Source organism: Kitasatospora sp. NPDC058046 (genome assembly GCF_042885595.1).
GTDB lineage: Bacteria > Actinomycetota > Actinomycetes > Streptomycetales > Streptomycetaceae > Kitasatospora.
This window is the reverse complement of the sequence record NZ_JBHVRS010000001.1, coordinates 544,296-598,758: the sequence shown is the minus strand read 5'-3', so window position 1 is coordinate 598,758 and position 54,463 is coordinate 544,296. Positions and strand designations below refer to the sequence as shown.

The window sequence follows — 54,463 nt, the reverse complement described above, 5'->3', positions numbered from 1 at the left end:
GCGCGGGCCGAGCGGCTGATCGCCGAGGCGGCGCCGGCCGCCGCGCCCCCGGCCGGGGAGCCGCCGGCGGCCGGCCCCGCGCCGCTGGACCGGGTCGAACTGGACTGGCCCGCCGGGCTCCCGGACGGCGGCCGGCACGGCTTCACCGCCCGCGACCGCGCCCGGCTGGACGCCGCACTGCCCCGGCTGGCCGGGCAGCTCGCCGAGGCCCTGCCCGCCGGCGCGCGGCGGGTGCTGGTGCTCGGCTTCGAGGAGCTGATGTACGCGCCGCTGCGCCTGGCCGACGCCCTCGCCGAGCGGCTCGGCGGCGACCGCGTCCGGTTCTCCACCACCACCCGCTCGCCCGTCCTGGCGGTGGACGACCCCGGCTACGCCATCCGCACCCGGCTCGCCTTCCCCGCCCACGACGACCCGCGGGACGGCGGCTCGTCCGAGCGCTACGCGTACAACGTCGCCCCCGGCAGCGACCCGGCGCGGCGCTTCGACGCCGTGGTGCTGGTGGTGGACGACGTGGCCGACACCCCGGCGCTGCACGAGGGCGAGCACGCGTTGCTCGGCCAGCTGCGGCGGGTGACCGACCGGGTGGTGCTCGCCGTGCTGCCCTCGCACCGGCCGGTGCCCGTCGTGCCCGCTCCGCTCGCCGCGCCCTCGTCGCTGTCGGCGCCCGGGTCTTCGGAGTTGCCCGCGCCCCTGTACGGGCCGGCGTTCTCCTCGTACCCGGCCGAGGAGGTGGCCTGGCTGCTCAAGGACCTCTCCGGGGTCGCGCTCGAAGCCCCCACCGAGGAGCGCGAGGAGGCCGTCCAGAACGGCGGCGCCCACTACGCCGAATCGCTGCCGGTCGAGTACCAGCCCAGCCCCGAGTACCAGGAGCTGTTCCACCAGGCGCTGCGCGGCTCCGCCGGCCGGATCGCGCTCGCCGTCGGCACCGTCGCCGAGACGCTGCTGCGCGAGCGCGGCCCCGGGCTGGTGCTGGCCTCGCTGGCCCGGGCCGGCACGCCCGTCGGCATCCTGGTCCGCCGCTGGCTGGCCTTCGCCCACGGCCTGTCGGTGCCGCACTACGCGGTCTCGATCGTGCGCGGCCGCGGCATCGACCCGGTCGCGCTGCGGTACCTGGCGGCCCACCACCGGGCGCGGGACGTGGTGTTCGTGGACGGCTGGACGGGCAAGGGCGCGATCACCCGCGAACTGGCCGACGCGCTGGCCGGCACCGGCTTCGACCCGGACCTCGCGGTGCTCGCCGACCCGGGCCGCTGCGTGCGGACGTACGGCACCAGGGACGACTTCCTGATCCCGTCCGCCTGCCTCAACTCCACGGTCTCCGGGCTGGTTTCGCGCACCGTGCTGCGCGCCGGGCTGATCGGGCCGGACGACTTCCACGGGGCCAAGCACTACGCCGAGCTGGCCGGGAACGACGTCTCGGCGCTCTTCCTGGACGCGGTGGCCGCCCGCTTCGGCGAGGTCCGCGCCGCGGCGGTCGAGGGCGCCGACCGGCTCGCCGCCGACCCGCACCGGGAGCCCGACCGGGCCGGCTGGGCCGCCGTCGAGCGGATCAGCGCCGAGTACGGCATCGACAACGTCAACCTGGTCAAGCCCGGGGTCGGCGAGACCACCCGGGTGCTGCTGCGCCGCGTCCCCTGGCGGATCCTCGCCCGGCGCGGCGCCGGGGCGGACCTCGACCACGTCCGGCTGCTCGCCGCCCAGCGCGGCGTCGAGGTCGAGGAGGTGGACGGCCTGCCGTACACCTGCGTCGGCCTGATCCACCCCCGCTACAGCCGCGGGGCGACCGGGGGAGACGGGCGCGCGGTGGCCGACGGGGGCACCGTGACCGAGACGACGGGGAGGGAATCCTGATGGGTGTCCTGGTGGCCAGCGACCTCGACCGGACGCTGATCTACTCCGAGCGGGCCATGGCCCTGGCCGGGCCCGACCGGCTGGCGCCGAGGCTGCTCTGCGTCGAGGTGTACCAGGGGCGGCCGCTGTCCTTCATGACCGAGCGGGCCGCCGGGCTGCTCGCCGAACTCGCCCGGGAGGCCTGCTTCGTCCCGGCCACCACCCGCACGCCGGAGCAGTACGGGCGGGTCAACCTGCCCGGCCCGACGCCGGACTGGGTCCCCGCGTACGCGATCTGCGCCAACGGCGGGCAGCTGCTGGTGGACGGCGTGCCGGACGGTGACTGGCGGGCCGAGATCACCGCGCGGATAGCCGCCGGCTCGGCCCCGCTGGAGGAGGTCGTCCGGCGGCTCGCCCTGTGCGCCGACCCGGAGTGGACGCACAAGCGGCGGGTCGCCGACGAGCTGTTCGCCTACCTGGTGGTCGAGCGCGCCGCGCTGCCGGAGGGCTGGCTGGCGGAGCTGACCGGCTGGTGCGCCGAGCGCGGCTGGACGGTCTCCCTGCAGGGCCGCAAGGTGTACGCGGTGCCCGCGCCGCTCACCAAGAGCGCCGCGCTGGCCGAGGTCGTCCGGCGCCGCGGCGCGGACACCGTGCTGGCGGCCGGGGACTCGCTGCTCGACGCCGACCTGCTGCTCGCGGCGGACGCGGGCTGGCGCCCGGGGCACGGCGAACTCGCGGACAGCGGCTGGACGGCCCCCGGCGTCACCGCCCTGACGGAGGTGGGGGTGACGGCGGGGGAGGAGATCGTCCGGCGGTTCCTGGCGGGGGCGTCGGCCCTGCCGGTCGGGGGCTGACCCCCGGGGCCGGGTTCGGGTCCGGGTTCGGCTGCGGGTGGGTCAGCCGCAGCAGCCGCCGCCGCAGCAACCGCCCCCGCCCCCGGCGGGGGCCTGCGGGGCGGCGGCCGCGCCGCCCGTGACGGCGACGGTGGACAGCAGCTTCACGGTGTCCTGGTGGCCCTGCGGGCAGACGGCGGGGTCGTTGGCCTGGGCCATCGGGCGGCGGAGCTCGAAGGTGGCGCCGCAGGAGCGGCAGCGGAAGTCGTAGCGAGGCATACCGGCAGGGTACCGAGCGGGGCCCCTGCCGGCAGCCCGCTTCGGGTGCTTCCGGTGTGCTCGGTGCTTCCGGTGCTCTTGGTGCTACCGGTGGCCGCCGAGGTCCCCGCGGATCAGCTCGATCACCCGTGCCGCCGTGTCCCGCACCGCCGCGAGCTCGGTCAGGAAGTGCCAGTAGTCGGGGTGCCGGCCGGCCGCCTCCAGCGTGGCCACGGCGCGGTCCAGCCGGGCCACCGCCTCGTCCAGCGGGGCGGCGTGCCGCGGGTCCGGCGCGCTGCGCCCGGCCATCGCCAGCCGCTGCGCGTCCCGGATGGCGAAGCGGGCGCGCTCGATCTCCCGGTTGGGGTCGTGCTGCACCTCGTTCAGCTGCCGCAGCCGGTCGTTCGCCGCGAGCACCGAGCCGTCGGCGGTCTCCAGCAGCGCGCGGACCGTCCCGATCGCGGCGGTGGCGTCGGCCCAGCGCTGCTCGTCCCGGGCCCGGGCGGCCTCGGCGAGCTTGCGCTCGGCGGCCCGCCCGGCCTCCGCGACCTGGTCCGGCACCCGCTGGAGGTCCTGCCAGCAGGCGGTGCTGAACCGGCGGCGCAGCTCGCTCAGGGCGGGCTCGACCGTCTCGGCCTTGGTCTCCAGCGCCTGGATGCGGGTCCGCAGGCTCGCCACCCGCCGGTCGATCTCCCGCGCCCGCTCCGGCAGTTGTCCGGCGTCGGCGGCGATCGCCTCGGCGCGCTGCTTCACGTCCTCCGCGCGCCGCAGGGTGTCCGCGACCCCGTGCCGGGCCGGGCCCTCGTTCAGCCGGCCGAGCTCGGGCGCCAGTTCGGCGAGCCGGGCCGCCAGGTCGTCCGCCCGCAGGCCGGCGCCGCGCGCCCCGTCCAGCGCGGTGGTGGCCGCGAGCAGCGCGCGCTTGGCCTGCTCGACCGCCGGGGTGACCCGCATCAGCTGCTGCTCGGCGTGCTCGACGGTCGGCTGCAGGCGGCGCAGGAAGTCGTTCAGCTCCGCCCGGGCCGAGCCGAGCTGGCTCTTCACGTCCTCCAGCCGGCGCCTGGCCTGCGCGGCCGTGCCGGCGTCCAGGGTCTCGCTGTCCAGGTTGTGGGCGTCGAGCGCGGCGAGGTAGTTCACGGTGACCTGCTCGACCCGGCCGGAGATCGCCGCCAGGTCGGCCAGCGCGCGCTGCGCCGTCGGGCCCTCCTCGGCCGCGCGGACGGTCTCCACCGCGAGCTGCACCTCGCGCTGGGTCTCCTCCAGCTCGTAGAACGCCTCCTGGGCCGCCGCCCGGGCCTCCCGGGCCTGCGCCCGTCCGCCCTCGCCGCCGCCGCGCCGGCCCCACCAGCCGCCGGTTCCGGCGGAGGCCATCCCGACCGCGGCCAGCGCACCCGCCAGCGCCACCGGCACCACCAACGCGTCGGCCAGTGCCGCCCCCGCCCGACGCCGCCCCCGCCCGCTCCCGCCGGCCACCGTCACTGCGCGCTCCCTGCTCCGACCCGCTGATCCGGCCCCCATTCTCCCCGATCCCCCCGCCGGCCCGGCACCCCCTCCCACCCCGCCCGCCGCACGGCCCCGCCCCTCACCGGGCGCCCGTCCCCCACCACCTCCCGGGACCAGGTACCCTAGGCTCTCGTCGTGCGCCCAGTCGGGCCACGGCAGGGGGCGCGTAGCTCAGTGGTAGAGCGCTGCTCTTACAAAGCAGATGTCGGCGGTTCGAAACCGTCCGCGCCCACCAGCACGAAGGGCCAGTTCGGAGGCTTGATCCTCCCGAACTGGCCCTTGATCGTCTCCGCGCCCCTACTCGCCCCGTGCCAGCCCCGTGCCAGATTCTTCCGGCGAGGGCCTTAGCTCACCGGGGCCTGCTGCACGGCGTCGCCGTGAGTGGCATCTGAGCCCTGGGGCCTGAGCCGCTGCTCCCAGATCTCCTCCAACGTCTCCGCAATGACACCGAGCCGTTCCAGGGCCTCCTCCGCCATGTCGTCGTCGAAGATCCACGAGCATTGCTTGGAGTCGTCATCGTCAGCAATGAGGCGATGCGCAAATGCGTTCCGCCGGACCTTCAGCCACGAGATGTGCTCGGCGAAATCCGCCAGATCGCCTTCCCCCTGCCAACGCTCGGCCAGTACTTCGGCCTTTCGGGCCAGTCCAGCTTTGCGGAACCGGCGGTCCGTAGGTTCACACAGGATCTCGTTCATCAGCGCTTCAAGGGCTGCAGCGGCCGACACGATGATGATCCCGGCGCCGATCTGCCTAGTATCGGTGTCAAGGACGGATAGGGAGTCATCGAGCACCATGTCGCTCTCAGCTTCCCAACCAGGGACTCTGTGCTCACCGCTCTTTCGGAGGGTCGACAACGCCGTCGTCTCCTGGTCGACGGCCTCTCCCACCTTCCTGTGCAGCCAGGCGAGAGATGCCAAGTGCTGCTCGAAGACGATGAACTCCACACGCCCATAGCGGCTGAAGAAGTAGGGTTCGCTGTGTTCAAGCACGTATTGATCGACCGCACTCTCGTGCTGTCCAGATGTCGCTTCGACCACTGATGCGTCCCCTCCCCGAGCTTTGCGGTCGTTCAGCTTCCCACGGCCCGACACAAAGACGGGCTCATTTTCGATGCTTGGTGCGGTCCTTCGCTGTCGTCATGGATCTGGGCCACCGGAGAGGGGCTGGGACGGGACTCGGCGGTTCGAACGGTTTATGCCCGCCCACACGGTGGGCCAGTTCGGAGGCTGACCCATCCGAACCGGCCCTCGATCGTTTCTTGGCTCTTACTGGACCCGCGCGATCCTTCGCGTGCCCGATGCCCCCGGTGCCGGCCGTTCCCCGCCGAGCGCCTGGCGGACCGCTTCGCCCATCCGGTCGGCGATGGCCCGGTCCCGGTCGCTGGTCATGTGCTGGTAGATCAGCGCCGCCAGGGTGCTGCTGTGGCCCATCCTGGTCATGAGCTCCCGGGTGCTGGCCCCGTTTTGTGAGGCGAGCCGGGTGCATCTGGAGATCGCCACCGAACCCGCCCGCCAGGACCGCCCCAATGAGGACTTCGTCGCGGCCAGCCCGAGCGCCGTCGTCCTGCTCGACGGCGCCAGCACCCCGCCCGGATTAGACTGCGGCTGCTCCCACGGCGTGGCGTGGTTCGTCACCCGGCTCGGCGTCAACCTCCTTGCGAGCGTGACCAACCAGCCGGACCGCGCATTGACCGACTGCCTCGCGGACGCCATCACCACCACCGCGGCACTGCACCCCGAGTGCGACCTCACCCACCCCGGTACGCCGTCCGCCACTGTCATCGCGGTTCGCCTCACCGGCCAGGATCTCGAATACCTGCTGCTCGCCGACTCCACCCTGATCCTCGAACACACCGACCCCGCTGCCGGCCCGGCCGCCATCACCGACGACCGCGAAGCCCAGGTCGGTGCCGCGCTCCGGGGCTCCATGGACGCGGTCCCCACCGGCACGCCCGAACACGCCGACGCCCTCCGTGGCTACGTCGAGGCCATGCGCGCCCACCGCAACCAGCAGGACGGCTTCTGGGCGGCCACCGCCGACCCCGCCGCCGCGTACGTAACCCTCACCGGTAGCGTCCCGCGTGCCGACGTCACTGGCTTCACATGCTCAGCGACGGAGCGTCCCGACTGGTCGACCGCTTCCACCTCGCTGACTGGCCCGAGGCCTTGAAGCTCATCCGCGACCACGGGCCGGCCGCGCTCATCCGGGAAGTCCGCACTGCCGAACTCGGCGACATCAACGGCCAGCGCTGGCCCCGCGGTAAGGCTCACGACGACGCCGCCGTTGCGACCGTCACGCTGTAGTACGCGAGCCTCGAAGCCGTACCGGAGTCACTACCGAATTCCGCTCTACTAGGTCAAGGGCGCGCGCCCTGCGCGCGCCGCTGCCCCGCCCCGGGCGGCCGACGGCGGGCGTGCGGGCTGGCGCCCGGTCCCGGCGTGACCGCCCGGACAGGGGCAGCAGGGTGGCTGGGGCGGGCGGCTCCGCGGTTTTACCCACTCCCCGGCCAGGGACCCGCGTCGGGCAAGACCGGGGGGCCACTCGGCCAAACTGCGGTCAGGCCCAAAAGCCCTGACCGAGTCGCAGCAGCTTACGGCCCCCCGATCATGCTCGACCCCAGCCCGGGCAGGACACCGGCCAAAACCGCTCCGCCGCCTGCGGGGTCTAGCCGAAACTCTTCACTAGCGCCGCCACTTGCTTGAGATCTTTAATCTCTTCCGTAGAGGAGCCCCGGCGGGTGAAAATCCGGTCGTCGACGTAAGATACATCAGACTGGCCTGGAATTAGCATCCGAAGCACGGACAGCCCCTTATATTCGATCATGTCGATTCCGGAAAGAATCTGCGTAGCCAAGGGCTCACTGATTGGTTGCTGCGAAATTTTGGTGACGAATTTCTGGGTGTAGCTTTCCAGGGGGATTCCCTTTGATTTCGCCTCCCTTTCGATTCCAACGACATGATGCTGGCCCACCTTTACGGGCTCTACTCCGTCTAGTGACTGGATTCGAGTCGCGTCAGCATCCTTGTCTGCGACGCCGATGAATAGATAGCCCTCGACGCCTGGCTGCACATTGGCAATCGCACAGATCGTCTCGGCCAGCCGCTTGAAAATCGACTCGTCCCATTCACGCTTGTTGTCGAGTCGCAGCAGGCCCTGTTTGAACTCGTATCGGCTTGTTTCGATGCGAGATCGGCGGAGAGAATTTTCAAAGTCGAGCGCAAGTCCAGGGCCGTGTCCGAATGCCGGGGGGACCTTTGCAACGAAGTGTCGTTGAATCAGGCCGGTGACGGCATCAATGTTGGATACCCGATCCTCGGCCGAGGTGTAGTGGCGTGCAGTCTTCAGCCGCGGGCTGACGCCGCGCAGGGCAGAGACAATTGATTCGTAGTCGTCTGGAGACTTCTGCTGTCGGATGATCAGATCGAAAAATGACATGAAGATTGCATAGAAAGGCGTTCGAATCGGGTTGCCGCCAGTTCCGGGCCGGACAAGGTTCCTGAGTCCATTCGGCGAAGGAAGCTGTTGGTCCGCGACCTCTGTCAGCACGGAAAAGACAGACTGGATCTCTTCTTCTAGCCGGCGTGCGCCGTATGCGGCAAGGTTGCGCTCGATTCGCTTATGCTTCTCGCTCTCTGCATCGTATATGTCGTCAAACTCTTCCTTGCTTGCTGGAAATGGGCTTCCAAGGAGGATCGATGCCGCAATATCAGCGACCATCTGCTCGTCGTCGCCCTCGCGCAGCTGTTTCACGTTAAGGATTCCGTGGCGGATCCATACGGTATCTTCAGCCTTAACGCCGTATTGTTGCTTCTCGCGGGCCGAATCGATAGAAATGCTGGGCATATTGTGTAGGAGCAGAACGTCGTCGGAGACGTCGCCGCGAAGCGAGCTTGCTACTGTTCTGACCAGTTCTGAGAATGGGTTGATCATTCCAGCCTGTCGCTTCTCCTGGACACTAAGCTGCCGCCCGTTCGAATTGATTCGACTGAATACATTGGTAATTTGCTGCTCGGTTTGCGTGGGATAGATCGTAACCGCAAGTTGATAGTCGAGCAGGTTTGCACACTTTTCTGCTGGGAGTATAAATAGGGTTTCGGCTGGCTCGAATGACCCTGCATCTGCGGCCTGCCGGGCTCGCGCGCTCTGGTCCAAATCGAAATGCATGCCGTTGTAGTCGTACTTTTGCTCGATGAATGAGAAGATTGCGTCGAGTCTCTGCATTCCATCGATGATTTCGTACTTTCCGCTGCCGTGAATTTCCGGCCGCTCTGCGAGCAAGATCAGAGGGATTGGGTATCCATCCAGGATGCTGTCGATCAGCAACTGCTTCTCGCTTACGGACCAGACTAGCTTTCGCTGGTACCGCCTGTTGACCAATAGAGCGTCGTCCCTGAACAAGCGGTACGCCTCCTGGACGCTCATACCGCGCGGTGTGATGGAGACGTGCATGTCACTACTCAATTTTTGCTCCGGGAGGCTGGCAGGAACAGTGGGCGTAGCTTGGCACGTGTGTGGGGGCTGTGTCCGGAATATTGTGGAAGTGGCTATCTGTGCGTCAGGCCCTCGCGGTGGCTGGTAACCGCTAGGCCAGGCCGTGCCAGAGGCGTGCCAGATCGGGCGGTACATGGCGGTCAGTCATGGGCCCCGGCGGTGCGGTAGCCGGGGAATGGCCAGGCCAGGCGGGGCGCAGGTAGGGGCGGGTGGCGGACGCCAAGCCTTACAAAGCAGATGTCGGCGGTTCGAAACCGTCCGCGCCCACAGCAGGGAGCCCGGTGCCCCCGACCGGGATGGTCGGGGGCACCGGGCTCTCGTGGTGTCGGCGCCGGGGCCGGGTCAGACCTCGAGGACCCGCAGGGCGGGGTGGTCGACCGTGTTGAGGTAGAGCTTCTCCTTGGTGCCCTCCTGCTCCAGCTCGACGACCAACCGGTAGCGGTACAGGCCGGGCTTGGCGGTGCTGAGCACGGTGCCGGCCCAGTAGTAGTAGACCGGGGTCAGCGGGGAGCGCATGCGGTCGGGCATGCCGTAGATCTTGAGCTCGGTGAAGAGCTTCCGCTCGGCCACGTCCTCCTCGTCACCCAGTTCGGTGTCGAGGACCACGATGTTGTTGATCTTGGGCATGGGCGGCCAGGTGCCGTCCAGCCGCCGCTCCATGTCGAGCGGGCGGATGATCCAGTTGATCACCTGGCCCTGCTTGCAGACCGTCTCCAGCTGCCGGGTGCCCTGGCCGGACCCGCCGACGCTGTTGTCCATCATGTACATCGCGTCGCCCAGCGAGCGGTTGGCCGTGGCCCGCTCCATGTTCACGAGCGTGACGACGTTGAGCTGGACCGAGTTCAGCTGCCCGGGGTTCTGCTTCCCCTCGGTGGCGCTGCTTGCCGTGGTTGTCAAGGTTCCTCCTTCGAGCGCGCCGCTCCGGGCGGTCCACCCGCCCGGAGCCGTCCGTTGCGCGGAGCGGTCAGGTGGCCCGGCCGACCAGGACGGGCGACACGGTGGTGGTGATCGGCTCGGCCTGGGTGCCCAGCCGGAACCGGATCCGGTACGGTACGGGGGACGCGGCGTCCTTCTTCACCGTCCCGGTCCAGTAGGCGACGTCGGTGCCCGGGTACACCTTCCGGACCGGCTCGCACACCTCGTGGTCGATCTCGATCCCGTCGATGGCCACGTAGGCCTCGCACTCGAGCGCCAGCACGTTCCAGAGCAGCTGGTCGCCGGCCTTGACCTTGGTCCGCAGCTCCTCGGTGCCGAAGTCGGCGGACCCGCCGGCCTTGTTGGTGTCGTACAGGTACAGGTGGCCGTGGGTGCTCTGGGACGCCAGCATGCCCACGCAGTCCACCACCGCGGTGATCGAGATCGGGCGCTTCGGCGTGGTCTTCAGCCGTGGCTTGGTGGTCATCTACTCCTCCTCGTCCTTACGGGGACTTCCTGGGACAGCGGTTCAGCCGAAGGCGGCCGGGGCGATCGGCAGGTAGCCCACGCCCGCCCCGGTGAAGCCGTTCCGCTTGGGCTCTGCGGTGATCCGGAGCTTCGACTCGCAGGTGAGGTTGACCGGCTCCCAGGTCCACTCGCCCGCCCGCTGGATCAGCTCGTGGAGCTGGATCCGCATCTTGTAGCTGTACGTGCCGGGCCGGGAGGTGTCGATCGTCGCCGACCAGTACCAGCCGTCGGTGACCAGGTCCGGGGAGCCGTACTCGGCCGGGTAGATGATCTTCTCGTCCACCGCCTCGCCGAAGATGTCGGTGATCACCGGCGCCGGGTAGCTGTGGGTGTCCTGGCCGTGGTCGGAGACCACCCGGCCGGTGACGTCCAGGACCCGCTGCCCGGAGAGGGCCGCGGTGCGCGAGGCGCCGTTGACCCTGGTGCCGACGGTCTGCCGGATCCGGGTGAGCGCGGCCTCGGTGTCGCCGTTCGCGACCCCGGCCTTCTCGCTCAGGTTCGCGAGCTCCGCCAGCGCCTCCTTCTCGGCCGCCCGCGCCCGGGTGGTGTGGTAGCCGCGGGGCACCGTCGGGGGGATCGAACCGAGGCTGTACGGGAGCCAGTTGAGCACCTGCTCGCCGGCCTGCGAGCCGTCGCTCCAGTAGCTGCCGTTGATCGCGGTGACCAGCTCGCCGGTGCCCTGGTTCAGGGAGCCGTGGAGCTTCATGTTGTCGAACAGATAGGTGTTGCCGGTCAGCGTCCGGGACTCCAGCGCGTTGCCGACGTCCACGAGCACGATGATCGCCAGTTGTTGGGCCATGCGCCCACCCTCCTTGTCGGTGTTCCGCCTACAGGCACATCAGTGCGGGCGAGTCGATGTGCAGCACGCTGTGCTCGCCCTCGTACATCTGGAGCTCCAGCCGGTACCGGTACGGCACCCCGGGCACCAGGTACGGCGGGACCACGCCGGACCAGACGTTGAGGTCCAGCTGGCCGGCCGACACCCGGTGGTCGGCGGGCGCGGCGCCGTCCACGCCGTCCGCCGCACCGGCGTCCACGCCCTCGACCGCGGAGCCGGCCGGAGCGGCGGGGTCGACGCCGTACGCGTCCGCGCCCGCGGCCCCGTCCGCCGGCACGAAGCTGATGCTCCGGATCTCGACGGGCGTCTGCAGGTCCACCGCCAGGGCGGACCACTGGACCACCTGGCCGGGGACCACCACGGTGACCAGGTCGGGCGTCCCCTGGTTCTTGCTGTCGAACGACCCGTCGTCGATCAGGCAGAGGTTGCCGTTGAGCAGCGACTTGTCCGAGAGCGCGCCGATCACGTCCACCACGACGGCGATGTTCACTTGCGGTTTCATCCTCACTCCATTCCTCGAACCAACGTTCCGGAGCGGCGGTCGTACCGCCCCGCCGGCTTGGTCAGCCCCGGTCGCGCACCAGCGGCACCTTGCCGACCGACGTCCGCTCGATCTCCGTGGACGCCCGGGGCACGAACTTGACCAGGAACCGGTAACCGGTCTTCTCGATCGAGGCGGGGTTCGCCTCGCCCTGGTTGAACAGCGAGAGCGAGCGGGGCAGCGCGTTGACGAAGACGTGCTGGACGCCGTACGGGCCGAGCGCGGCGTCCATCCGGTACGTCAGACCGGCGACGTCGTCGACCGAGGCCAGCAGCGTGATCGTCTTGCCCTCGCGGTGGTTCACGAACTGGATCTCGTGGGCCACCACGTCCAGGTCCATCGCGGTGGCCTTGAGCAGGTCGTCCCGCAGCGCCTCGTACGCGCGCGGGGCCGAGTACTGGCTGTCGTTCAGGTGCAGGATGTCCCCGGTGCGGCCGGCGAACTCGAACTGGCCGGTCTTCAGCCCGGGCCCGTCCAGCCGGGGGCGGCGGATCATCCGGTCGCCCAGCTTCAGCCGCAGCAGCGGGGCCTCGTGCCCGTGCAGCCGGGTGACGACCAGCTCGCCCTCCTCGCCCTCGGCGACCCAGCGGCCCTTCTCGTCGACGATCTCCACCAGGTGCAGCCCGGGCACGGCCGCCAGGCAGGGGGACTCCTCCGTCAGCTGCAGCCCGATGGTCTCGGCCTGGGTGGCGGCGAAGTAGCTGAGGATCGACAGGTTCGGGTACATCGCCTTGAGCTCCGCCCGCTTGCGCTGCGGCAGCACCCCGCTCCCGTACAGCGCCACCCGGAAGCTCTCCTTGGCCTCCTGGCTCATGCCCGCGCCGAGCTCGCTGAGGATCGCGATGCCCGCGGTGATCCCCATCAGCGCCTTCGGGCCGGGGTAGGAGAACATGTGCTCCAGCACCGGGGCGGTGACCGGCCCCGCGCCGATGTAGTTGACCCCCGGCACCTGGGCCAGCACCCCGCCCACCATGGTGCCGCTGCTCCACATCTGGTAGTCGGCCAGCGTGGTGTACAGCCACTTGGGGTCGGTGCCGGGCAGGTACTTGGCGAGCTGGTAGGTGCCCATGAAGCGGCCGGCCACCTCGTAGGTGTCCCGCAGCTCCCGCAGCGAGTACACCGACTCCAGGGGCTTCCCGCCGCTGGTGCCGCCGCTGGCCACGATCTCGAAGCCGCCGCGCGCCAGCGGCACCACCATGCCCGGGCGCGAACCCATGAAGAACTCGCGCTGGGTCTCCTTGTCCGACAGCGGGATCCGCTGCCAGTCCTCGTACGTCTGCGGGGCGGCGTCGACGCCGGCGCCCGACAGGCGGCTGCGCCAGAGCGGGTTGAGCCGCACCGTGTTGACCATCTGCTGCAGGCGGCGCAGCACCAGGGCGTCCTGGAGCTCGTGCGACACCTCGCTGTACGGCGCCTGGCAGACCCGCTCGCACTCGCGGAGCTTGCTCGCGAACGAGGGGAGCTTCTCCACCGCGTCGACCGACTCCGGATTCAGCTCCCACTCGGGGATCAGCCAGCTCGCCAGTTCGTCGATGCCGCCGGGTGCCGCCGGCCGGTCGGGCGCGACACTCACTGCACTCATCGTCAATTCCCCGTCCTTCTGTTGTTCACGTGTTCAGGTGCCGTCGTTCGTTCGGCAGGGATTGTTCGGGCACGGTTCTTCGGCGGCCCTCAGCGGGCGTCGGCCAGGAGGTCGGTACCGACCCGCCTGATCTCACCGAGCAGCATCCGGAAGTGTTCGGCGGTGATCTGGTGGTTCATCATCACCACGCGCAGGGCGGCTACCCCGTCGATGTTCACCTTGGAGATGAAGAAATTCCCCCGGATTTTGATCCGGTTCCTGATCGCCACCTGGAGGCGGTGCACGCCGTCGTCCGGAAGTTCTGCCGGTCGGTAGCGGAAGCACAGGATGTTGGCCTCCGGGCGGTGCAGCGTCTCGAAATCCGGCTCGTCCAGGAGAATCCGGTGGATTTCCCCGGTCAGGTCGCAGAGGTACTCGATCTTCTCGGCGAACAGGGCCGGGCCGTAGACGGACCAGAGGGTCCACAGCGGCATGATCATGGGCCGCTTGGTGCACTCGAAGTTCCGGGCTCCGCTGTCGAGCTCGGTGTAGCGGTCCGGCTCCTCGTCGAAGACGTAGCTGGCGCGCTGCTGGAAGGCCCCGAGGCTGTCCTCCTTGTTCCGGTAGAACAGCAGCGTGCAGGGTGCCGGGACGAACATCATCTTGTGCGCGTCCCAGGCCACCGAGTCGACCTTCTCGATGCCCCGCAGCTTGTGCCGGAGCCGGTCGGAGACCAGCAGGCTGGCGCCGTGGGCGCCGTCCACGTGCAGCCAGATGCCGGCTTCCCGGGCGATGTCGGCGAGTCCGTCGAGCGGGTCGAAGGCGCCGACCGAGGTGGTGCCGGCCGAGGCGACCAGGGCGAACACCTTCAGCCCCCGCTGCTCGGCCGCCGCCAGGGCGGGCCGCACCTGCTCCAGGCAGATCTGCTGCTCCGCGTTGATCGGCAGGCGGACGATCTGCGACTCGCCGATCCCCAGGATCCCGGCCGCCCGCGAGACGCTGTAGTGCACGTCCGCGCCGACCGCGATGGCCGGGCGGGGCAGACCGTCCCCCGACGGACTGCCGTCCGACCAGAAGCCGGGGAACATCTTGTTCCTGGCCGCCAGCAGCGCGGTCAGATTGGCCAGCGACCCGCCCGAGGTGGTCACCATGGCGAAGGAGTCCGGTTCCCACCCGATGAAACGGTTCAGCTCCTCGGCCATGATGCGCTCCGCCACGCTGGGCAGCTGGCCCGCCTCGTAGAACGAGGACGGCTGGTTGACCACCGAGCTGACGAAGTCGACGACCCCGCCCAGCGGCACCACGCCCGAGAACTGCCGGCCCATGTACCCCGGCGAGTGGACCTGGATCCCCGTCCTGATGTACAGGTCGGTGATCGCGTCCAGCCGCTTCTCGTCGAAGGCCGCGATCTTCTCGCGCTCGGAGGTCATCAGGGCCCTGGCGGCCAGCGTCAGCGTTTCGGGGTCGATGAGTTCGAGCCCTCTGATCGAGGAATCGGCCAGATGGCTTTCGAGCCGGTTCAGTACCGTCTCGGAATTCTCCCGGAACAGCTCGGGGTCGAACGTGTCCGCCGGCATTCCGCCGTCGCACGGTTTTCCGACCCCGGGAGTTGCGGAGCGACTCGGCTTCTGAGCGCCGAGCAGCGATCCGACTCCGCTTTTTTGCTCGATCGTCTTCTGATTCGAGCGAGATTCCACCATAGGAGCCCCCCAATGGCCCTTGTTGAGGACATCGAGACTTTCCCTTTCCGGAACGGTGCATGTCCAGCTGGGTCACTCCAACGGGTGAATCTTCGTTTTTTATCGGCGTTCGATTGCGGCCCGTCGCCGGACGACTCCGGTGTGTGACATCCGGTGTTGTTGCTGGCCAGAGCGGCAGGGCGGCTTGTCACATTTCGAACATTGCAATCGAACGCCAAGGTTGTTATTCGAACGCCAGCCGGGAATGTGCCGTTTTGGCCCCCGGGTCCGCCCGACGGGCCGATTCCGCCCCTTCTGGCCGGTAACGGACCAGGACCGCCGCCCGGTCCTCGTGCCGCACCCGCTGCGGGGGCCGGCGATCCCGGGTGATAGGGAGGTGGGATGGCTGAGGTGGCTGAGGTGGCGTTCGACGCGGTGCTGTGCGATGTGGACGGCGTGATCCGGTTCTTCGACGGGAGCCGGGTGGCCGCGCTGGAGCGGGCGGCGGGACTGGCGGAGGGGAGCACGGCGGAGGTCGGGTTCGCGCCGGAGAACGACCTCCCGCTGCTGCTCGGGCGGATCGGGAAGGCGCAGTGGGTGGACTCGATCGCGCGGGGGCTGGCCGGCCGGGTGACGGACGCACAGGCGCGCGCCCTGGCGCAGGCGTTCGCGGACTCGCCGTTCCGGGCGGACGAGGCGGTGGTGGGGCTGCTGCGGCGGGCCCGGGAGCACTGCCGGGTGGTGCTGGTGACCAACGCGACGGCGTGGCTGGACGAGGACCTGGCGCTGCTGGGGCTGACGGACCTGGCGGACGAGGTGGTGAACAGCTCCCGGGTGGGCAGCGCCAAGCCGGACCGGCGGATCTACGAGATCGCCGCCGAGCGGGCCGGGGCGGCGCCCGAGCGGTGCCTGTTCGTCGACGACCGCCAGGAGAACGTGGACGCGGCGGTGGCGCTGGGCATGACCGGGGTGCGCTACCGGGGGCCGGAGGACCTGCGGCGGGCGCTGGCGGCGGTGCTGGACGGGCGGGGGGTGTCGGGTTGACGGGGTGCTGGGCTGAGGGGGCTCGGGCCGGCGGGCGGTGCTCGGGCTGAGGGGGCTCGGGCCGGCGGGCCGTGCTCGGTGGCGGGCGGCGGGTGGCGGGGCCGGGGGCGCCGGGCGAGGATCGGGAGGACCGGTCGGACCCCTGGGAGCGGTGGGCGGATGGCTGAGCAGGTCGGGGAGCACGTCGGGGAGCAGGCCGGGGGGTCGCGGGCGGAGCTGTCCTCGCGCCTGAACTGGCTGCGCGCGGCCGTGCTGGGGGCCAACGACGGCGTGGTGTCGACGGCGGGCATCCTGACCGGCGTGGCGGGTGCGGCGGGCTCCCGGACGGCGCTGCTCGCGGCCGGGGTGGCCGGGCTGCTGGCCGGGGCGATGTCGATGGCGGCCGGCGAGTACGTCTCGGTCAGCACCCAACGGGACACCGAGCGGGCCGCGTTGGCGCGGGAGCGGCGGGAGCTCGCGGAGGACCCGGAGGGGGAGCTCGACGAGCTGACCGACTACTACCGGGGCAGCGGGCTGGCGGACGGCCTGGCCCGGGAGGTGGCGACGGCGCTGACCGAGCGGGACGCGCTGGCCGCCCACGCGCAGACCGAACTCGGCATCGACCCCGACGTGTTGACCAACCCCTGGGAGGCGGCACTGGCCAGCGCGGCGGCGTTCACGCTGGGCGCGCTGGTGCCGCTGCTGGCGGTGCTGCTGCCGCCGGAGTCGTGGCGGCTGGTGGTGACGGTGGTGGCGGTGGTGGCCGCGCTGACCCTGTCGGGCTGGGCGAGCGCCCGGCTGGGGGGTGCCGGTCCGGCCCGGGCGGTCCTGCGCAACGTCGTGGGCGGGTTGCTGGCGATGGCGGTGACGTACAGCGGTGGCGTGCTGCTGGACCAGGTCACCGGGTGACCGCGAACCCCCGGCCGTACGAGCGGACGGGCGGACGGGCGGACGGGCGGACCACCGGACCGTGGCGGCGGGGCCCGGGCACGCCGGGTGACGGCCCCGGTCGGCTCGACGGGCGGGCCGGTCCGCCCTGTGTTTGTGTGGCTGCAAACCGCTTGGGAGAGGTGACTTGCCGTGACCATGCCCCCGTTCGGATCGAACGATCCGTTCTCCGACCTGCTCAGCCGGTTCTTCGGGATGAGCCCGCTGGCCTCCCCGCCCGCCGTGCAGCGGGTGCCGATCGGGCGGCTGCTCAGCGAGTCCTCGCAGGAGCTGCTCGCGCTGGCCGCGCAGCGGGCGGCCGAGGACGGCTCCAGCGACCTCGACACCGCGCACCTGGCCTGGGCGGCCACCCGGGTGGACCCCTCGCGCCGGATGCTGGAACGGGCCGGCATCGACCCGGACCGGCTCTCCGGCGACCTGGAGCACGCCCTGCCGTCCGGCAACCCCGACACGGTGGACGGCCGGCCGGCGCTCACCCCCTCGGCCAAGCGCGCGCTGCTCGCCGCGCACGCCCGCTCGCAGGAGGCCGGGGCCTCGTACATCGGCCCGGAGCACATCCTCGGCGCGCTGCTCGACCAGGAGCGCTCGGGCGCCGGGGTGGCGCTGCGCAACGCGGCGCCCTCGCAGGAGGCGCTGAAGTCGGTGCTGGAGGGGCGCGGCACCGGCGGCGAGCGCAGCAGTACGGGCGCCCACCCGAGCGAGACGCCGACGCTGGACGAGTACGGGCGCGACCTCACCGAGGAGGCGCGCTCGGGCCGGCTGGACCCGGTGGTGGGCCGGGCCGAGGAGATCGAGCAGACCGTCGAGATCCTCTCCCGGCGGACCAAGAACAACCCGGTGCTGATCGGTGAGCCGGGCGTCGGCAAGACCGCGATCGTCGAGGGCCTGGCCCAGCGGATCGTCTCCGGGGACGTGCCGCAGAGCCTCAGGGAGAAGCGGGTGGTCACCCTCGACCTGACCGCGCTGGTGGCCGGCTCCAAGTACCGGGGCGAGTTCGAGGAGCGGCTGAAGAACGTGATCGACGAGGTCACCGCGGCCGAGAAGAGCGTGATCCTGTTCCTGGACGAGCTGCACACCGTGGTCGGCGCGGGCGGTGGCGGCGAGGGGTCGATGGACGCCGGCAACATCCTCAAACCGGCGCTCGCGCGCGGTGAGTTGAGCGTGGTCGGCGCGACCACGCTGGACGAGTACCGCAAGCACGTGGAGAAGGACGCCGCGCTGGAGCGCCGCTTCCAGCCGGTGCTGGTGCCCGAGCCGAGCGTCGAGGAGACGATCGAGATCCTCCAGGGGCTGCGCGACGCGTACGAGGCGCACCACCAGGTGCGGTTCACCGACGAGGCGCTGGACGCCGCGGCGACGCTCTCCGACCGGTACGTCAGCGACCGCTTCCTGCCCGACAAGGCGATCGACCTGCTGGACCAGGCGGGTGCGCGGGTCCGGCTGCGCAGCCTGAGCGGCTCCACCGAGGCGACCGGGGTGCGGGACCGGATCACCAAGCTGAAGCGGGAGCTGGACGAGGCCGTCGCGGACGAGGAGTTCGTCCGGGCCGCCAACCTGAAGACCGAGCTGCGGCAGACCGAGGACGAGTTGGCGGCGGTCGCCGAGTCCCGCGAGGAGGTCGTCGACGTGACGGCCGACGACATCGCGCAGGTGCTCTCCTCCCGGACCGGCATCCCGGTCGCGGAGCTGAACGCGACGGAGAAGGAGCGGCTGCTCAAGCTGGAGGACCACCTGCACCAGAAGGTGATCGGCCAGGACGAGGCGGTCACCGCCGTCTCCCAGGCGGTGCGCCGCGGCCGGGCCGGGATGGGCGACCCGGAGCGCCCGACCGGCTCCTTCCTCTTCCTCGGGCCGACCGGCGTCGGCAAGACCGAGCTGGCGAAGGCGCTGGCGGCACTGCTGTTCGGCGACCCGGACCGGATGATCCGCTTCGACATGAGCGAGTTCCAGGAGAAGCACACCGTCTCCCGGCTGGTCGGCTCCCCGCCCGGGTACGTCGGCTACGAGGAGGCCGGGCAGCTGACCGAGGCGGTGCGCCGCAAGCCGTACAGCGTGCTGCTCTTCGACGAGGTGGAGAAGGCCCACCCGGACGTCTTCAACCTGCTGCTCCAGGTGCTGGACGACGGGCGGCTGACCGACTCCCAGGGGCGTACGGTCGACTTCCGCAACACCGTGGTGATCATGACCAGCAACATCGGCTCGCAGCGGATCCTCGACCACGCGGGCAACGTGGACGAGATCCGAGACGACCTGATGCGGGACCTGCGGCAGCACTTCCGGCCGGAGTTCCTCAACCGGATCGACGAGGTGATCGTCTTCCACGCGCTCACCCGGAAGGACCTGCTGTCGGTGGTGGACCTGCTACTGGAGCGCAGCCGGCGGCGGCTGCGGGCCCAGGACATCCGGCTGGAGGTCACCGAGGCGGCCAAGGAGTACCTGGTCAACCGGGGCTACCAGCCGGAGTTCGGGGCCCGGCCGCTGCGCCGGACGATCCAGTCGGAGCTGGACAACCGGATCTCCAACCTGCTGCTGGACGGTTCGGTGCGGGAGGGGGACACCCTGATCGCGGAGGTCAGCGACGGGGAGCTGGTGGTCACGCTGGCGCGGCCGGAGGCCTCGGCCACCTTCGAGGAGGCGGAGGCGAAGGCCGCTGCCGCCGCTGCCGCCGAGGGCTGATCCGGTCGAGGCGGGCCTGGTTCGGGCGTACTCCAGGGGGAGTACGCCCGAACGCCACTGCTGGAGGACGCGTGGGGGCGCGGCGCGGGTCTAGCTTGTGGGCATGATGCCGCCCACCTCCCCGCCGACCGAGCCGCCCGTGGCGGAGCAGCCGCGGGGGGAGCCGCCCGAGCCGCCGCGCCCGCCGTGGGCGCGCGCGGCCGCGGTGGGCCACGCCCTGGGGCCGGCGGTGGCGGTCGCGGCGATCCAGGTGGTCGGCTCGACCGTCGCCGCGCACGGCCAGCACGGGCGGGTCCCGCTGGACGCCCTCGGCTACCTCCTGCTGCTGCTCGGGCCGGCCCTGCTGGTGCTGCGCGGCCGCCGGCCGGTCGCGGTGGCGGCCGGCACCTCGGTGGTCACCGCCGGGTACCTGGCCGCCGGGTACCCGTACGGGCCGGTCTTCGTGAGCTGGCTGATCGCCTGCTGCGCGGCGATCGGCTCCGGGCACCGCCGGGCGGCCTGGACGGGCGCGGCCGGGGTCTACCTGGTGCACCTGCTGGGCGCCTTCGTGCTGCCGGCGAGCTGGCAGCGCGCCGCCCCGCCGTCCGGCAGCGTCTGGCCGCAGGAGCTCGGGCTGCTGGCCTGGCTGCTGCTGGTGATGGCGGGCGGCGAGCTGGTCCGGTTCCGGCGCGAGCGGATCGCCGCCCACCGGGCCTACCGACAGCAGCTGGAGGAGCGCCGGGCCAACGAGGAACGGCTCAAGATGGCCCGGGAGTTGCACGACATCCTGGCGCACAGCCTGTCGCTGATCAACATCCAGGCCGGGGTCGCGCTCGCGCTGCTCGACCGGCGGCCGGAGGAGGCGCGCGGCGCGCTGGTCACCATCAAGTCGACCAGCAAGGAGGCGCTCGGCGAGGTCCGCCAGGTGCTCGCGACGCTGCGCGGGCCCGGCGCGCCGCCGCGCGGGCCGGCCCCGGGGCTGGACCGGCTGGACGAACTCACCGAGCAGGCGGACCGGGTGGGCCTGGAGGCGGAGGTGCAGGAGCGCGGCGAGCGGCGCGCGCTGTCCGCCGCCGTCGACCTCACCGCCTTCCGGATCGTCCAGGAGGCGCTCACCAACGTGGTCCGGCACTCGGCGGCCCGGCAGGCGGTCGTGGTGCTGGACTGGACGGACCGGGCCGTGCTGGTGGTCCGGGTGGAGGACCCGGGGCCCGCGGTGCCCGGTGACGCGGGCGGGTCGGGCAGCGGGCTGGTCGGGATGCGGGAACGCGCGGCGGCGTTCGGTGGCACCATCACGGCGGGGCCGCTGCCCGACGGCGGCTTCCGGGTCCGGGCGGAGCTGCCGACACCGAAGGCGGAGAGCGATTGATTCGGGTACTGCTGGCGGATGACCAACTGCTGGTCAGGGCGGGCTTCCGGGCCCTGCTGGACCTCCAGGACGACCTCACGGTGGTCGGCGAGGCGGACGACGGCGAGGCCGCGGTCCGGCTCGCCCGCGAACTCGTGCCGGACGTCGTGCTGATGGACATCCGGATGCCGCGGATGGACGGGCTGGAGGCGACCAGGAGGATCGCCGAGGACCCGGCGCTGTCCTCCGTGCGGGTGGTCGTGCTGACCACCTTCGAGCTGGACGAGTACGTCTTCGAGGCGCTGCGCTCCGGGGCGGCGGGCTTCCTGGTCAAGGACACCGAGCCGGCCGACCTGCTGCGGGCGGTCCGGGTCGCCGTCGCGGGGGACGCGCTGCTCTCGCCGGGGGTCACCCGGCGGCTGATCGGCGAGTTCGCCGCCCGGTCGAAGCGGCCCGAGACCGTGCCGCAGGGGCTCTCGGACATCTCGATGCTGACCGAGCGGGAGCGCGAGGTGCTGGCGCTGGTCGGGATGGGGCTGTCCAACGAGGAGATCGCCCGGCGGCTGGTGGTCAGCCCGCTGACGGCGAAGACGCACGTCAGCCGGGCGATGGTGAAGCTCGGGGTGCGGGACCGGGCGCAACTGGTGGTGCTGGCCTACGAGTCGGGGCTGGTGCGGCCGGGCTGGCTGGGCTGAGTGCGGAGGCGGTCGGGGCGCGGGCTGCTCCCGGGCCGGAGCGTCGCGGGTGGTTCGTACTCTCCCGGGAGTATCCCAACTGCCGCTGCTGGTAGGACGCGCGATGAGGCTCTTCGGCGGGACGCTTCAGGTGTCTCGGGAACCGCCCGAGGTGCTGGAAGCCCACCACCGAGGAGTTGAACCACCATGTACACCCAGCTGGCCGACTGGCACGGCCCGGGCCCGTGGATCCTGCTGATCCCCCTGGTCTGGATCGCCGTGGTGGTCCTGGTGATCGCGGTCCTGCGCCGCACGGTCTGGCGGCGGCACGGCTGCGGGTACGGCGCCAGGGCCGGGTTCGGGCCCGGATCGGGAGCCGGGGCCGTCGCGGAGCATCCGCTGGCCGTCCTGGGCCGCCGCTACGCCGAGGGCGACATCGACGCCGAGGAGTACCGCGCCAAGCGGGCCGTGCTCAGCGAACCGCCGCGGGGCGACCCCGGAGGAGGCGGCGCCAAGTGACCGCCCTGGGCGTCGTACGGGGCGCCGCCGCCCGGGTGGCCGACGACCGGGTCGCCGACGCCGTGGAGGTCCACGGCGTCGGCGGCGCCGGGGGCCGGCAACCCGGCCGCGTGACGGTGGGCCGGAGGCTCAGCCCGCCTGCTGCGGGAAGACCTCCCGCAGCAGCGGGTCCGGCAGTCCGCGCTTGCGCCACTCGCGCGGGTAGCCGAGCGAGACCTCCGTGAACGGGACGCCGTCGTAGGTGGTCCGGCGCGGGATGTGGAGGTGTCCGTAGATCATCGCCGCGGTGTTGAACCGGGTGTGCCAGTCGGCGGTCAGCTCGGTCCCGCACCACTGGGCGAACTCGGGGTACCAGAGGATCTCGGTGGGCTGACGGACCAACGGGTAGTGGTTGACCAGGACGAGCGGGACGTCCGGGTCGCAGGCCGCCAGCCGCTTCTCGGTCAGCCGGACGCGCTCGCGGCACCAGGAGTCGCGGTCCGGGAACGGGTCCGGGTAGAGCATCCGCTCGTCCGCGCAGACGATGCCGCTCTCGTAGGCGGCCGCCAGGGAGGCCTCCTTGGTGGTCGTGCCCGGCGCGCGGAAGGTGTAGTCGTAGAGGAGGAAGAGCGGGGCGATGCGGACGGGTCCGCCGGGGCCCTCCCAGACCGGGTACGGGTCCTCGGGGGTCACCACGCCGAGCCGGCGGCAGCGTTCCACCAGGTGCTCGTAGCGGGCCACTCCGCGCAGCTGGACCGGGTCCTCGGGGTGGGTCCACAGCTCGTGGTTGCCGGGCACCCACACCACGCGGGCGAAGCGTTCGGCGAGCAGGCCGAGGGCCCACTCGATGCTGGTGGTGATCTCGGCGACGTCACCGGCGACGAGCAGCCAGTCCCCGGGGTGGGAGGGTTGGAGCTTCTCCACCAGGTCGCGGTTCTCCTGGTAGGAGATGTGCAGATCGCTCACGGCGAGCAGCCGTCCACCCGTCGGGGTGGTCCGTTCCGGCTGTGCCTCGCTGCGGTTCTCCGTAGTCACTCCTGCCCCCTGAGGTCGCCCGGCCAATGGGGCCCACCCTACGTGGCGGGCGGGGGGAGTGGGGCGGGTTGACGGGATCAGTCGTTCGAACCGTCGGTTCAGGAGCCGAGGTCAGCCCGGCGATTCACCGGTGGTTCACCGGCGGGTCAGGGCCGGGACGGTGGATCGGGAGCCGAGCGGAAGGCGGGCTGAGGACAGGAGGCGGGATCAGGAAGTGGGAGTGGAAGGGGAGTTGGGGTCGGGCCGGTTCAGGAGCTGATGTCGATGAGCACCCCGTGGGAGGTGGCGGTGGTGACGGCGAGGATCGCCAGCGAGGCGATGCCGAGGGTCAGGCCGAGGACGGCGCGGCCGCGCCGGTTGGTGCCGCGGACCAGGGCCAGGGTGGCCAGGGTGATGGCGATCGGCCCGAGGACGATGTTGAACAGCAGCAGGCCGGGCAGGCCGAGGAGGAAGGAGGCGACAGCGAGTCCGTCGGCCTCGGCGGTGCCCTGACGGCCGGTCGTCTGACGAGCAGTCTGCTGGGCCTGGCGCTCCGGGCGGTCAATGTTTTGGCGGCCGGTGGCGATGCGGCCGGTGGCGAGACGGTCGGTGACGGTGCTCATGGTGGTGCGGGTCCTCTCTGGAGGGTGGCCGCGGGTGCGGTCCGCGGAGCGGCCGGGTCAGCGGTGCCGGAGGCGGGCGATGCCCTCGCGGGCGCCGAAGGCGAGCAGCCAGGCGGTGATGCCGGCGGAGGCGGCGAGGAAGACCGGGAGCGAGGTGTGGGCGGCGGTGCCGATCAGGATGCCCATGGCGACCAGGGCGGAGAGCAGGATCACGGCTGACTCCTTCGGCTGCGGCTGGGACTGCGCCGATTTCGGTTGACAAGTGTTCACTGACTTCGGCCCCACTCTACGCTCGGCTGGCCAAGTTCGGCAAACGAATGTTTACTGAATGGCGTGAGTCACACCGTTGGGGCCAGGCAGGCCCAGAAGCAGCAGAGTCGGCGGGCCTTGCTGGATGCCGGGCTGCACCTGTTGGCCGATCAGAACCTGGCGAGCCTGGGCGTCCGCGAGGTCACCCGCGAGGCGGGGCTCTCCCCGGCCGCCTTCTACCGGCACTTCCCGGACCTCGCCGCCCTCGGGGTGGCACTGGTCGAGGAGTCGCTGGCCAGCCTGCACGTCATGATCCGTTCGGTGCTCGCCGAGGCCGGCGACGCCGAGGAGCTGATCGACCGCGCGGTGGACGTGATCGAGCGGCACGTCCGCGAACACCGGCCGCACGTCCGCTTCCTGGCGCGCGAGCGGCACGGCGGGGTGCGGCGGGTGCGCGAGGCGATCGACGCCGAACTCGGCCGCTTCGCCGCCGAGGTGGGAGCCGCCCTGGCGCTGCAGCCGCAGTCGCGGGGGTGGAGCGAGCAGGACCTGCGGATGCTCGCCGAGCTGTACGTCGACCACATGGTCTCCACGGCCGCCGCCTTCCTGGAGGCGCTGGAGACGGACCCGGCCCGGGAGCGGCGGATCGCCGCCACCGCGCGCCTCCAACTGCGCCTGATCAGTCTCGGTCGGGAGCACTGGCAGGCGGGTTGACCGTCCGGGAGTTGGCCGGGTGGCGACGATAACCGGTCATTGCGGCTTGGGCGGTTCTTGGTGTTGCTTTGACTCTTGACAGTGGGTCATGTCCGCGACAGCTTTGGTGCACCCCCACCAGTGGATCCCCCCACACCGAGAGGTCTCTCATGAAGAAGCCGCTCAAGCCGCTCATAGGCACGGTCGCCGCGCTCCTGGTCGCCGGGGCCACCGCCCTCGGCGGAGCCGCTCCGGCCCAGGCCGCGGCCTCCGCCGACAAGTCCGCCGCCAAGCCCGTCACCGCCGTCAACTTCGCCGGGACGGTCGCCCTCAGCAACTGCTCCGGCTCGCTGGTGCGGATGCCCGGCTCGACCGCGAACGACCCGGCCCTCATACTCTCCAACGGCCACTGCCTGGAGACCGGCATGCCCGGTCCGGGCGAGGTGGTCCTCAACCGGTCCTCCAGCCGGACCTTCACCCTGCTCAACGGGAGCGGCAGCGGTGTCGCCACGCTGCGCGCGAACAAGATCGTCTACGGCGCGATGACCGACACCGACGTGTCGATCTACCAGCTGAACACCACCTACGCCTCGATCCAGTCCCGGTACGGCATAGCCCCGTTGACCATCGCCGCCACCCACCCGGTCCAGGGCGCCTCGATCAAGGTCGTCTCCGGCTACTGGAAGAAGATCTACTCCTGCTCGGTGGACGGCTTCGCCTACCGGCTGAAGGAAGCCGACTGGACCTTCAAGGACTCGGTCCGCTACACCTCCACCTGCAACGTGATCGGCGGCACCTCCGGCTCGCCGGTGGTCGACGCCTCGACCGGCCAGGTGGTCGCCGTCAACAACACGATCAACGAGAGCGGCGAGACCTGCACCCTGGACAACCCCTGCGAGGTGGACCAGAACGGCGCGGTGACGGTCCGTCCGGGCATCGGCTACGCCCAGGAGACCTACGGGATCCCGGCCTGCTTCGCCGTCGGCAACCGCTTCGACCTCACCCTCGCCGGCTGCACCCTGCCCCGCCCGTAAGCCACCAGGGCAACCGCGCTGACCAGCACTTTTCCCCCGATGGGCCATCCGCGAACGGCGGGTGGCCCATTCGGCCGTCCATCGGTCGGCCACCGCTCCACCCCGCTCCACCCGGCCGTCCACCAGTCGGCCACCGCTCCACCCCGCTCCACCAGTTCCACCGCGCTCCACCCGCACCATCCGCTCCACCCGCGCCGCGCGGCCGTACCGGCGGGCGGCGATCATGTCAGCTGAACAGATGGAGAGTTGATGACCACCACCGTGAGAAGGCTGCTGGCTTCCGCCCTGCTGATACCGCTGCTCGCGCTCGGCGGCCTGGCGAGCCCGGCGTCCGCCGCCGACGGCCAGGGCGCGCAGGGTGCCCAGGGGGCGCAGGGTGACCAGGGCAAGGGGTCCCGCCACGGCCGGAGCCCCGCCGACGACCCGACCGCCGACATCAAGGACCGCCTGGCGGCGATCCCCGGCGTGACGATCACCGAGGAGAAGCCGACCACCACCGGTCACCGCTACTTCGTCGCCACGTACACCCAGCCGATCGACCACTTCCGGCCCTGGCTGGGCACCTTCCAGCAGCGCTTCAGCCTGCTGCACCGCGGCTACGACCGCCCGACCGTCTTCTACACCAACGGCTACACGCTGGGCACCAACCCGTCCCGCACCGAGCCGACCCGGCTGGTGGACGGCAACCAGGTGTCCATCGAGTACCGGTTCTTCACCCCCTCCCGCCCGGAGCCGGCGGACTGGTCGAAGGCCGGCATCCGCCAGGGCGCCGCGGACTCGCACCGGCTGGTGACCGCGCTCAAGCGGATCTACCAGGAGGAGTGGCTGTCCACCGGCGCCAGCAAGGGCGGCATGTCCTCCACCTACTTCCGCCGCTTCTACCCGGACGACGTGGCCGGCACGATCGCCTACGTCGCGCCGAACAACACGAACGTCAACGACTACCAGGCGTACAGCGACTTCTTCCGGACCGTCGGCACCCCCGAGTGCCGGGCGAGGCTGAACGCCGCCCAGCGCGAGCTGCTGGTGCGCCGTGACCGCCTGGTGCCCCGCTACGTCGCCGACAACAAGGCGTCCGGCTCCACCTTCAACACCCTCGGCTCCCCGGACCGCGCGTACGAGGCCGGCGTGCTGGACGTGGTCTGGGGCTTCTGGCAGTACAGCCTGGAGGCCGACTGCGCCAAGGTCCCGGTCGCCGCGACCGCGACCGACGACGAGCTGTACGCCTGGTTCGACTCGCAGTCCGGCATCACCGGCAACAGCGACCAGTCGCTGGCGAAGTACACCGCGTACTACTACCAGGCCGCGACCGAGCTGGGTGCGCCGTTCTTCGACGTCTCGCACCTGAAGGACGTGCTGCACTACGACTACAAGGAGCTCTACTCGGTCCGCAGCTACGTGCCGAAGGAGATCCCGACCGTCTTCAACCCGAACGCGATGCCCGACATCGACCGCTGGGTGAAGCGCGAGGGTGAGCGGATCATGTACGTCTACGGCGGCAACGACCCGTGGGGTGCCAAGCCGTTCCACCTCGGCCGGGGCAGCGAGGACAGCTACGTCTACACCGTGCCCGGCGGCAACCACGGCTCGAAGATCGAGCAGCTGCCCGCCGCGCAGTCGGCGGAGGCCACCGCCAAGGTGCTGGAGTGGGCCGGTCTGGGCGACGCGAACGCCGCCCGCTCGCTCGCCAAGACGCCGCAGCCGGGCTCGGACTTCGGCCCGCTGGACGTCGAGGGCCAGCGGCTGGAGCAGGAGCGCCGCCCGCTGTAGCGCTCGCGCTCGCGCTAGGCAGGTCGCACCACCACGCATGAGGAGGAGGCCGTCCCGGAGCCCGGGGCGGCCTCCTCGCGTCGTCCCGCGCCCCCGCGCCCGCACGTCCCCCGCGCCCCGCCGGCGGGAAGGTCGGGCCGCCCCAGCCCCTCCCCGAAGCAGTGAATCAGTGCTTCAATGCTTGCATGGCCTACCGACGCACGCCCGCCGTACAAGCCCGCCTGGACGCCCAGCGCGAAGCGGTGCTCCAGTCGGCGGTCGGCCTGCTCGCCGAGCGCGGCTACGGCGGCTGCACGATGGCCGCCGTGGCGGACCGCGCCGGGATCGCCACCGGCAGCCTCTACCAGCACTTCAGCGGCAAGGCCGAGCTGTCGGTGCAGCTGTTCCGCCGGGTGGTCACGCACGAGATCGACGCGGTCAACGCCGCCGTCGCCCGCCAGGACACCCCGAGGCGGCGGATCGCCGCCGTGGTCGAGACCTTCGCCGCCCGCGCCCTGCGCGCGCCCCGGCTGGCGTACGCGCTGCTGGTCGAGCCGGCCGACGCGGTCGTGGACGAGGAGCGACTGGTGTTCCGGCGGGCGTTCCGGGACGTGATCGCCACCGAGATCGCCGCCGCCGTGGCGAGCGGCGAACTGCCCGAGCAGGACCCGGTGCTGACCGCCGCCGCCCTGGTCGGCGCGGTCGGCGAGGCCCTGGCCGGCCCGCTCGCCGCCGCACCCGGAACAGCCGTACCCGGAACAGCCGCGTCCGGGGCAGCTGCCACACCCGGAGCGGCCGAGACCGGAGCGGCCGAGACCGGAGCCGCCGGGACCGGAGCCGCCGAGCCCGAACAGAGCGACAAGACCACGGTGGTCCCCGCCCTGGTCTCCTTCACCCTGCGTGCCCTGGGAGGACGCGATGACAGCTACGCATGAGGTCACCAACCAGGTGCCCCTGCCGTACGGACACGACACCGCCGCCGACCCCACCCTGCTCGCCGCCCTCCAGCGGGCCGACGCCGGCTGGGCCGAGCCCGAGCTGCGCGAGCTGGGCCGGCTGGCCGGTTCCGAGCAGGCCGCCGAGTGGGCCCGGCTGGCCAACGAGAACCCGCCGGTGCTGCGCACCCACGACCGCTTCGGCCACCGGATCGACGAGGTCGAGTTCCACCCGGCCTGGCACGAGCTGATGCGCACCGCCGTCGGGTACGGCCTGCACGCCGCCCCCTGGCGCGACGAGCGGCCCGGCGCCCACTCCGCCCGCGCCGCCCGGTTCTTCGTCTGGGGCCAGGTCGAGGCCGGCCACACCTGCCCGATCTCGATGACCTACGCCGCCGTCCCGGCCCTGCGCGCCAACCCGGCCCTGGCCGCCGAGTTGGAGCCGCTGCTGGCCGCCCGGGAGTACGACTACGGGCTGCGCGAGCCGCGTACCAAGCGCGGGCTGATCGCCGGCATGTCGATGACCGAGAAGCAGGGCGGCTCGGACGTTCGCACCAACACCACCACCGCCACCCCGCACGCCGACGGCACCTACCGGCTCACCGGCCACAAGTGGTTCACCTCGGCGCCGATGTCCGACCTCTTCCTGACCCTCGCCCAGGCCCCGGGCGGCCTCAGCTGCTTCGCGCTGCCGCGCGTCCTGCCGGACGGCGGCCGCAACCGCCTGCAGCTGATGCGGCTCAAGGACAAGCTCGGCAACAAGTCCAACGCCTCCGCCGAGCTGGAGTACGACGGCGCGGTCGGCTGGCTGGTCGGCGAGGAGGGCCGGGGCGTCCCGACCATCATCGAGATGGTCAACATGACCCGCCTGGACTGCACCGTCGGCGCGGCCTCCGGCATGCGCTACGGCGCCACCCGGGCGGTGCACCACGCCCTGCACCGGCGGGCGTTCGGCAAGGCGCTGGTCGACCAGCCGCTGATGCGCAACGTGCTCGCCGACCTGGTGGTGGAGTCCGAGGCGGCCACGATCGTCGCGATGCGGCTCGCCCGGGCCACGGACCGCGCCCTGGCCGGCGACGAAACCGACGCGCTGGTCCGGCGGTTGGGCCTCGCGGTGGCCAAGTACTGGGTGTGCAAGCGCGGTCCGGCGCACGCCGCCGAGGCGCTGGAGTGCCTGGGCGGCAACGGCTACGTGGAGGAGTCCGGGATGCCCCGGCTCTACCGGGAGGCGCCGCTGGTGTCGATCTGGGAGGGCTCCGGCAACGTCGCCGCCCTGGACGCGCTGCGCGCCATGGCCAAGCGCCCGGAGACCGTCGAGGCCTTCCTCGGCGAACTCGACGCCGCCGCCGGCGCGGACCGCCGGCTGGACGCGGCCGTCGCCGCGCTGCGCAAGGAGCTGACCGACCCGGGGGACCTGGAGTACCGCACCCGTCGGCTGGTCGAGTCGATGGCGCTGGCCCTCCAGGGCTCGCTGCTGGTCCGGTACGGCAGCCCGGCGGTCGCCGACGCGTTCTGCGCGAGCCGGCTCGGCGGCGACCACGGCGCGGCCTTCGGCACCCTGCCGTCCGGCGTCGACACCGGGGCGATCATCGACCGCGCCCGCCCGGTGATCGCGTGAGCGACCGGGAGGCGGACGGCGACCGGGAGGCGGAGGGCGTCCGGGCGTTCTGGCAGGGCCTCGGCCTGCCGGGGCTGATCGACGTGCACACCCACTTCATGCCGAAGAACGTCCTCGACAAGGTGTGGGCGTACTTCGACGCGGCCGGCCCGCTGGTGAACCGCCCGTGGCCGATCACCTACCGCGAGGCCGAGGAGCAACGGGTCCGGCGGCTGCGGGACTTCGGCGTCCGGGCGTTCACGTCCATGCTCTACCCGCACAAGCCCGGCATGGCCGGCTGGCTGAACGGCTGGGCCGCCGACTTCGCCGCCCGCACCCCGGAGTGCCTGCACACCGCGACCTTCTTCCCCGAGCCCGGGGCGCCCGGCTACGTGGCCCGGGCGATCGAGGACGGTGCCCGGGTGTTCAAGGCGCACCTCCAGGTCGGCGGCTACGACCCGGCGGACCCGCTGCTGGACGGGGTCTGGGGGCTGCTCGCCGAGACCGGCACCCCGGTGGTCACCCACTGCGGGTCCGGGCCGGTGCCGGGCAAGTTCACCGGCCCCGGCCCGATCGGCGCGGTGCTGGAGCGGCACCCCGGCCTGGTCCTGGTGGTCGCCCACCTCGGGATGCCCGAGTACCGCGACTTCCTCGACCTGGCCGAGCGCCACCCGGCCGTCCGGCTGGACACCACCATCGCGTTCACCGACTTCGCCGAGGCCGACGTCCCGTTCCCGCGCGCGGAACTGCCGCGCCTGCGCGGGCTGCGGGAGCGCGTCCTGCTCGGCAGCGACTTCCCCAACATCCCCTACCGGTACGTCCACCAGCTGGAGGCGCTGGCCGGGCTGGGGCTGGGGGAGGAGTGGCTGCGGGCGGTCTGCCACGACAACGCGGCCGCCCTCTTCGGACTCGGACCGGGACCCGAGCCGCGACCCGAGCCGCGACCCGAGCCGCGACCGGAACCGCGACCCGAACCGGGGTCCGAAGCGGGCCCCGAACCGAGGGGCTGATCACCGCACCGTCCGCAGCACCTCCAGCGCCCGGGCGTGCAGCCCGGGCGCGGCGGCGAGGAAGCCGTCGGAGCCGGCCGTCCAGGCCGCCCCGGCGGCGTCCGTCACCGTGGCGCCCGCCTCGTGCGCGATCAGCGCGCCGGGCAGCAGGTTGCCCGCGTCCATGCCGTACTCCCAGAACAGCGCCAGGTGCCCGGAGCCGACCTGGGCCACCTGGAGCGCGGTCGGGCCGAGGTTGCGCACCGCCAGGACGGCGCCCGCCATCGCGGACAGCGACTCGCCGGCCCGGCGCAGCGCCACCGGGTTGGCGGCCACCCGGGGCGGCTGGCTGGTGGCGGCGACGGTGACGGCCAACTCCCGTTCCAGGGGCGCGATCGGCCGCCCGTCCAGCTCGGCCCCGCCGCCGAGCACCGCCCGGTAGGTACGGCCGTCCTGCTCCGGGGCGTGCACCACGGCCAGCACCGCCGCGCCGTCCCGCACCAGCGTGGCGGTCACCGCCCAGTGCGGCTGCCCGAGCAGGTACTGCACCGCTCCGTCGGTCGCGTCGCACAGCCACCACTCGCCCTCGGCGGGCACCGGGCCGTCCAGTTCCTCGGACACCCAGCCGGCCCGGGGGCGCAGCGCCGTCAGCCGCTCCCGCAGGGCGGCGGCCGCCGGGCCGTCCAGCTCGGCGAAGCGGGCCGCCGCCTCCTCGACGGTCCGCGCCGTGACCGGCTCGGCGGACCGGCGTGCCGCCAGCCCCGCACCGACCTCGCGCACCGCGGCCTCCACGCCCTCCGCCAGCGTCCACAGCCCGTCCGTCACGGTGACTCCTCCTCGCTCCGGGCCGGTGTCCGCTCCGGCCGCCCGGGACAAGGAGTACCGTCAGGGCTGCCGAACAGGACGCAGCAGCCGCCGGAAGTGGCGGGGATCGGACACCATGGACCTCTCCACCGCCGATCCGGACAGCATGCTGGACGCCCTCGACCGCCGCCTGGTGTGCGCCCTCCAGGTGGACGGACGGGCCGAGCCCGGCCGGATCGCCGAGGTGCTGGGCGTCTCCGCCCGGACGGTCACCCGCCGGCTGGGCCGGATGCGGCAGGCCGGGGTGCTGCGGGTGGTCCGGCTGCCGGACGTCGAGGACGCCGCCGTGGGCGCGCTGCTGCTGCGGGTCCGGGTGCTGAGCGGCCGGGTGGACGCCATCGCGCGGGCCCTCGCCGACCGCCCCGACGTGCCGTTCGTCGACGTGATGCTCGGCGGCCACGAGGTCGGGGCCGTGGTGCTCACCGACGCCGGCTCCCGCGACCGGCTGCTGTACGGGCAGTTGCCCGCGACCGGCGCCGTCACCGAGACCACCACCCACGCGGTGCTGCACGCCTTCGCCGACGCCGGGCAGTGGCGGGCCGGGTACCTGACCGGGGAGGAGTCCGCCGCGCTCGCCCGGCCCGCCGTCCCGCGCCCCGCCGCGCCCCCGCCGCTGGACGATCTCGACCGCGCGCTGCTGGAGCGGCTCAGCGAGGACGCCCGGCAGTCCCACGCCGTACTGGCCGCGGCCGTGGGCGCGCCCGAGTCCACGGTGCGCCGCCGGCTGCACCGGCTGGACGGGGCCGGGCTGCTGCGCACCCACGCCACCGTGGACCCGCGGCTGCTCGGCCTGGCCGTGGACGCCAACCTCTGGCTGGACGTGCCGCCCGGCCGGATCGCCGAGGTCGGCACGGTGCTGGCCCGCCACCCGCGGGTGCACGGGGTGTTCGCCACCAGCGGCCCGGCCAACCTGCTGGCCACGGTGTTCTGCCCGGACCACGGCGAGCTCTACCGCTTCCTCACCGACACCCTCGGACCGCTCGGCGTCACCCGGGCGGAGACCACCATCACCGCCCGCGCGGTGAAGCGGGCGGGCGTCCTGCTCCGGCAGCCGCCCGGGCGGCCGTAGCCCGGGTGCCCGTGGCCCGGCGGCCGTAGCCCGACGACCGTGCCCGTGCGGGCGCCCGCCCTTACCTGCGGGGTAATCGACGCCCGCCGCCGGGCCGGGCAGGGTGGGGGCACCCGGTGCGGCCGCCACGGTCCCGGGGCCCACCCCCGACAGGAGGCGATCCGCCATGTCCGCCCACGCGAACACCCTCAGCCCCGCCCGGCCAGGTTCCGCTCTCTCCCCGTGGACGGTGCGCGGCGCCCTGACCCTGGACGCCCTGGTGACCGGCGGCAACGGCCTGGCCTACCTGGCCTTCTCCGGTCCGCTCGGCGAACTGCTCGGCGCGGGCCGCACCACCCTGGTCGAGGTCGGGCTGCTCCTCCTCGGGTACGCCCTCGCGGTCGGCGCGCTGGCCGCCCGGCGGCAGCCGCCGGGGCCGGGGGTGCGGGCGGTGATCGGCGTGAACCTGGCCTGGGTGGTGCTCAGCCTGGTCGCGATGGAGGCGTGGCTGGAGCCGACCACCGCCGGGTTCGTCTGGATCCCGGTGCAGGCCGCGGCGGTGGCCCTGTTCGCCGTCCTCCAGTTCACCGCCCTGCGGCGCCGGGCCCGGCAGCAGGGTTAGCGCTCAGGGCCGACCACGGACTGCAGGAACCGCACCGTCTCCGCGTCGGCCGGCAGGAAGGTCTCCATGGCCAGCTCGGAGACGGTGACGTCCAGCGGCGTGTTGAAGGTCGCGATGGTGGAGAGGAAGGAGAGCACCCGCTCCTCGTACCGGATCCGCAGCGGCAGCGCGAACGGGGACCCGTACGCGGCCGGCCCGTCCACCCGGTCGTCGGCCGGCTCGTCCGCCGGGTCGCCGGCCGGTTCGGGGTAGCCGCGGACCTCCTCGTACAGCCGGCGCAGCGGCTCGGCGCGGACCAGCTCCAGCTGCCGCTCCATCCGCTCCAGCAGGTGCCGCCGCCACTGCCGCAGGTTGACGATGCGCGGCGCGAGCCCGTCCGGGTGCAGAGTGATCCGGATCGCGTTGAACGGCGGCTCCAGCAGGTGCGGGGCGACGCCGTCCAGGAGCAGTCCGAGCGAGCGGTTGGCCGCCAGCACCCGGAAGGACCCGTCGACCACGACCGCCGGGTACGGGTCGTGGGCGGCCAGCAGCCGCTCCAGCCCGCCGCGCAGCGCGGCCATCGACGGGTCGTCCAGCGGCGTCTCGGGGTAGTGCGGGGCGTAACCGGCCGCCAGCAGCAGGGCGTTGCGCTCGCGCACCGGGACGTCCAGCTCCTCGGCCAGCCGCAGCACCAGCTCCCGGCTGGGGCGGGAGCGGCCGTTCTCGACGAAGCTGAGGTGGCGGGCCGAGGAGTCCGCCCGCAGTGCCAGTTGCAGCTGGCTGAGCTGCCGTCGTACCCGCCAGCCGCGCAGCAGCGGACCGACGCCGGTTCCCGTCGGGCTGCCCATGCCCGCCATGATCGTCATGGCCCAGGACGGTACTCGAACCACCCCGGTCGGCGGGAGGGGGCGCGGGGGACCAGGCGACAAGGAGCCCGGGGCCCGGGGGATCAGGGGCTCAGACGCCGGTGCTCGACCCCGGGCGGATGACCATGAGCACCACGACCACGGCCCACAGCAGGTTGAACACCCCGGCGGTCATCGGCAGCAGCTTCAGGCCGCCGACGGCCTTGGCGTGCCGCTCGTCCGACGGGTCGAGTTCGAGCGCGTCCACGGCGGCCTGCTGGCCGGGCAGCACGAAGAGCAGGAGGGAGAGCGCGGCGATCGCGGTCAGCACCATCGAGACGATCACCCAGGACTGCCCGAGCACGTCCATCACCTGGGCCAGGCCGATGCCCAGCACCGGCACCGCGACCCCGAGCAGCGCGTAGACCTGGGTGATCCGGTGCAGCACCCGCAGCACGCCGGCGTCGGAGGCCCGGTCCGGTCCGCCCGCCAGCGCGGCCTTCGCCCGGCGCGGGAACATGCTGACGGCCACCGCGACCGGGCCTATGAACAGGACCGACACGAGGACGTGCAGGCTCAGCAGGAACTTGGCCATGGCGGGGCACCCTCTTGAATTCCGGTGGGCAGCTGGTCGGCTGGGGGCGGGGCGCACGCGATCGGCGGGCCCACGACCAGGCACGCTAACACCGCTTATTCACCGGCCCACCGCGCGGGTGGGCGCCGGAGCCCGCCGCCGGAGCCCGCCGATGCCCGGCGCCCCGCCCCCTTCGCTCAGCCGGCCGCCGTGAGCTGCACGATCCGGGGCGGGGCGGTGCTGACGGCCGCGACGGCGGCGGCGTGCTCCGGGTCGGTCCAGTCGAGCAGGTGCAGGTCCTCGTACCGGCTGCGCAGCGGGGCGCCCGGCGGGACGGTCAGCGGCAGGGCGGAGAGGTCGACCCGGCCGAGGGTGTCCAGGGTGGCCCGCCCGATCTTGATCAGCGACTCCTTGCGCACCCAGAGCCGCAGGAACGCCCGCTCCGGCTCCGGGTCGGCCTCGACCAGGGCGAGCTCGGCCGGGGCGAGCACCCGGCGGGCGACCGAGCGCAGCGAGCCGCCCCGGGTGGACAGCTCGACGTCGACCCCGATCGGCTGGAACCCGGCGCCGGCCGCGACCACGCCCCGGGTGTGCGACAGGCTCACGTGCACCCCGGGGTGGTCCGGCAGGTAGGGCTTGCCGTGGTCGGCGAGCCCGCAGTCCGGGCACTGCTGGGCGAGGACGAGGCCGGCCGCCGGCACGTCGAGCAGCCGGGCGGCGCAGAGCCGGACCAGGACGTGGCCGGCGGTGAAGTCGGTCCGCCCGGACTCGTGCCGGAAGCGCGCGGCGCGCTCCCGCTCCATGGCGGTCAGCAGGTGCTCGCCCGCCTCGGGGTGCCGCAGTACGGCGTCGGCGGACGCGACGGCGACGAGCGGCGCGCTCTGTTCCTGGGCCTCGGTGGTCATGCCTCCAACCTAGGGCCTGTCTTCGAACTCGCGTCTGCGGGGCGACGCGAGTTCGAAGACACGCCCTGGGGCCTTGCCGTCCGTCGGCGCCCGCCCGAGGAAGCGCTGCTCCGTACGGATGAATTTCGGATCCGATCTGAGGGTCTGTAAAGTGCGGATGGTCCGTTTTGGGGTTGGATGTCCCGGATCTGTTAGATCGCCAGCAGATGGCACGGAACATGGCAGGTCGTCCCGGCCTGTCCTTTTCTCATGCACGGAGGAATTGTCGATGGGTCAGGCCACCGGTTCGCCGGATCACAGAACGACCGCCGTGAGAACACCGGCCACACGAAGGCGCCGGGCCGTCCGGGTGGCGGTGGCGACCGCCCTCACCGCGCTGCCGCTGGCCGCGGTGCTGACGGTCGGTTCCGCCGCCCCGCTGGCCCCGCCGCTGGGCGCCTGCTCGGGGCCCGACTGCCCCGCCACCTGGCCGCCGCCCAACAACGGCGACTTCCCCGGCCGCGACGCCACCATCAACGTCTTCACCGGCGGCGACTACACGGTGACCGGCCGCGCCGCGGAGGCCGAGGGCAAGATCGTCACGCTGGGGAACCTGACCGTCGACAAGAACGGCGGCGGCATCTACAACATGGGCGTCGTCGGCGTCGGCTCGCGCGTGGTGCCGCCGAACGGCAGCGACTTCGTGACCACCGGCGGCAACGTCGACGTGCTGACCGGCAACGCGATCCTGATCGGCGGCAGCGACTCGCACGGCCCGGCCTTCGGCAACCTGCGCCACGCGGGCTCCGTCACCGGCACCGTGAACATCGACCCCACTGGCGAGTCGATCCAGGACCCGAACGCGGCCGCGCCCTACCAGTCGGTGCTGACCCAGATCGAGGAGGTCTCCGACTGCGTCGGCCGGGCCACCGCGACCGGCACCGTCGACATCTCCCCGAGCCAGGCGACCTTCACCGGCGACGGGACCAGCATGAAGCAGGTCTTCAACGTCACCCAGAACCTCGCCTCGCCGTCCGGCGGGCAGATCGGCCTGGTCTTCAACAACATCCCGGCCGGCGCCACCGTCGTGGTGAACATGCTCGGGGACAGCCCGATCATCAACACCTACACCGGCACCGGCCTGGCCGGGGACCAGACCACCGACATGCGCTCGAAGCTGATGTACAACTTCCCGACCGCGACCTCGGCGCAGATCCTCGGCAGCGCCCAGTTCCAGGGCTCGGTCATGGCCGGCAACCCGGGCGGCACCACGACCATCGCCCAGCCGGGCATGAACGGCCGGGTGTACCTGGCGGGCAACCTGGTCCACACCGGTACCGGCGGCTACGAGATCCACAGCTACCCGTTCGACGGCGACCTGCCGGACTGCGCCGTGACGCCCAGCCCGTCGCCGACCTCACCGACGCCGTCCCCCTCGCCGACCTCGCCGAGTCCGACCTCGCCGAGTCCGACGTCGCCGTCTCCCACGTCGCCGTCTCCCACGTCGCCGTCGCCGACTTCCCCGTCCCCGACCTCGCCGTCCCCGACGTCTCCCGCGCCGACCTCTCCGGCGCCGACCTCGCCGTCGGCCAGTGCGACGACGTCGAGCGCCGGTCCGGGTCCGACCAGTCACCACCCGACCAAGGCGCCGACCAGCCAGCACCCCGGTGGCGGTGAGCTGCCCTCCACCGGTGCGGGCAACGCTCCGGTGGTCTTCGGCCTGGCGGGCGTCGGCCTGCTCGGCCTCGGTGGTCTGGCCGTACTGGCCGCCCGCCGCCGCGGCCGCCACAGCTGACGGACCGTACGGCTGACGAACTGACGAACTGACGAACTGATCAGCCGGACAGCGGTGCAGGCCGCCCGAGTCGACCCCGACCGGGCGGCCTGCGCCGTTCCCGTCCCCGGCGCCGCGGGTTTCCCCCGGTCCGGCCGCCTATCGCTCGGCCGGGTAGTGGGCGAGGCCCGAGGCGAGCAGGCCGAAGGCCCGCCGCACCGCCGACTCGACCCGGGTCCGTACCGCCTCGGTCGGCTCCCCGGCCACCATGGCCCGCCGGATCTCGCCGAGCACCGCCCGGTGGGCCCCCGCGACGGCTCCGGCCACGATCCGGGGGAGCGGGTCCTCCGGTGAGGCGCCCGTCTCCTCGGCCAGGGCGGCCGCCAGCGCCGCTTCGGCCCGTTCGCCGAGCTCCAGCAGTCGGGCCCGCAGGGCGGCGCTGTCCTCGACGATCCGCCAGAACGCCGCGATCCCCGGGTTCAGCCCGACCGTCGGCTCGCCGCTCGCGAAGGCCGCCAGCAGGTCGGCCCGGACGGCGTCCACGGCCGAGCTGCCCGGGGGGCGGTGCCGGACCACCTCGGCCAGGTGGGCGACCACCTCCTCCTGGCGGTCGAAGAACAGGTCCTCCTTGGTCGGGAAGTAGTTGAAGACCGTGTTCGGCGAGACCCCGGCGGCCCGGGCCACCTCGACCACCGTGACCCGGTCGAAGCCGCGCTCGGCGAACAGGCCCATGGCGGTGTCGGAGAGCAGCTCCCGGGTCTGCTGCTTCTTGAGTTCGCGAAGTCCCATGGCCGGATCCTATCCGCCAATCATGGTGTCACTGAAAACTTGTGGTGACACCAAAAATATCCGCTACGGTGACGGCATGACCTTCACCTTCGGCATCTACCCCGGCGGGCTGGCGGGCGACGACACCGGCGTGATCACCCCCGCCCGCCCCGACGACCCGGCCCGGATCACCGCCGCCCTGCGCGAACTCCAGGGCGGTGCAGGGGAGTTCCTGGTCCGCGCCTACCGCTCGTACCCGGGCGGCGAGCACACCCCCGAGCGGCCCGAACGGTACGCCGTCGAGGGCCGCCGGCTCGACCTGGTGGTCCAGTACCGGGAGCGGAGCGGGGAGTTGGCGGGCTGGCTGGACTTCGTCCGGCGGACGGTCCGGACCGAGGGGCACCGCCTCGCCCTGCTCCAGATCTGCGAGGAGCCCAACCTGGACCTCCCGCCCGTGGACGGCAGCATCCCGAACGTCCGCCGGGCGCTGGTCGAGGGCGTGGTCGCGGCCAAGGAGGAGGCGCTGGCCCACGGATTCGACCGGCTGGCCGTCGGCTTCAACGCGGTGCCCTCCTTCGACCCCGCGGACACCTTCTGGACCGAGCTCGGGGAGCTCGCCGACGAGCGCTTCCACCGCGCCCTGGACTACGTCGGCCTGGACTTCTTCCCGGACGTCTTCCGCCCCGTCCAGCCGTCCCAACTCGCCGACGCGGTACGGGCGGTGCTCACCGGCTTCCGTCGGGACGCGCTGCCCCGGGCCGGGATCGGGCCGGACGTCCCGCTGCGGATCTGCGAGAACGGCTGGCCCACCGGCCCCGGGCGGAGCGAGGCGCGGCAGGCCGAGGTGGTGGCGGAGGTGGTCCGGACGGTCGCCGGGCTCGCCGCCGAACTCCACGTCACCGGTTACGCGTTCTTCGCGCTGCGCGACGCGGACAGCGCGGGTGCCGGACTGTTCCCGCGCTTCGGCCTGCTGCGCGACGACTACACGCCCAAGCCGGCCTTCGCGGTCTACCGCGGGCTGGTCCAGGAGCTGACGAACTGAAGTTCCGGCAACGCTAGTTCGCCTCGAAGAAGCGCTCCACCGTGCGACGTCGCGCGGCGACGGCGTGCACCGGTTCGCCGATCACCCGGCCGGCCAGGGCGACGGCCAGCTCGCCGACGTCCTGCCGCAGCACGCGGGCCGCCTCGGCCCGGTCGGCGGCGATCCGGGCGCGGCCGGTGGTGAGCAGTTCGTCCCGGGCGCGGATGCCCTCCGCGCGGGCCGCGACCATCGCCGCCGCGCCGCGCTCGGCGTACTCCTCCCGGATCCGGGCCGCCTCGTGCCGTGCCTCGGCCAGCTCCAGCAGTCGGGCCTCCCGGGTGGCCTCGGCCTCGGCGAGCAGGGCCTCGGCGCGTTCGGCGCGGCCCTCGGTGGCCTCCCAGCGTTCGGACTGCACCCGTTCGATCCGCGGGAGCAGACGGCGGCCGAGCGCCCACATCAGCAGGAAGAGCAGTGCCAGGCCCAGCAGCAGCGGGGCCGGTTCGGGCTTGAGCGGGCCGAGTTCGAGGTTCACGCACGCCTCCCCAGGGTGTGACGTTCCGTCAGCCTTGAGCATCCCCAAGGACGACGGAGGTCGAACTCGGCCCGGGCATGAGCTGCGTCACGGCGGCCCCCGGGTCGTGCCGCCGCTCCGGGGGCCGGCCCTCCCGGCCGGCTACGTCACCTCGCCCCGGCGGGAGAAGCGCTCCGCCCGCCACTCGCCGCTCTCCAGCACCTCGGCCAACTGCCGGGCCGCGTCCCAGACCTCGGTGTACGACAGGTAGAGCGGCGTGAAGCCGAAGCGCATCAGGTCCGGCGCGCGGAAGTCGCCGATCACCCCGCGCTCGATCAGCGCCTGCACCACCGGGTAGCCGTCGGCGTGCCGCAGCGCGACCTGGCTGCCGCGCCGGGCGTGCTCGCGCGGGGTCGCCACCTCGACGCCGTCCAGGCCCTCGGTCAGCGAGACGAACAGGTCGGTCAGCGCCAGGCTCTTCGCCCGCACCTCCGCCAGGTCGACCCGCTCCCAGATGTCCAGCGAGGCGCCGAGGGCGGCCTGGCCGAGCAGCGAGGGCGAGCTGGTCAGGAACCGGCCGATGCCCGGCTTCGGCTCGTACCCGGGCTCGAAGGCGAACGGCCGGGCGTGGCCGAACCAGCCGCTGAGCGGCTGGAGCGGGTCGGCCGCCAGGTGCCGTTCGGCGACGTACAGGAAGGCCGGCGAGCCGGGGCCGCCGTTCAGGTACTTGTAGGTGCAGCCGATCGCGAAGTCCGCGCCGGCGGCGTCGAGTCCGACCGGCAGCGCGCCCACGGAGTGGCACACGTCCCAGATCATCAGGGCGCCCGCGGCCTGCACCCGGGCGGTGATCCCGGGCATGTCCAGCAGCTCGCCGGTGCGGTAGTCGACGTGCGAGAGGACGACCGCGGCGACGTCCTCGTCCAGGTGCCGGTCCAGCTCCTCGGGGCGGATCAGCGCGCTGCGCGCGCCCTCGACCAGGCCGGTCACGCCCTCGGCGATGTACAGGTCGGTCGGGAAGGCCTCGGCGTCGCCGAGCGCCGTGCGCCGGCCAGGGCGCAGCCGCAGCGCGGCCGACAGCACCTTGAACAGGTTGACCGAGGTGGTGTCGCAGACGACCACCTCCGCCGGAGCGGCGCCGACCAGCGGCGCGATCCGCCGCCCCAGCCGGTACGGCTGCTCGAACCAGCCGGCGTCGTTCCAGCTGCGGATCAGCTCCCGGCCCCACTCCTCCTCGACCACCCGGCGCACCCGCTCGGGCGTGCGCGCCGGCAGCGCGCCCAGCGAGTTGCCGTCCAGGTAGACCACCCCGTCCGGCAGGGCGAACTCCTTGCGGAACGCCGCCAGCGGGTCGGCGGCGTCCAGCGCCGCGCAGTCCTCGCGCGTGGTCATTGCCCGTCCCTCCCTCGTCATCCTCTGTCCGGCCCGTTCCGTACCCGTTGTGCCCGTCACAGCCCGTCCCGGATCGTCCACAGCTCCGGAAAGACGTCCTGCTCGGCCGACTTGCGCAGCCAGGTCAGCCCGCTGGAGCCGCCCGAGCCGGGCTTGCCGCCCATGGTCCGCTTGACCGCCGAGAGGTGGCGCTGGCGCCACCGGGTGACCCGCTCGGCCACGTCCAGCAGGGCCTCGCCGAGCGGCCGGAGCGCGGCGAGCTCCGGCTCCGTGTACACCCGCCGCCAGGCCGCCTCGACCTCCGCGGACGGCTGGTAGCGCTGCTCGGAGGGGGCCCGGTGCGGGGCCAGGCCGCGGCGCGCCAGCAGCGCCAGCGCCTCGTCGTACAGGCCGGGGGAGCGCAGTGCCTCGGTCAGCTCGGCCCGGGTGTCGGGCATCCCGTCGTACATCGCCAGCAGCGCGGCGTTCTTGTTGCCGAGCAGGAACTCCAGCCGCAGGAAGGCGGCGGACTGGAAGCCGGAGGCCTCGCCGAACAGCGAGCGGAAGGAGTTGAACTCGTGCGGGGTCATGGTCGCCAGCAGGTCCCAGGACTCCACCAGCACGTCCTGGACGTGGGTGCCCCGGCGCAGCGCGGCCAGGGCGGCGGCCAGGTCGTCCTCGCGCAGCGCCTGCCGGGCGAGCGTCCACTCGTGCCGCAGCAGGTCGAACAGCAGCTCCATCACCTGGGTGGTGACGATGAACGACAGCTCGGCCGGCTCCTTGCTGCGCGGGTGCTGCAGGCCGTGCAGCTCCTCCAGGCGTACGTACTCGGCGTACGGGGTGCCCCGGCCGGGCGCTCCGCCCCGGCCGAACGACAGGTTGGGCGTCTCCACCGTGTCGTGCCCCATCCCGATCCCTCCAGATCCTCCGGGCCGCGTCGCCCGGTCCGGTGGACCAGCCGGACTGCCGGGTTCCACCGGGTGCCCATTGTGCGGCGGCGGTGCCCCCCGCTTGAATGGTCGACGGGCATCACAACCGCCTTCGGAGCTGTCGTTCGCGAGGCGTTCAGCCGATTCGCTTTACGAATGGAAATCCCTTGATCCCGACCACCCGGGAGGCCGCCTTGGACGCCGTCGACCGCCGTCTGCTCGCCGAGCTCCAGGCCGACGCCCGGCTCTCGTACAACGAACTCTCCCGCCGGGTGAGCCTGTCCGCACCCGCGGTGGCCGAACGGGTCCGCCGGCTGGAGTCCGAGGGCGTGATCAGCGGCTACCACGCCCACGTGGACCTCACCCGGGCCGGGCTGCCGATCACCGCGCTGGTCCAGATCCAGTGCTACGGCCCGCGCTGCGTGCTGCGCGACCCGGAGGTGCCGACCTGGCCGGAGGTGGTCCAGCTGCACCGGGTCACCGGCGGGGCGTGCTGCGTGCTGCTGGTCGCGGTGTCGACGATGGCCGAGTTCGAGGCGGTGTGCGACCGGCTCGGCGGCTACGGCCAGCCGTCCAGCTCGATGATCCTCTCCAGCCCGGTGCCCTGGCGGCCGGTGGTGCCGCACTGAGCGCCGGCGGGCCGCGGTCGGGCCGCGGTCGGGTCGCGGCACCGCGGCCGGCCGGCCCTGACGCGGACGTCAAGGGGTAGGTTGCCCGGCATGCCGAACGAGCGCCACATCCTGCTGCTGCCCGGGAGCCTGCGGGCCGGTTCCACCAACGAGACGGTGCTGCGCACCGCGGCCGCGGTCGCGGCCGCCACCCCGGGCCTGCGGGCCGCCTACTACGAGGGCCTGGCCGGGCTGCCGCACTTCAACCCGGACCACGACACCGACCCGCTGCCGGAGCCGGTGGCCGGGCTGCGGGCCGCGATCGGGGCGGCCGACGCGCTGCTGGTCTGCACCCCCGAGTACGCCGGGACGCTGCCGGGCGCGTTCAAGAACCTGCTGGACTGGACGGTCGGCGGGGTCGAGATCTCGGACAAGCCGACCGGCTGGATCAACGCCGCCGGCCCGGGCCGCGGCCTGGGGGCCGAGGCCACCCTGCGCACCGTCCTCGGCTACACCGGTGCGGCGGTGCTGGACGAGGCCTGCGTCCGGCTGCCGCTGGAGCGCGGCGCGGTCGGCCCGGACGGGCTGGTCGCCGACCCGCTGGTGCGCGAGCGGATCGGCGGGGTGCTGGCCCGGCTCGCGGCGGGCTGAGCGGCGGGCTGAGCGGGGCTGAGCGGGGGCTGGGGGCGGGTCGGGGTCAGTGCCCCGTCGGCAGGTGCACCCCGAGCCCGGCCAGGCCCTCCAGGAACAGCTCGACGCCGACCGCCGCCAGCAGCAGCCCGAGCAGCCGGGACAGCACCTCCAGCGAGGTGCGGTGGGTGCGCCGCATCAGCGGGGCGAGCACCGCCACGCAGAGGTAGTTGATCACCGCGACGGCCACGTACGCCCCGGAGACGGCGGCCTTCCAGCCCCAGTTGTCCTGGTTGAGCGAGGCGACCAGGACGGCCGTGATGGCGAGCGGGCTGGCGATGTACGGCAGCAGCAGTTCGCGGATTCCGTCCACCAGCGGGTTCGCGAGGTGCTCGTCCTCCTCGCCGTCCGAGCCGAGGTGGATGCCGAAGACCAGCGCGACGGCGTACACGAAGAAGATCGCCCCGCCCGCGAGCTGCAGCGACTGGTCGCTGATGTGGAACAGGGTGGTCAGCTCGTCGGCCCCGAAGCCGAGCACCAGGCCGATCACCGCCGAGATGGCCGTGCTCAGCGCCGCCAGCCGCCGCAGCTCCAGGTTGCTCCTGGTCCCGGCCAGCCGGGCGAAGGCCAGCAGGGTCTTCGGCGGACCGACCACGGCGAAGAAGGTGATGAAGGCGCTGCCCAGGTTGAAGACGAACATGGGCCCAGCATGACCGCGCGGCCCCGGGCGGCCGGGGCGCCACGCCCCGCGGCCGGGCGTGGCGTGAATCTCCCCGGCGGCCGTTCCATTCCTGGTCGGGGGCGAATTCGCCCGGATGGCGGTCCCGGCTCGAAGGGACGGGCGCTCTCGGTTGCTATGGAGGCAGGACTGCCAGCGAGCGGGACCAGCCCGCCGCGGAAGCGAGGATGCGACATGTGCCTGAACCGTAAGGACCTGGGCCTGCTGGCCCTGCGCGGCGCGGTCGGCGGGGTGCTGATCGCGCACGGCACCCAGAAGCTGTTCGGCTGGTTCGGGGGCGGCGGCCTGGAGGGCACCACCCAGGCCATGGAGCACATGGGCTTCCACCCGGCCCGGGAGAGCGCGCTCGCGGCCGGCCTCGGCGAGGCGGGCGGCGGGGCGCTGCTGGTGGCCGGGCTGGCCACCCCGGCGGCCGGCGCGGTGGTGGCCGGGACGATGGCGGGCGCGGTGTCGGTGCACGCCCCGGCCGGCTTCTTCGCGATGTCCGGCGGCTACGAGTACCCGGCCTTCCTCGGCGCGACCGGGCTGGCGATCGGCCTGGCCGGTGCCGGCCGGTACTCGCTGGACCACCTGACCGGCCACGTCTTCGACCGGCCGTGGGTCGGGCTGGTGGCCTTCGTGGCGAGCGCCGCCGGGGCGTACGGCGCGGTCGCCCGGCGCCGGCACCAGGTGCGGCTGCGCGAGGAGCGGGCCGCGGTGGAGGCGGACGAGCAGGAGGGCTCGGGGCTCTCGTAGGGCCCCTCGCGGAGGCGGGTCCCGCAGGCCGGTTCACCCGGAGGCAGCAGCCCTGCTGGCGGAGGCCCGCCCGCCCTCGGAGGGTGGGCCGGGAGGTGTGCCGGGCAGCCCGGCGCCGACCGGAAACGAGGGACCGCATGGACCGCCAGCCGCTCACCCGCGCGAGGGCCTGTACCCCGCCGAGGGCCACCGCCCAGGACCTGGACGCACCGCCGCTGCGCCGCCAACAGCGGGCGGTGGCAGGGGTGTTGGCCGCCGCGGTGGTCGGAGCGGCGGCGCTCGCGGGCTGCTCCTCCGGCCAGAGCGCGAGCAGTGTGGCCTCCGGGGCGGCGGCCGCGGTGGAGCGGGGTGCGAGCGCCGCCGCCTCCGCCGCCTCGGCGCTGGCCTCGGTGGCCGGCGGGGCGGGTGCGGCGATCGCCTCGGCGGAGGCGCAGGCCTCGGCGGCGGTGTCGGCGGCCTCCTCGGCCGTCGCCGGGATCAAGGGCGGGCTGGACGCCAAGGGGGACGTCGCGGTCGGGGCGGTGAGCACCGGTTCGGACGGCAAGCCGCAGGTGTCGCTGACCGTCACCAACCACGGGCAGCAGTCGTACCGGTACGTGATCCAGCTGGACTTCACCGACGAGTCGGGCAAGGTGCTGGACGCGACCGCGGTGACCGTCCAGGACGTGGCCGCCGGGCAGAGCGCCCAGGCCACCGGGCACGCCAACCGGGACCTGTCCGGCACGGTCAAGGCCGAGGTGGCCAACGCCGTCCGCTATTGAGTCTGGACCTGGCCGCCCAGCTCAGCGCGGGTGCGGAACCTTAAGCGGGGCTCAAGGCCCAACAGCACCCCTTGACGGGCGAGTTGGTCTAGTCCATTTTTATTGCCCAGGTGCAGGGAGCCCCTGAACCGGCGTCGGCGGCCTCGTGCTGCCGGCGCCGGTTCGGCACATCCCGGTAGTCCGTCATGGTCTGATCCGCTCGATTCCCCACCCATGCCTGTCATGTCCCGGTCGTCCGGCCCCACCCCGGACGCGCGCCCCCGGGACGGCGGGTACCCCCACAACCAGGAGTCACGCACCCATGCTGCGCTCACGCATTGAAAGGGCCGGGACCCCGGCTCCGCAGGGCGGCCGCCGACGCCGTCCCAAGAGCCTGGCCGCCATCGCGGCCGGCACCACCGCCTCCCTGCTGCTCGGCGCCGGTCTCGCGCTGACCGGCGGCGCCGCGGCCAACGCCGCGACCACCAACTCCACCGGCGCGCCCGCCACCAGCGGCGGCATCAAGGTCGCCTACTACGACCAGTGGTCGGTCTACGCGAACGCGTACTACCCCAAGACGATCCAGGACACCGGCGTCGCCGGGAAGCTGGACTACCTGATCTACGACTTCGCCAACATCCACCCGACCGACCTGGGGTGTTTCGAGGCCACCAAGGCCGCGGACACGAACGACAACAACCCCAACGCGGGTGACGGCGCCGCCGACGCGTTCGCCGACTACCAGAAGAGCTTCGGCGCGGACATCTCGGTCGACGGCGTCGGCGACGTCTGGAACCAGCCGATCGCGGGCAACTTCAACCAGCTGAAGAAGCTGAAGGCGAAGAACCCGAACCTCAAGGTCCTGCTCTCGCTGGGCGGTTGGACCTACTCCAAGTACTTCTCGCCGGCCTCCGCCACGGACGCCTCGCGCAAGCACCTGGTGTCGTCCTGCATCGACATGTTCATCAAGGGCAACCTGCCCGCTGACGCCGGCTTCGGCGGCCCGGGCTCGGCGGCCGGCGTCTTCGACGGCATCGACATCGACTGGGAGTACCCGGGCGGCGGCGGCCACACCGGCAACATCTCCAGCCCGGCGGACAAGCAGAACTTCACCGCGCTGCTGAAGGAGTTCCGCACCCAGCTGGACGCGCAGGGCGCGGCCGACAAGAAGACCTACGCCCTGGCGGCGGCGGTCGGCGCCGGCCAGGACAAGATCATGAACGTCGAGACCGACAAGATCGCTCAGTACCTGACCTTCCTCGACGTCATGACCTACGACATGCACGGCGGCTGGGACGCCCAGGGGCCGACCAACCACCAGGCCGCGCTCTACTCGACCCCGGACGACCCGTCGACCCCGGCCAAGCCGGGCAACGGCAAGTACTCCATCGACAACGCCATCAAGGCGTGGACGGTCGGCGACAAGGAGTACGGCATCCCCGGCGGCTTCCCCGCCAACAAGATCAACATGGGTGTGCCGTTCTACTACCGCGGCTGGACCGGCGTGAAGGACAACGGCAAGCACGGCCTGTACCAGCCCGCCACCCAGCCGGCGGCCGGCGCGGCGATGTCCGGCAACGTCCCCGGCATCCAGATGTTCAAGGAGCTCGCGGGCTTCGTCGACAACCCGTCCAAGACCTTCTGGGACGACGCGGCCCAGGCCACGTACTTCTACGACGGCAACACCTTCTGGAGCGGTGAGGACGCCAAGTCGATCCAGGCCAAGCTCGACTACGCGCACTGCAACGGCCTCGGCGGCGCCTTCGCCTTCTCGCTGTACGACCTGGGCACCAAGACCGCCCTGTTCGACAAGATGGTGAGCGCCACCAACGGCTCCGCGTCCGCCTGCCCGGCCCCGCCGACCGGCACGCCGACCCCGACCTCGACCGGCACCCCCACCGGCACGCCGACCGGCACCCCGACCGGGACCCCCACGGGCACGCCGACCGGCACCCCGACCGGCACCCCGACCACGCCGGCCTCCTGCCCGGCCGCCCCGAGCTGGGACGCGAACACCACCTACGCGGCCGGCGGCACCAAGGTCTCGTGGAAGGGCCACTACTACACCAACAAGTGGTGGACCAAGGGCGACGACCCGAGCCAGAGCGGCCAGTGGGGCGTCTGGACCGACAACGGCCCCTGCTGAGACCCGCACCACCGACTGACCGAGGGGCCTGACGGACCCTCGCGGCACCTGAAGTGACGAGTCCGGCCCGCCGGGAGGATCATCCTCCCGGCGGGCCGGACTCGTCCGCGTTCCCGGCCCCGGGCTCCTTTGTGTTCCCAGTGCCGGGCTACGCCTGGCCGGCGGTGCGGCCGGGGGCGTCCGGCCGGCTCTCCTCGATCCGCCGCAGCATCCGGCCCAGCATCGCGGAGAGCGCGGCGCGGTCCTCGCCCGCGACGTCCTGGAGCAGCTCCTCCTCGAACACCGCCGCCATCCGCATCGACTCCAGCCACTTGTCCCGACCGGTCTCGGTCAGCTCGATGATCACCCGCACCCGGTTGTTCTCGTCCCGCTCCCGGGTGACCAGGCCGTCGGCCACCATCCGGTCGATCCGGTGCGTCATCGCCGCCGGGGTGAGCCCGAGCCGCTTGGCCAGCTCGCCCGGCCCCAGCTGGTACGGGCTGCCGGCGACCACCAGGGCCTTGAGCACCTCCCACTCGGCGGAGGTGATTCCGAGCACAGTCAGCTGGCGGTCGTACGCCACGCCCATCCGCCGGGAGACCCGGTTGAGGGTCTGCACGATGGTCTCCACCTGGGGGTCGACCGTGGGGAACTCCCGCTGGTAGAGGGCCACTTGCTCGGCGATGCCGAACTCCAGGGGGGTGGCCGGGGCGGGCTTGTCAGTGGCCGGCCGCGGCTTGTCCGTAGTCATGCGGACCAGTGTCGCACGAGCGTGCACCCCTTAAGCCTTTGACTCCGCACTCTTCCGGTGCTAAGACTTTATCTCGTCAAACTTTAGCTCTGAAATCTTCTGGACTTAAGAGTATCCAGTTGAAACCAGGAAGGGATGTGCACGGTGACCGGCACGGTGAAGCAGCAGAGGCAGCGGCGTGGAGCGGGCGGCCCGCTGCGCCGCGTCCAGATCGGCAACGCACTCAGTGCGTTCGGCAGCGGGTTCACGATGCCGTACATGTTCGTGTACGTGGACCAGGTGCGCGGGCTGGGATCGATGGTCGCCTGGATGGTGTTCACCCTCTTCGCGCTGGCGGCCCTCGCCGTCCTCCCGTTCATCGGCCGCGGCATCGACAAGTACGGCCCCCGCCCGGTGCTGCTGGCCGGTACGGCGCTCGCCGCCACCGGCGCGTTCGCCTTCGGCCACGCCACCGGCACCCCGGCCCTGCTGGTCTCCGCCTTCCTGTTCGGCGCGGGTGTCACCACCTGCCAGCCGGCGCTCGCCACGATGATCGTCCGCTGCTCCACGGCCGCCACCCGCTCGCGTGCCTTCGCGCTCCAGTTCACCCTGGTCAACCTGGGCATGGGCATCGGTGCGCTGGTCGGCGGGCAGATCGTGAACGTGTCCGACCCGGCCAGCCTCACCCGGCTGTTCACCATCGAGGCGGCGACGTTCCTCGGCCTCGCCCTGGTCACCGGCACCGCCCGGATATCCAAGGTCCAGCTGACCGCCGTCCACGAGAAGGCCGACGGCCCGACCGGCCTGCGCGCCCTGGTCGCCGACAAGGCGATGCTGCGGCTCTGCCTGCTCGCGGGGCTGATCTTCTTCACCTGCTACGGCCAGTTCGAGTCCGGCGTCGCGGCCTTCGCGACCTCCACCGTCGGCACCGCGCCCTCCACCCTGGGCTTCGCGATCGGCGCCAACGCGCTGACCATCGTGGTGCTGCAGATGTTCATGGTGCGGATCACCGCGCGCCGCCGCCGCACCACCGCGATGGCCGCGGCCGGTGTGGTCTGGCTCGGCGCCTGGGCGATGGCCCTGGTGGCCGGCCTGATCCGGACGGAGACCATGGCCGCCACGGTCGCCATCGTCTCGATCTACGCCCTCTTCGGCGTCGGCGAGTCGCTGCTCGCGCCCACCATGGGCCCGATCGTCGCGGACCTCGCCCCGGCCCGGCTGCTCGGCACCTACAACGCCGGGTACTCCCTGGTGAAGCAGATCGCGATCGCGGTCGGCCCCGCCGTCGGCGTGCTGCTGGTCGGCTCCGGCGCCTGGCCGCTCTACCTGGCGGCCATGGCGGGCTCCACGGTGCTGATCGTCGTCCTGGCGCTGAGGCTGCGCCCGTACCTCACGCCGGAGCAGGACAACGCGGCCCCGGCCGTGGTCCACGCCGTCCCGGTCCGGGAACTGCAGACCGCCGCGTAGCGGAACGGCCCGCACGGGTGTTCGTCACGGGCGCCGACCAGGTCACCTGGTCGGCGCCCGTCGCGCTTGGCTTCGCGGGCACCGCCACATAGTGTCAGTGGCTGTTGACCGCCCGGCCCCGGCGGGCGCGGCGCGACCCGGGCGGAGCCAGGCCCCGGGCAGAGCAGACAGGCGAAATCGGCGAGGCTATGACGCAAGCGGCGCTCACGCACCCACCGGCGGCCCCGACCTCCGCCGCCCCGGCCCCGGCCCCGCGCGGGGGCCTGGTCCGCTGGGCGGCCGACCGCTCCGGCTGGCTCGGACCGATCGCCGTCGCGCTCTTCGCCGGCCTGCTGCGGTTCTGGAACCTCGGCCACCCCAACGCCTTCGTCTTCGACGAGACGTACTACCCCAAGGACGCCTGGTCGCTGCTCCAGCAGGGCTACGAGGGCACCTGGCCGGACCACGCCAACGCCGACATCCTCTCCGTCCCGCAGTCGATCCCGCTGGGCTCCGCGCCCGAGTTCGTCGCGCACCCGCCGCTCGGCAAGTGGGTGATGGCGACCGGCGAGCAGCTGTTCGGGCTCAACCCCTTCGGCTGGCGGTTCATGACCGCCCTGCTCGGCACCCTCGCCGTGCTGATGCTCGCCCGGATCGGCCGCCGCCTCTTCGGCTCCACCCTGGTCGGCTGCACCGCCGCGCTGCTGATGGCGGTGGACGGCCTCCAGCTGGTGATGAGCCGGGTCGGCCTGCTCGACGGCATCCAGATGTTCTTCGTGCTCGCCTCCTTCGGCAGCCTGCTGGTCGACCGCGACCACGTCCGCGCCAGGCTCGCCGGGGCGGCCGACGCCGACGCCGTCCGGCTCGGCTGGCGCCCCTGGCGGATCGCCGCCGGGGTGTTCGTCGGCGCCGCCTGCGCGGTCAAGTGGAACGGCGCCCCGATCCTCGCCGCCTTCGGCATCCTGACCGTCCTGTGGGACCAGTCCGGCCGCCGCGGGGCCGGCGCCCGCCGCCCCTGGCGCTCCATGCTGCGCCTGGACGCCGTCCCCGCCTTCCTCGCCATGGTCGGCTCCGCCGTGGTGGTGTACGTCGGCGCCTGGAGCGGCTGGCTGGCCACCGGAGGCAGCGGCGCCAACGGCGGGGGCGGCTACGACCGGCACTGGGCCGACGGGCGCGCCGGGCTCTCCCCGGACAGCGTCCTCGGCATCCCGCTGCCGCAGGTCCCGATGGGCTGGGTGCCCGCGCCGCTGCGCAGCCTGTGGCACTACCACGCGCAGATGTACGACTTCAACACCGGCCTGAGCACCCCGCACACCTACCAGTCCAACCCCTTCGCCTGGCTGGTCGACGGCCGCCCGGTCTCGATGTACTGGGAGCAGATCCCGTACGGGCAGCACGGCTGCACCTCCTCGGGCGGCTGCGCGGCGCAGATCCTGGGCCTCGGCACGCCGTTCCTGTGGTGGGCGGCCTGCTTCGCGCTGGTCTACCTGCTGTGGCGCTGGTTCTTCCGGCGGGACTGGCGCTCGGGCGCGGTGCTGTGCGCGGTCGCCGCGGTCTACCTGCCCTGGTTCCGCTACCAGGAGCGGACGATCTTCTCCTTCTACATGGTCGTGCTGGTGCCGTTCCTCTGCCTGGCCGTCGCCCAGATGCTCGGGGCGATCCTCGGCCCGGCCGGGTGCAGCCCCGAGCGCCGCCGGATCGGGGCGATCGGGGCCGGGGCGGTCGTGCTCGCGATCGTCGGCTGCTTCGCCTTCTTCTACCCGCTGTACACGGCGGAGGTGATCCCGATGTCGTCCTGGCAGGACCGGATGTGGTTCACCAGCTGGATCTGATGCCGGTGCCGCTGGCGGCGTCGGGCGGCCAGCTGCTGCCGGTCACCCCGGTGCTCGGGGTGGTCACCGCGGTGCTGCTGCTGGCCGCCGTCGCGGTGGCCGGGCGGGGCCTGCTCGGCCACGGGCACGCCGTCCTGCGGGCCGGGCTGCGCGCGGTGGTGCAGCTGGCGGCCGTCGCCGCGGTGATCAGCTGGGTGGTCGGTTCACTCTGGTGGTCGGCGCTGTTCGTGCTGGTGATGTTCTCGGTCGCGGTGCGCACCGCCGGCCGGCGGATGACCCCGGGCCCGGGCTGGGTCTGGGCGGCCGCCCCGATCGGTGCCGGGGTGCTGCCGGTGCTCGCCCTGCTGCTGGGCGTCGGACTGCTGCCGGCCGAGGGCCTGTCCGTCATCCCGGTCGCGGGCATCCTGATCGGCGGCGCGCTCAGCGCGACCTCGCTGGCCGGGCGGCGGGCCCTGGACGAGCTGCGGCTGCGGCGCGGCGAGGTGGAGGCCGCGCTGGCGCTCGGCTTCGAGGAGCGCGACGCCCGGCTGGAGATCTGCCGGACGGCGGCGGCGACCTCGCTCGTCCCGGCGCTGGACCAGACCCGGACGGTCGGCCTGGTGACCCTGCCCGGGGCGTTCGTCGGGATGCTGCTGGGCGGGTCCTCGCCGGTCCAGGCGGGGGCGGTGCAGCTGTTCGTGCTGATCGGGTTGCTGGCGGTGGAATCGGTGGCGATCGTGGTGGTGCTGGAACTGGTCGGGCGCGGGCTGGTCGCGGTCGAGCCGGACGGGGGCGGCCGGTAGGCGGGGCGGTCCCCGTCGGCCCTCGTCGCTCTTCCGAGAGGGGTCGGTTGACGCCGTCGGGTACGCTTGGGGCCGTTGAAGGGGAGTAGCCCTCCACCGGACCGTCGACATACTGGCCCCCAGGGGCCCGGCGCCCGGGGCACCGCTCGATGAACGGTGCCGGCGAGACCTTCGGCCGCAGTGCTGTGACCATGAACCAGTGCTGTCGGGCCGAAGCGTCCCCTGACGGAGCCGCGGCGGCCGGGCAGCCTCCGACCGAGGAAAACCCCTGATGAGTCTCACCGTTGCCGCGTTGACCTTCGGCATCATCTTCCTGGCCGAACTGCCGGACAAGACCGCGCTGGCCAGCCTGGTGCTCGGCACCAAGTACCGCGCGAGCTACGTCTTCGCGGGCATCGCCGCCGCCTTCGCCCTCCAGGTGGGCCTCGCGCTCGCCGCCGGGCACCTGCTCTCGCTGCTGCCGCACCGCTGGGTGGAGGGCGTCACCGGCCTGCTGTTCCTGGTCGGCGCGGCGATGCTGCTGTTCCACGGCGGCGAGGACGAGGACGAGCACGCGGCCAAGGAGCCGTCCTCGAACAGCTTCTGGAAGGTGGCCGGGGCCAGCTTCGTGGTGGTCGCGATCGCCGAGTTCGGCGACCTGACCCAGATCATGACCGCCAACCTGGCCGCCAAGTACGCCGACCCGCTGGCCGTCGGCCTCGGCTCCTGGCTGGCGCTGTGCGCGGTCGGCGGGATCGCCATCGTGGGCGGCCAGAAGCTGCTCAAGTACGTGCCGATGAAGCTGATCATCCGGGTGGCGGCGGCGATCATGGTGGTGCTGGCGGGCATCAGCATCTTCGGGGCGATCACCGGCTGATCCGTCCGTCGTCCGCCGTCCGCCGCGTGTCGCCCGTCGGCCTCAGCAGCTGTTGTGGGCGTCCAGGGCGGCACGGGTGTTGGGGCCGAAGACGCCCCGCTTGTCCCCCTTGACGGCCCACATCCACTGGACGTAGCCGACGGTGTTCACGGTGGTGTCGTCGTACACCCCGGTCACCGGCACGCTCGCCCAGCAGACGACGACGGCGAGCTTCTGCTGGAGGGCGGTCACGTCGGGCCCGCTCATCCCGGACTGCAGCACGCGCGGGGGCGGGGCGGTGGTGGGCGTCGGGGTCGGGGAGGGGGCCGGGGGAACGGTCGGCGTGGGGGCCGGGGCGGGGGGAGCGGCCGGGGCCTCGGTGGTCGGTGCGGCCGCCGGCGGCGGGGTGACCGTCTTCGTCGGGCTCGGCTTGCGGGTGGCGGTGGGCGTCGGGCTGGGCGCCTCGCTGGTCGGCGCCGCCGTGGTCGGAACGGGCGTCGCCAGCGTCGGCGGGTCGACCGGGGCGGGCGCCAGGGTGCTCGTCGGCAGCGGCTGCGCCTGCTTGGCCGGCGGTTCGGCGGAGGGCGTCACCGCGTACGCGACGCCGATGGTGAGCGCGACCAGGGCGGCGCCGATCCCGGCGAGCAGCCCCTTGCGCTGGGCGAGCGGGCGCCGCTCGGCCTGCTCGGCCGCCCGTCTGGCGGCCCGGCCGCCGCCCTCGGGCCCGGGCGTGTCCGGGGCCCGCGCGACGTCCGGGCCCTGCCCGGCGCCGGGTGCCTGCCCGAAGGCGAAGAGGCCGATCTCGTTCCCGCCCGGCCCGGCGGGCGGGACCGGCGGCAGCACGGTGGTGGCGTACGCGTCCCCGTGGCCGCCGGGGTGGGCCTCGGGGTAGGCGCTGGGGTAGCCGTCGGCGGCGGGGCCGAACGGGTCCTGCCCGGGGCCGGCCGGGGCCTGCGCCGACCCGAAGGGGGCCTGCGCCGACCCGAAGGGGTCCTGTCCCGGGGCGACGGGCGGCAGCACCGTGGTGGCGTACGCGTCCGCGTCCGGTCCGAGCGGGGGAGCGGCCGGCTG

Annotated in this window: 54 protein-coding genes and 1 tRNA gene (2 of these 55 only partly in view); 30 read left to right on the top strand and 25 right to left on the bottom strand. The window is 72.7% G+C overall.

Annotated features, from left to right (window positions below; genetic code table 11):
- Positions 1-1,851 carry the 3' portion of a phosphoribosyltransferase gene (locus ACFVU7_RS02780; protein ID WP_388043963.1) on the top strand. 756 nt of this gene lie to the left of the window's left edge, so the window shows 1,851 of its 2,607 coding nt (coding positions 757-2,607); its start codon lies off the left edge, out of view; the stop codon is at positions 1,849-1,851.
- Entirely contained in the window at positions 1,851-2,684 is an 834-nt protein-coding gene (locus ACFVU7_RS02775; RefSeq protein ID WP_074000779.1) for an HAD family hydrolase, read from the top strand. The genes ACFVU7_RS02780 and ACFVU7_RS02775 overlap by 1 nt, the downstream gene beginning before the upstream one ends.
- Positions 2,685-2,726: 42 nt before the next feature.
- On the opposite strand, the gene ACFVU7_RS02770 is transcribed toward ACFVU7_RS02775, so the two are convergent.
- Positions 2,727-2,942, bottom strand: a complete 216-nt coding sequence (locus ACFVU7_RS02770; RefSeq protein WP_049659427.1) for a zinc ribbon domain-containing protein — start codon at positions 2,940-2,942, stop codon at positions 2,727-2,729.
- A gap of 84 nt (positions 2,943-3,026) precedes the next feature.
- Positions 3,027-4,436 carry a hypothetical protein gene (locus ACFVU7_RS02765; protein ID WP_388043961.1) on the bottom strand — a complete coding sequence of 470 codons (1,410 nt, stop codon included), beginning with the start codon at positions 4,434-4,436 and terminating at the stop codon, positions 3,027-3,029.
- A gap of 145 nt (positions 4,437-4,581) precedes the next feature.
- On the opposite strand from ACFVU7_RS02765, the gene ACFVU7_RS02760 reads away from it, so the two are divergent.
- Positions 4,582-4,656 (top strand) — tRNA-Val (locus tag ACFVU7_RS02760).
- Positions 4,657-4,765: 109 nt separating this feature from the next.
- Here the strand turns inward: ACFVU7_RS02760 and ACFVU7_RS02755 are convergent.
- Both ACFVU7_RS02755 and ACFVU7_RS02750 read right to left on the bottom strand, forming a co-directional pair.
- Complete coding sequence (locus ACFVU7_RS02755; RefSeq protein ID WP_388043959.1) at positions 4,766-5,410, bottom strand: hypothetical protein; 645 nt, start codon at positions 5,408-5,410, stop codon at positions 4,766-4,768.
- Positions 5,411-5,686: 276 nt separating this feature from the next.
- A complete protein-coding gene (locus ACFVU7_RS02750; protein WP_074000782.1) occupies positions 5,687-5,860 on the bottom strand; it encodes an integrase in 174 nt (57 codons plus the stop codon).
- Between ACFVU7_RS02750 and ACFVU7_RS02745 the strand changes: the two genes are divergently transcribed.
- Both ACFVU7_RS02745 and ACFVU7_RS02740 read left to right on the top strand, forming a co-directional pair.
- Complete coding sequence (locus tag ACFVU7_RS02745) at positions 5,859-6,590, top strand: integrase (RefSeq protein WP_338016239.1); 732 nt, start codon at positions 5,859-5,861, stop codon at positions 6,588-6,590. The genes ACFVU7_RS02750 and ACFVU7_RS02745 overlap by 2 nt on opposite strands.
- Positions 6,587-6,724, top strand: a complete 138-nt coding sequence (locus ACFVU7_RS02740; protein WP_338016240.1) for a hypothetical protein — start codon at positions 6,587-6,589, stop codon at positions 6,722-6,724. Before ACFVU7_RS02745 ends, ACFVU7_RS02740 begins: the two co-directional genes overlap by 4 nt.
- Before the next feature lie 361 nt (positions 6,725-7,085).
- Here ACFVU7_RS02740 and ACFVU7_RS02735 read toward each other — a convergent pair whose 3' ends face one another.
- The 7 genes from ACFVU7_RS02735 to ACFVU7_RS02705 form a co-directional block, all read right to left on the bottom strand.
- Complete coding sequence (locus ACFVU7_RS02735) at positions 7,086-8,870, bottom strand: DUF262 domain-containing protein (RefSeq protein WP_241852704.1); 1,785 nt, start codon at positions 8,868-8,870, stop codon at positions 7,086-7,088.
- 384 nt (positions 8,871-9,254) lie between these two features.
- Complete coding sequence (locus ACFVU7_RS02730) at positions 9,255-9,809, bottom strand: hypothetical protein (protein ID WP_049654908.1); 555 nt, start codon at positions 9,807-9,809, stop codon at positions 9,255-9,257.
- Between the two features lie 67 nt (positions 9,810-9,876).
- A complete protein-coding gene (locus ACFVU7_RS02725) occupies positions 9,877-10,314 on the bottom strand; it encodes a hypothetical protein (RefSeq protein ID WP_074000783.1) in 438 nt (145 codons plus the stop codon).
- A 42-nt stretch (positions 10,315-10,356) separates the two neighbouring features.
- Entirely contained in the window at positions 10,357-11,154 is a 798-nt protein-coding gene (locus ACFVU7_RS02720; protein ID WP_074000784.1) for a hypothetical protein, read from the bottom strand.
- 28 nt (positions 11,155-11,182) lie between these two features.
- Complete coding sequence (locus ACFVU7_RS02715; RefSeq protein WP_388043957.1) at positions 11,183-11,695, bottom strand: hypothetical protein; 513 nt, start codon at positions 11,693-11,695, stop codon at positions 11,183-11,185.
- Between the two features lie 61 nt (positions 11,696-11,756).
- Positions 11,757-13,316, bottom strand: a complete 1,560-nt coding sequence (locus tag ACFVU7_RS02710) for a hypothetical protein (protein WP_387966213.1) — start codon at positions 13,314-13,316, stop codon at positions 11,757-11,759.
- A gap of 89 nt (positions 13,317-13,405) precedes the next feature.
- On the bottom strand, positions 13,406-14,872 hold the full coding sequence (locus ACFVU7_RS02705) for a pyridoxal-dependent decarboxylase (protein WP_074000787.1): 1,467 nt from the start codon (positions 14,870-14,872) through the stop codon (positions 13,406-13,408).
- A gap of 504 nt (positions 14,873-15,376) precedes the next feature.
- Here ACFVU7_RS02705 and ACFVU7_RS02700 point away from each other — a divergent pair.
- The 6 genes from ACFVU7_RS02700 to ACFVU7_RS02675 all read left to right on the top strand — a co-directional run bounded on the left by ACFVU7_RS02700 (position 15,377) and on the right by ACFVU7_RS02675 (position 22,141).
- Complete coding sequence (locus tag ACFVU7_RS02700) at positions 15,377-16,018, top strand: HAD family hydrolase (RefSeq protein WP_380742250.1); 642 nt, start codon at positions 15,377-15,379, stop codon at positions 16,016-16,018.
- Positions 16,019-16,177: 159 nt separating this feature from the next.
- The gene (locus tag ACFVU7_RS02695; RefSeq protein WP_388043955.1) at positions 16,178-16,906 is read left to right on the top strand and encodes a VIT family protein; all 729 of its coding nucleotides are present in this window, start codon (positions 16,178-16,180) and stop codon (positions 16,904-16,906) included.
- A 177-nt stretch (positions 16,907-17,083) separates the two neighbouring features.
- A complete protein-coding gene (locus ACFVU7_RS02690; protein WP_380742258.1) occupies positions 17,084-19,621 on the top strand; it encodes an ATP-dependent Clp protease ATP-binding subunit in 2,538 nt (845 codons plus the stop codon).
- A 106-nt stretch (positions 19,622-19,727) separates the two neighbouring features.
- On the top strand, positions 19,728-20,969 hold the full coding sequence (locus ACFVU7_RS02685) for a sensor histidine kinase (RefSeq protein WP_388044176.1): 1,242 nt from the start codon (positions 19,728-19,730) through the stop codon (positions 20,967-20,969).
- Positions 20,966-21,643 (top strand): response regulator transcription factor, encoded by a 678-nt coding sequence (locus ACFVU7_RS02680; RefSeq protein WP_074000791.1) that lies wholly within the window; start codon positions 20,966-20,968, stop codon positions 21,641-21,643. The genes ACFVU7_RS02685 and ACFVU7_RS02680 overlap by 4 nt, the downstream gene beginning before the upstream one ends.
- A 186-nt stretch (positions 21,644-21,829) precedes the next feature.
- Entirely contained in the window at positions 21,830-22,141 is a 312-nt protein-coding gene (locus ACFVU7_RS02675) for an SHOCT domain-containing protein (RefSeq protein ID WP_117487545.1), read from the top strand.
- A gap of 129 nt (positions 22,142-22,270) precedes the next feature.
- Here ACFVU7_RS02675 and ACFVU7_RS02670 read toward each other — a convergent pair whose 3' ends face one another.
- From ACFVU7_RS02670 to ACFVU7_RS02660, 3 genes are all read right to left on the bottom strand, one after another.
- The gene (locus ACFVU7_RS02670) at positions 22,271-23,155 is read right to left on the bottom strand and encodes a metallophosphoesterase (RefSeq protein ID WP_074000793.1); all 885 of its coding nucleotides are present in this window, start codon (positions 23,153-23,155) and stop codon (positions 22,271-22,273) included.
- Positions 23,156-23,403: 248 nt separating this feature from the next.
- On the bottom strand, positions 23,404-23,757 hold the full coding sequence (locus ACFVU7_RS02665) for a DUF4190 domain-containing protein (RefSeq protein ID WP_388043953.1): 354 nt from the start codon (positions 23,755-23,757) through the stop codon (positions 23,404-23,406).
- Positions 23,758-23,814: 57 nt separating this feature from the next.
- The gene (locus ACFVU7_RS02660; RefSeq protein ID WP_158077657.1) at positions 23,815-23,970 is read right to left on the bottom strand and encodes a hypothetical protein; all 156 of its coding nucleotides are present in this window, start codon (positions 23,968-23,970) and stop codon (positions 23,815-23,817) included.
- Between the two features lie 120 nt (positions 23,971-24,090).
- Between ACFVU7_RS02660 and ACFVU7_RS02655 the strand changes: the two genes are divergently transcribed.
- The 6 genes from ACFVU7_RS02655 (at position 24,091) to ACFVU7_RS02630 (ending at position 31,024) form a co-directional block, all read left to right on the top strand.
- Entirely contained in the window at positions 24,091-24,720 is a 630-nt protein-coding gene (locus tag ACFVU7_RS02655) for a TetR family transcriptional regulator (protein WP_049654505.1), read from the top strand.
- Between the two features lie 149 nt (positions 24,721-24,869).
- Positions 24,870-25,733, top strand: coding sequence for a serine protease (locus ACFVU7_RS02650; RefSeq protein ID WP_388043951.1), 864 nt, complete (start codon positions 24,870-24,872; stop codon positions 25,731-25,733).
- Positions 25,734-25,982: 249 nt separating this feature from the next.
- Positions 25,983-27,503: a S28 family serine protease gene (locus ACFVU7_RS02645; protein WP_053112204.1), complete on the top strand. Its 1,521-nt coding sequence runs from the start codon at positions 25,983-25,985 to the stop codon at positions 27,501-27,503.
- A 185-nt stretch (positions 27,504-27,688) separates the two neighbouring features.
- On the top strand, positions 27,689-28,417 hold the full coding sequence (locus ACFVU7_RS02640) for a TetR/AcrR family transcriptional regulator (protein ID WP_074000797.1): 729 nt from the start codon (positions 27,689-27,691) through the stop codon (positions 28,415-28,417).
- Positions 28,401-30,035, top strand: a complete 1,635-nt coding sequence (locus tag ACFVU7_RS02635) for an acyl-CoA dehydrogenase family protein (RefSeq protein WP_074000798.1) — start codon at positions 28,401-28,403, stop codon at positions 30,033-30,035. The genes ACFVU7_RS02640 and ACFVU7_RS02635 overlap by 17 nt, the downstream gene beginning before the upstream one ends.
- A complete protein-coding gene (locus ACFVU7_RS02630) occupies positions 30,032-31,024 on the top strand; it encodes an amidohydrolase family protein (protein WP_388043949.1) in 993 nt (330 codons plus the stop codon). Before ACFVU7_RS02635 ends, ACFVU7_RS02630 begins: the two co-directional genes overlap by 4 nt.
- On the opposite strand, the gene ACFVU7_RS02625 is transcribed toward ACFVU7_RS02630, so the two are convergent.
- Positions 31,025-31,828, bottom strand: coding sequence for an inositol monophosphatase family protein (locus ACFVU7_RS02625; protein WP_388043947.1), 804 nt, complete (start codon positions 31,826-31,828; stop codon positions 31,025-31,027).
- A 115-nt stretch (positions 31,829-31,943) separates the two neighbouring features.
- On the opposite strand from ACFVU7_RS02625, the gene ACFVU7_RS02620 reads away from it, so the two are divergent.
- Both ACFVU7_RS02620 and ACFVU7_RS02615 read left to right on the top strand, forming a co-directional pair.
- On the top strand, positions 31,944-32,936 hold the full coding sequence (locus ACFVU7_RS02620; RefSeq protein ID WP_388043945.1) for an Lrp/AsnC family transcriptional regulator: 993 nt from the start codon (positions 31,944-31,946) through the stop codon (positions 32,934-32,936).
- A 166-nt stretch (positions 32,937-33,102) separates the two neighbouring features.
- Complete coding sequence (locus ACFVU7_RS02615) at positions 33,103-33,537, top strand: hypothetical protein (RefSeq protein ID WP_388043943.1); 435 nt, start codon at positions 33,103-33,105, stop codon at positions 33,535-33,537.
- Here the strand turns inward: ACFVU7_RS02615 and ACFVU7_RS02610 are convergent.
- From ACFVU7_RS02610 to ACFVU7_RS02600, 3 genes are all read right to left on the bottom strand, one after another.
- A complete protein-coding gene (locus ACFVU7_RS02610; protein WP_388043941.1) occupies positions 33,534-34,382 on the bottom strand; it encodes a helix-turn-helix domain-containing protein in 849 nt (282 codons plus the stop codon). The two genes, ACFVU7_RS02615 and ACFVU7_RS02610, sit on opposite strands and share 4 nt — an antisense overlap.
- Before the next feature lie 91 nt (positions 34,383-34,473).
- Entirely contained in the window at positions 34,474-34,956 is a 483-nt protein-coding gene (locus ACFVU7_RS02605) for a membrane protein (RefSeq protein WP_049654835.1), read from the bottom strand.
- A 176-nt stretch (positions 34,957-35,132) separates the two neighbouring features.
- Positions 35,133-35,840, bottom strand: coding sequence for a 4'-phosphopantetheinyl transferase family protein (locus tag ACFVU7_RS02600; protein ID WP_388043939.1), 708 nt, complete (start codon positions 35,838-35,840; stop codon positions 35,133-35,135).
- Between the two features lie 310 nt (positions 35,841-36,150).
- Between ACFVU7_RS02600 and ACFVU7_RS02595 the strand changes: the two genes are divergently transcribed.
- Entirely contained in the window at positions 36,151-37,614 is a 1,464-nt protein-coding gene (locus tag ACFVU7_RS02595) for a choice-of-anchor A family protein (protein WP_159028540.1), read from the top strand.
- Positions 37,615-37,752: 138 nt separating this feature from the next.
- Here the strand turns inward: ACFVU7_RS02595 and ACFVU7_RS02590 are convergent, their stop codons facing one another.
- Entirely contained in the window at positions 37,753-38,382 is a 630-nt protein-coding gene (locus tag ACFVU7_RS02590) for a TetR/AcrR family transcriptional regulator (protein WP_388043936.1), read from the bottom strand.
- A gap of 76 nt (positions 38,383-38,458) precedes the next feature.
- Between ACFVU7_RS02590 and ACFVU7_RS02585 the strand changes: the two genes are divergently transcribed.
- The gene (locus ACFVU7_RS02585) at positions 38,459-39,403 is read left to right on the top strand and encodes a hypothetical protein (protein WP_380743180.1); all 945 of its coding nucleotides are present in this window, start codon (positions 38,459-38,461) and stop codon (positions 39,401-39,403) included.
- Between the two features lie 13 nt (positions 39,404-39,416).
- Here ACFVU7_RS02585 and ACFVU7_RS02580 read toward each other — a convergent pair whose 3' ends face one another.
- The 3 genes from ACFVU7_RS02580 to ACFVU7_RS02570 form a co-directional block, all read right to left on the bottom strand.
- The gene (locus ACFVU7_RS02580) at positions 39,417-39,914 is read right to left on the bottom strand and encodes a F0F1 ATP synthase subunit B (RefSeq protein WP_158077659.1); all 498 of its coding nucleotides are present in this window, start codon (positions 39,912-39,914) and stop codon (positions 39,417-39,419) included.
- 141 nt (positions 39,915-40,055) lie between these two features.
- Positions 40,056-41,282: a kynureninase gene (gene kynU, locus ACFVU7_RS02575; RefSeq protein WP_388043934.1), complete on the bottom strand. Its 1,227-nt coding sequence runs from the start codon at positions 41,280-41,282 to the stop codon at positions 40,056-40,058.
- Between the two features lie 56 nt (positions 41,283-41,338).
- Positions 41,339-42,169, bottom strand: coding sequence for a tryptophan 2,3-dioxygenase (locus ACFVU7_RS02570; RefSeq protein ID WP_388043932.1), 831 nt, complete (start codon positions 42,167-42,169; stop codon positions 41,339-41,341).
- A 188-nt stretch (positions 42,170-42,357) separates the two neighbouring features.
- On the opposite strand from ACFVU7_RS02570, the gene ACFVU7_RS02565 reads away from it, so the two are divergent.
- Together ACFVU7_RS02565 and ACFVU7_RS02560 are read left to right on the top strand one after the other, a co-directional pair.
- A complete protein-coding gene (locus ACFVU7_RS02565) occupies positions 42,358-42,819 on the top strand; it encodes an Lrp/AsnC family transcriptional regulator (protein WP_234348510.1) in 462 nt (153 codons plus the stop codon).
- A gap of 90 nt (positions 42,820-42,909) precedes the next feature.
- The gene (locus tag ACFVU7_RS02560; protein ID WP_074000809.1) at positions 42,910-43,449 is read left to right on the top strand and encodes an NADPH-dependent FMN reductase; all 540 of its coding nucleotides are present in this window, start codon (positions 42,910-42,912) and stop codon (positions 43,447-43,449) included.
- A 46-nt stretch (positions 43,450-43,495) separates the two neighbouring features.
- Here the strand turns inward: ACFVU7_RS02560 and ACFVU7_RS02555 are convergent, their stop codons facing one another.
- Positions 43,496-44,128: a MarC family protein gene (locus ACFVU7_RS02555; RefSeq protein WP_388043930.1), complete on the bottom strand. Its 633-nt coding sequence runs from the start codon at positions 44,126-44,128 to the stop codon at positions 43,496-43,498.
- A 213-nt stretch (positions 44,129-44,341) separates the two neighbouring features.
- Here ACFVU7_RS02555 and ACFVU7_RS02550 point away from each other — a divergent pair, with 213 nt between their 5' ends.
- The 3 genes from ACFVU7_RS02550 (at position 44,342) to ACFVU7_RS02540 (ending at position 47,788) form a co-directional block, all read left to right on the top strand.
- A complete protein-coding gene (locus ACFVU7_RS02550) occupies positions 44,342-44,902 on the top strand; it encodes a DoxX family protein (RefSeq protein WP_049660922.1) in 561 nt (186 codons plus the stop codon).
- 137 nt (positions 44,903-45,039) lie between these two features.
- Positions 45,040-45,663 (top strand): FxLYD domain-containing protein, encoded by a 624-nt coding sequence (locus ACFVU7_RS02545; protein ID WP_388043928.1) that lies wholly within the window; start codon positions 45,040-45,042, stop codon positions 45,661-45,663.
- A 301-nt stretch (positions 45,664-45,964) separates the two neighbouring features.
- Entirely contained in the window at positions 45,965-47,788 is a 1,824-nt protein-coding gene (locus ACFVU7_RS02540; RefSeq protein WP_079271742.1) for a glycosyl hydrolase family 18 protein, read from the top strand.
- A 148-nt stretch (positions 47,789-47,936) separates the two neighbouring features.
- Here the strand turns inward: ACFVU7_RS02540 and ACFVU7_RS02535 are convergent, their stop codons facing one another.
- Complete coding sequence (locus ACFVU7_RS02535) at positions 47,937-48,518, bottom strand: MarR family winged helix-turn-helix transcriptional regulator (RefSeq protein ID WP_380782763.1); 582 nt, start codon at positions 48,516-48,518, stop codon at positions 47,937-47,939.
- A 144-nt stretch (positions 48,519-48,662) separates the two neighbouring features.
- Between ACFVU7_RS02535 and ACFVU7_RS02530 the strand changes: the two genes are divergently transcribed.
- The 4 genes from ACFVU7_RS02530 to ACFVU7_RS02515 all read left to right on the top strand — a co-directional run bounded on the left by ACFVU7_RS02530 (position 48,663) and on the right by ACFVU7_RS02515 (position 53,413).
- Positions 48,663-49,964, top strand: a complete 1,302-nt coding sequence (locus ACFVU7_RS02530) for an MFS transporter (protein ID WP_234348552.1) — start codon at positions 48,663-48,665, stop codon at positions 49,962-49,964.
- Positions 49,965-50,152: 188 nt separating this feature from the next.
- The gene (locus ACFVU7_RS02525; RefSeq protein WP_388043926.1) at positions 50,153-51,775 is read left to right on the top strand and encodes a dolichyl-phosphate-mannose--protein mannosyltransferase; all 1,623 of its coding nucleotides are present in this window, start codon (positions 50,153-50,155) and stop codon (positions 51,773-51,775) included.
- Positions 51,775-52,557, top strand: coding sequence for an ABC transporter permease (locus ACFVU7_RS02520; protein WP_074000810.1), 783 nt, complete (start codon positions 51,775-51,777; stop codon positions 52,555-52,557). The genes ACFVU7_RS02525 and ACFVU7_RS02520 overlap by 1 nt, the downstream gene beginning before the upstream one ends.
- Before the next feature lie 268 nt (positions 52,558-52,825).
- Positions 52,826-53,413 carry a TMEM165/GDT1 family protein gene (locus ACFVU7_RS02515; RefSeq protein WP_049656026.1) on the top strand — a complete coding sequence of 196 codons (588 nt, stop codon included), beginning with the start codon at positions 52,826-52,828 and terminating at the stop codon, positions 53,411-53,413.
- Between the two features lie 42 nt (positions 53,414-53,455).
- Here ACFVU7_RS02515 and ACFVU7_RS02510 read toward each other — a convergent pair whose 3' ends face one another.
- Positions 53,456-54,463: the 3' portion of a hypothetical protein gene (locus ACFVU7_RS02510; RefSeq protein WP_388043924.1), read on the bottom strand. 243 nt of this gene lie beyond the right edge of the window; 1,008 of the gene's 1,251 nt are visible here — the last part of the coding sequence; its start codon lies off the right edge, out of view; the stop codon is at positions 53,456-53,458.

What these genes read in the sequence shown, in the direction of transcription:
- ACFVU7_RS02775 (WP_074000779.1), top strand. Translation starts at nt 1,851, where the DNA reads ATGGGTGTCCTGGTGGCCAGCGACCTCGACCGGACGCTGATCTACTCC.
- ACFVU7_RS02770 (WP_049659427.1), bottom strand. Translation starts at nt 2,942, where the DNA reads ATGCCTCGCTACGACTTCCGCTGCCGCTCCTGCGGCGCCACCTTCGAG.
- ACFVU7_RS02765 (WP_388043961.1), bottom strand. Translation starts at nt 4,436, where the DNA reads ATGGGGGCCGGATCAGCGGGTCGGAGCAGGGAGCGCGCAGTGACGGTG.
- ACFVU7_RS02745 (WP_338016239.1), top strand. Translation starts at nt 5,859, where the DNA reads ATGAGCTCCCGGGTGCTGGCCCCGTTTTGTGAGGCGAGCCGGGTGCAT.
- ACFVU7_RS02750 (WP_074000782.1), bottom strand. Translation starts at nt 5,860, where the DNA reads ATGACCAGGATGGGCCACAGCAGCACCCTGGCGGCGCTGATCTACCAG.
- ACFVU7_RS02735 (WP_241852704.1), bottom strand. Translation starts at nt 8,870, where the DNA reads ATGCACGTCTCCATCACACCGCGCGGTATGAGCGTCCAGGAGGCGTAC.
- ACFVU7_RS02725 (WP_074000783.1), bottom strand. Translation starts at nt 10,314, where the DNA reads ATGACCACCAAGCCACGGCTGAAGACCACGCCGAAGCGCCCGATCTCG.
- ACFVU7_RS02720 (WP_074000784.1), bottom strand. Translation starts at nt 11,154, where the DNA reads ATGGCCCAACAACTGGCGATCATCGTGCTCGTGGACGTCGGCAACGCG.
- ACFVU7_RS02715 (WP_388043957.1), bottom strand. Translation starts at nt 11,695, where the DNA reads ATGAAACCGCAAGTGAACATCGCCGTCGTGGTGGACGTGATCGGCGCG.
- ACFVU7_RS02710 (WP_387966213.1), bottom strand. Translation starts at nt 13,316, where the DNA reads ATGAGTGCAGTGAGTGTCGCGCCCGACCGGCCGGCGGCACCCGGCGGC.
- ACFVU7_RS02705 (WP_074000787.1), bottom strand. Translation starts at nt 14,872, where the DNA reads ATGCCGGCGGACACGTTCGACCCCGAGCTGTTCCGGGAGAATTCCGAG.
- ACFVU7_RS02700 (WP_380742250.1), top strand. Translation starts at nt 15,377, where the DNA reads ATGGCTGAGGTGGCTGAGGTGGCGTTCGACGCGGTGCTGTGCGATGTG.
- ACFVU7_RS02695 (WP_388043955.1), top strand. Translation starts at nt 16,178, where the DNA reads ATGGCTGAGCAGGTCGGGGAGCACGTCGGGGAGCAGGCCGGGGGGTCG.
- ACFVU7_RS02690 (WP_380742258.1), top strand. Translation starts at nt 17,084, where the DNA reads ATGCCCCCGTTCGGATCGAACGATCCGTTCTCCGACCTGCTCAGCCGG.
- ACFVU7_RS02685 (WP_388044176.1), top strand. Translation starts at nt 19,728, where the DNA reads ATGCCGCCCACCTCCCCGCCGACCGAGCCGCCCGTGGCGGAGCAGCCG.
- ACFVU7_RS02675 (WP_117487545.1), top strand. Translation starts at nt 21,830, where the DNA reads ATGTACACCCAGCTGGCCGACTGGCACGGCCCGGGCCCGTGGATCCTG.
- ACFVU7_RS02665 (WP_388043953.1), bottom strand. Translation starts at nt 23,757, where the DNA reads ATGAGCACCGTCACCGACCGTCTCGCCACCGGCCGCATCGCCACCGGC.
- ACFVU7_RS02650 (WP_388043951.1), top strand. Translation starts at nt 24,870, where the DNA reads ATGAAGAAGCCGCTCAAGCCGCTCATAGGCACGGTCGCCGCGCTCCTG.
- ACFVU7_RS02645 (WP_053112204.1), top strand. Translation starts at nt 25,983, where the DNA reads ATGACCACCACCGTGAGAAGGCTGCTGGCTTCCGCCCTGCTGATACCG.
- ACFVU7_RS02640 (WP_074000797.1), top strand. Translation starts at nt 27,689, where the DNA reads ATGGCCTACCGACGCACGCCCGCCGTACAAGCCCGCCTGGACGCCCAG.
- ACFVU7_RS02635 (WP_074000798.1), top strand. Translation starts at nt 28,401, where the DNA reads ATGACAGCTACGCATGAGGTCACCAACCAGGTGCCCCTGCCGTACGGA.
- ACFVU7_RS02620 (WP_388043945.1), top strand. Translation starts at nt 31,944, where the DNA reads ATGGACCTCTCCACCGCCGATCCGGACAGCATGCTGGACGCCCTCGAC.
- ACFVU7_RS02615 (WP_388043943.1), top strand. Translation starts at nt 33,103, where the DNA reads ATGTCCGCCCACGCGAACACCCTCAGCCCCGCCCGGCCAGGTTCCGCT.
- ACFVU7_RS02610 (WP_388043941.1), bottom strand. Translation starts at nt 34,382, where the DNA reads ATGACGATCATGGCGGGCATGGGCAGCCCGACGGGAACCGGCGTCGGT.
- ACFVU7_RS02605 (WP_049654835.1), bottom strand. Translation starts at nt 34,956, where the DNA reads ATGGCCAAGTTCCTGCTGAGCCTGCACGTCCTCGTGTCGGTCCTGTTC.
- ACFVU7_RS02600 (WP_388043939.1), bottom strand. Translation starts at nt 35,840, where the DNA reads ATGACCACCGAGGCCCAGGAACAGAGCGCGCCGCTCGTCGCCGTCGCG.
- ACFVU7_RS02590 (WP_388043936.1), bottom strand. Translation starts at nt 38,382, where the DNA reads ATGGGACTTCGCGAACTCAAGAAGCAGCAGACCCGGGAGCTGCTCTCC.
- ACFVU7_RS02585 (WP_380743180.1), top strand. Translation starts at nt 38,459, where the DNA reads ATGACCTTCACCTTCGGCATCTACCCCGGCGGGCTGGCGGGCGACGAC.
- kynU (WP_388043934.1), bottom strand. Translation starts at nt 41,282, where the DNA reads ATGACCACGCGCGAGGACTGCGCGGCGCTGGACGCCGCCGACCCGCTG.
- ACFVU7_RS02570 (WP_388043932.1), bottom strand. Translation starts at nt 42,169, where the DNA reads ATGGGGCACGACACGGTGGAGACGCCCAACCTGTCGTTCGGCCGGGGC.
- ACFVU7_RS02560 (WP_074000809.1), top strand. Translation starts at nt 42,910, where the DNA reads ATGCCGAACGAGCGCCACATCCTGCTGCTGCCCGGGAGCCTGCGGGCC.
- ACFVU7_RS02555 (WP_388043930.1), bottom strand. Translation starts at nt 44,128, where the DNA reads ATGTTCGTCTTCAACCTGGGCAGCGCCTTCATCACCTTCTTCGCCGTG.
- ACFVU7_RS02550 (WP_049660922.1), top strand. Translation starts at nt 44,342, where the DNA reads ATGTGCCTGAACCGTAAGGACCTGGGCCTGCTGGCCCTGCGCGGCGCG.
- ACFVU7_RS02545 (WP_388043928.1), top strand. Translation starts at nt 45,040, where the DNA reads ATGGACCGCCAGCCGCTCACCCGCGCGAGGGCCTGTACCCCGCCGAGG.
- ACFVU7_RS02540 (WP_079271742.1), top strand. Translation starts at nt 45,965, where the DNA reads ATGCTGCGCTCACGCATTGAAAGGGCCGGGACCCCGGCTCCGCAGGGC.
- ACFVU7_RS02535 (WP_380782763.1), bottom strand. Translation starts at nt 48,518, where the DNA reads ATGACTACGGACAAGCCGCGGCCGGCCACTGACAAGCCCGCCCCGGCC.
- ACFVU7_RS02525 (WP_388043926.1), top strand. Translation starts at nt 50,153, where the DNA reads ATGACGCAAGCGGCGCTCACGCACCCACCGGCGGCCCCGACCTCCGCC.
- ACFVU7_RS02520 (WP_074000810.1), top strand. Translation starts at nt 51,775, where the DNA reads ATGCCGGTGCCGCTGGCGGCGTCGGGCGGCCAGCTGCTGCCGGTCACC.